This is a genomic window from Microbacterium sp. ZKA21 (genome assembly GCF_050434165.1).
In the GTDB taxonomy this organism is placed as follows: domain Bacteria; phylum Actinomycetota; class Actinomycetes; order Actinomycetales; family Microbacteriaceae; genus Microbacterium.
The window spans coordinates 173,015-230,685 of sequence record NZ_JBNPVV010000006.1 but is presented as its reverse complement, the minus strand read 5'-3'; the positions used below and the strand labels follow the sequence as shown (position 1 = coordinate 230,685).

Here is a 57,671-nt window from a genome sequence, read left to right as displayed (position 1 = left end):
CCGGCCTCGGTGATCGTGACGGTGAGCACGGCGACGGTCGTCATCGCCGCGCGCCAGGCCGCGGCATCCGCTCCGTCGTGCGCGGCGACGATCGACGAGATCCGCTCGACCGCATCGGACTCTGGGCCGCGCACGACGAGGTCGTAACGGCAGTCCTGCGCGGCCAGCGCGACGGCAGCATCCGGACGTCGGCCGGTGAAGGCGGCGATCCCCCACTCCTCGCCCCCTGACCGGTTCACGACCTCCGTGAACCAGGCCTGGTGCGCACGGTGGAACGCCCCGAGACCCAGGTGGGCGATCCGGACGGGCGCGCGTTCGGTCGTGGTCATCCCGCGCGGACTTCGATGGTCGGCACTTCGAGGATCAGGTCGTCGTAGTCGCCGGCGATCACGTCGTCGATCAGCACCTTGCGTCCCCGCACGGCCGAGATGTACACGGCCCGGACGGCGGCGAGCGCAAGCAGCGCCTGATCCACTGTGAGCAGCGGTTCGCCGCCCCGGTCGATCGCGTCCAGCAGATCGTCGTACTGGCGGACATGTCCGTAGCTGAACTGCGTGGCATCGACGCCCGCCGGCGGCTCGACGGCGTACCGCTCCGCCTGGTTGTCGCCGCCGCCGTATGCTCCGGCCGCGCCCTCGGCATCCTTCCTGAGATGGATGTAGCGCAGCGCATCGCCCTCGATCACGGCCGAGCCGTCGGAGCCGAGCAGCTGCAGTCGGACGGCGAGCCCGGGATAGCCGGCGGTGGTGGCGTGCAGGACCGCGAGCGCCCCGTTCTCGAACGTCAGAGTCGCGACGGCCGTGTCCTCGACCTCGACGCCCTCGTGTGCGAGCAGCGCGATCTCGGCCGAGACCGAGACCGGGCGACCGAGGAACCAGACCAGCAGGTCGAGCGTGTGCACGCCCTGGTTCATGAGCGCGCCGCCGCCGTCGAGCGCCCACGTGCCGCGCCAGTCGCCCGAGTCGTAGTACTCCTGCGAGCGCCACCACGGCACCGTCGCCAGCCCCGAAGTGATCCGCCCGAATCCGCCGTCCACGATCGCGGCATGCACGATCTGACTGGACGGGTCGAAGCGATGCTGACTGATGACGCTGCACACCTGGCCGCGTGCGGCAGCGGCGTTCGCGGCATCCGCCAGGCGTCGGGCACGGACGAGATCGACGTCGAGCGGCTTCTCGATCAGAACGTGGGCGCCCGCTTCCAGGGCGACGACGGCCTGCTCGACGTGCAGCCCAGACGGCGTCGCGACGACGACCAGCCGCGGCGCGTCGGCGGCGACCAGTTCCTGCACGGTCGCGTAGACGGCCGGACGCGATCCGATGCTCTCCTCGACGACGTCGGCGAGCGCCTCGGCCCGCGCGGTGTCGACGTCGACGAGCGCGGTCAGGACGAGCCGGTCGGCCAGCTGCAGGACGGCTTCGACGTGGGTGCGTCCGATGACGCCGCAGCCGATGATGGCGGTGGACAGGATGCTCATGCGAGGGTCACTCCAGCGTTGTCGGTGAGGGTGCGGAAGGCGCGAGCGGCACGGCCGAACGGCTGTGCGCCGCTGAAGCCGCCGAGGGCGCTCTGGTCGGTGAGGTGAGGTTCGAGGGAGGCGAAGCCGGTGAAGCCGCGGTCGCGCAGCGCGGCGATGGTCTCGGCCAGCTCGCCGTCGCCCTCGCCCGCCGGGACGACCTCGCCCGTCGCGAGCCGCGCGTCCTTGACCTGCAGGTACTCGATGTACTCGGCGAGCTGCGCGAAGCCGTCGGTGACCGGACGGACGCCGCACTGCACGTAGTTCGCGTTGTCCCACGCGAGGCGCAGGGCGGGCGAGTCGACCGTGCGGACGATGTCGAGCACGCGCTCGGGGATGTCGCCGTAGATGTGCTTCTCGTTCTCGTGCACGAGCGTCACGCCGGCGGATCCGGCGCGTTCGGCGAGCAGACCGAGCCGGTCCATCACCTCGTCGCGCATGTCCTCGACGGGCTCGCCCTCGGTCTGCCAGAACGAGAAGATCCGGATGTAGCGCGACTCGAGCACGTCCGCGGCGCGCAGCGCGTTGTCGAGACGGGTGAGCTCGAATTCGACGGGTTCGTCGAGGGTGCTCTTGCCGATCGGTGAGCCGATGGCCGAGACGCCCATCCCCTCGGCGCGGATGGCTGCCCAGAGCTCCCCGAGCCGCTCCCTGTCGAGGTCGACGATGTTGATGCCCCACGCCGATCGCACCTCGACGTGGCGTGCTCCGAGCGCGAGCAGGACGGCGCACTGGATGCGCGGGTCCGGGTGGATCTCGTCTCCGAATCCGGAGAGCATCCAGGTCGGCTGGGCGGTCGTCGGTGACATCGCATTCCTTCGTCGGCGGGGGTCGGCATTCACAACGGTAGCGAAGCGGCACGGCGACGACAAGCGTTTGCCAGAACTTTGCCACTGCGGCCGGAACGCGGCTATGCTCGCCGCATGACCGACACTGACGAGGCCGCCGAAGACGGCGGGCGTCCGCCCGGTCGCGCCGCCACGATCACGGACGTCGCGCGGCTCGCCGGCGTCGCGGCCTCCACCGTGTCCCGTGCCCTCAGCACCCCGGGCCGCGTGAACGCCGTCACCCGGCAGCGCATCGAACAGGCCGCCGCCGAGCTCGCGTACGTCCCCAGTTCGCAGGCGCGGTCGCTGGCATCAGGGCGCACCGGAACGGTCGCACTGCTCGTTCCCGACATCGCCAACCCGTTCTACTTCGACCTGATCCGCGGCGCCCAGCGCCAGTTGCGCGCCGCGGGGTACACCCAGCTGCTCGTCGACACCGAGGAGTCCACCGAGATCGAAGCGGACACGCTCGAGATCATGCGCAAGTCCGCCGACGGCGTGATCCTCGCCGCATCCCGGCTCGATGAGGCCCAGCTCGTGGCCGCGGCGGCCCGGCAGCCGCTGGTCACCGTCAACCGGGATCTGCCCGCCGTCCCGAGCGTGCTCATAGACACGCCCGCCGGGGTCCGGCAGGCGCTCACCCACCTGCACTCGCTCGGCCATCGCCGTGTCGCCTATGTCGCAGGACCCGCCGGTTCGTGGTCGAGCGCTCGACGCTGGGAGGCGCTGCAGGATGCCGCGGCGAACCTGGACATCGAGCTCACCTTCCTCGGCCCGTGGGCGCCGAACGCCGCGGCCGGCGCGACGGCGGCGGACAGCGTCGCGTCCCGCGACGTGACGGCGTGCGTGGTGTTCAACGATCTGCTCGCGATCGGGATGCTGAAGCGTCTGGCGCAGCGCGGCATCCGCGTTCCGGAGGATCTGTCGATCGTCGGGACGGACGACATCTTCGGGTCGGACTTCTGCCATCCGCCGCTGACCACGGTCGCCGCTCCCATCGAGGAGGCCGGTCGAGTCGCCGTGACGATGCTGCTGAGCAGACTGTCGCACAGCGGCACGCCACGGCTGCGGACGATCCTGCCGACCTACCTGCGGGCCCGCGAGAGCAGCGGCCCGGCACCTGTCCGCGAAAGGGATGCCCTGTGAGACTCGAGCCCTCCCCCGATCGGCTGCTGCCGGCGGATCCCACGACGCGCGCGGTCGCGCGCGCCCTGTACGAGAGCGTGCGCGAGGCGCCGATCCTGTCTCCGCATGGGCACGTCGACGCAGCGCTGCTGCGCGACGACCTCGCGTTCACCGACCCGGCCGATCTGCTCATCGTCCCCGACCACTACGTGCTGCGGTTGCTGCATGCGCACGGCATCGCGCTGGACGACCTCGGTCGCGGGGCGACGCCGGTCGAAGCGCGCGAGATCTGGCGCCGATTCGCCGCGCACTGGCATGTGTTCGCCGGCACCCCCGTGCGGGCCTGGTTCGAGGACACGCTGCACTCGGTCATCGGCCTGGACGAGCACCCCTCGGCCGTGAACGCGGATCGGCAGTTCGACGAGATCGCGGCCTGGATCGCGGATGCCGCGTCCCGCCCCCGTGCGCTGTTCGACCGGTTCGGCATCGAGGTGCTCGCCACCACGGACGATCCGACGGCTTCTCTCGAGGCGCACCGGGAGCTGCGCGACGACCCGACGTTCACGGGTCGCGTACTGCCGACGTTCCGGCCCGATCGATTCTTCGATCCGTCCGCAGCGGGCTGGCCCGCAGCTCTCGACGAGCTCCATGCCGCCAGCGGCATGGACACCCGAACGGCCGCCGGTCTCATCTCCGCGCTCGAGAACCGGCGCGCGCACTTCCGCTCGCTCGGCGCGACGGCGACGGACACGGGCGTGGTGGATGCCTGGGCGACCCGTCTTCCCGCGGACGAGCTCGAACGCATCCACCGCGCCGGTCTCGCCGGTTCCGCGACGGCATCCGACGCCACGGCCTACCGTCGGCACATGCTGTGGGAGATGGCGCGGATGTCGAGCGAGGACGGCCTGGTCATGCAGCTGCACCCCGGGGTGCTGCGGAACCATCACCGGCCGACTCTCGAACGGTTCGGCCCCGACACCGGCCACGATCTGCCGCTGCTGACGAGCTACACCGAACCGCTGCGCGAACTGCTCGGCGATTTCGGCACGAACGACACGTTCCGCATGGTGCTGTTCACGGTCGACGAGACCGCGTTCACCCGGGAGATCGCACCGCTCGCCGGGTTCTACCCGTCGGTGTTCGCCGGGGCGCCGTGGTGGTTCCTGGACAGCCCCGACGGCATCCGTCGGTTCCGCGAGGGCGTCACGGACTCCGCCGGCTTCTACAAGACGAGCGGGTTCATCGACGACACGCGCGCCTATCTGTCGATCCCGGCACGGCACGATGTGTCCCGCCGGATGGATGCCGGGTGGCTGGCGACCCTGGTCGTCACCGGGCGTCTCGGCGAGGAGGAGGCGCACACGATCGCGCACGACCTCGTCGACAGCATCCCTCGGGGCGTGTTCCGGCTCTGACCGTCAGCGCGCGTGGCGCGCGATCTTGTGGAACATGTCCTCCAGGAGGAACCGCACGTCGATGCTCTCCACGACGAAGATCTCCCGTGCCGGGTCGCCCGCCTCGTAACGCCCGTCGGCGGTGAACCGCACCCGCGGTCGGCGGCGCATCGCGGCGCAGCCCGGCTCGAGCATGAGCGCGATCGCCGGGGAGTCGCCGAGTGAGCGCGACTCGATCGCGGTGCCGTGGTGCGCACTGTTGAAGTCGACCACCTGCTGTGCGAGGTAGCGTCCGAGCTCGCCGTGCGGTTCGACCCGCGCCTCCAGCTCCGCATACGACACGTTGACCTGGCGGTAGATGTTCGACGGCACCTGCCACACCCGGATGCCGGAGTCGAGCACGACGTTCGCCGAGGCGATGTCATTGCGGAGATTGAACTCCGGCCACGACCCGGTCGAGACGATATCGCCGTACGGCGGACCGCCGATCCAGATCACCGTGGTGTCCGTGCCGGCGATGTCGGGCGCCAGCAGCAGCGCGGAGGCCATGTCGGTCAGCGGCCCGAGGAACGCGATGTACAGTGGCCCCGCATCCGCTCGTCTGGCCTCCTCGATGATGAGCCGCGCACCCGGGCTGTCGACCGGGGTCCGCTCGTCCGGCAGCGCGCGCGGCGCCCCATCGGCGGCCGGCACCTCGCGCCCGAGGTCGAGCAGACGCAGCAGCAGCTCGAGCTCCTCGCGCGACTCAGCGAGCGATTCGGTCGTGCGGTGCGTGCCGAAATGCGCCGGGATGATGCCGCGGATGTCCAGCGTCGGCGACAGCAGCGCGTGCACGAGGGCGAACTGATCGTCCGCCTCGTTCTTCACATCGGAATCGATGATGACACGCCTCGTCCGGCGATCGTCGTTGATCACGGTCGACCTCTCGTCAGTTCGTTCGCTCGGTGAGCAGTCGTTCGGTCGCGGTGGCCATGTGCACGGCCATGGCGGATGCCGCGGCATCCCCGTCTCCGGCCTTCACGCCGGCCAGCACCGCCTCGTGCTCGGCCGTGGCGCGCTCGGCGTGCGCGCGGTCGTGCACGGCCCGGTCGGCGTACACCTGCAGCAGCGACCGGATCACGTGCAGGTGGTCGGTGAGCGTGGCGTTGCCCGCGGCCTCCGCGAGCGCGTGGTGGAAGTCGAGGTCGGCCTTCGCGAAGGCCGCGAGGTCGTCGATCGTGGCATGCATGCGCGCGACGTCCTTCTCGAGTCGCGCGAGGATCGCGGCATCCGCCCGCGCAGCGGCGAGCCGGGCGACGAAGATCTCGAGGCCCTCGCGCAGCTCGAGCAGCTGCGCCGTGTTGCGCTCGCCGATCAGCAGCCCCCAGCGCAGCGTCTGCGGCAGCAGCTCGCTGGCCGCGCCGCGCAGGTAGGTGCCGGATCCCGGACGCACGTCGACGATGCCGAGGATCTCCAACGCGGCGAGCGCCTCGCGCACCGCTGACCGCCCGACGCCGAGCGTCGTCGCGAGCTGCCGTTCCGGTGGCAGCCGCGTACCGGGCGCGATCGATCCGCCGGTGAACAGGTCGAGCAGGCGGCGCGCGACCTCCGACACCGGCGTCCCGGACGGGAGAGCACCGAGAGCGGCGGCGATGTCGTCGACGGGATCTCCGGGAAAGGCGGGCATGCCAGTAACCTACCGGGCAGGCGTGCGATTCCGCACCATTTTGGTCAACCGGTTATGCGCCAGCGCCGGAGGAGGAGAACCCGATGACGACCTCTCTCGTGGATGCAGGCATCCTCGCGCCCGATGCCGCGCTCGAACGCGTGCACACCGGGTCGATCTGGGCCGAGGGGCCGTTGTGGGTCCCCGACCGGGCTCGCCTCCGGTGGAGCGACATCCCGAACGACTGCATCCGCGAGTACGATCCGGCCACCGGCGAGTCGTCCCTGTATGCGGAGGGCGTCGAGTTCACGAACGGGCGGGCGCTGGATCGGGACGGCAGCGTCGTGCAGTGCTCGCACGGGCGCCGCCGGGTCGAGCGCGACAGGGGCGGCGTGGTCGAGAGCATCGTCGATGCGTGGAACGGCGTACGACTGAACTCCCCCAACGACGTCGTCGTCGACGCCTCCGGCGTCATCTGGTTCACCGACCCCGCCTACGGCATCACGCAGCCGCGCGAGGGCCACCCCGGGGTCCGCGAGTACGGCGACCACTTCGTCTTCCGTCACGACCCTGCCAGCGGGCGGACGAGCGCGGTCATCACCGACATCGAGCAGCCGAACGGACTCGCGTTCTCGCGCGACGGTTCGAAGCTGTTCGTCGCGGACTCCTCCGACCGACGCGACATCCGCGTGTACGACGTGCAGGACGGCGCGCGCTGCAAGAACGGGCGTCTGTTCGCGGTGCTGGATGCCGAAGACGGCCACCCCGACGGCATCCGTGTGGATGAGCACGACAGGCTGTGGTCGTCCAGCGGAACCGGCGTGATCGTGTTCGCCCTGGACGGCACCCAGCTCGGACGGATCACCGTTCCGGAGACCGTCGCGAACCTCTGCTTCGGCGGCGAGGACGGGACCGATCTCTACATCACCGCGACGACGAGCCTGTACCGGATCGCCACGCGCACCCGCGGCTGAGCGCCCTCCGGCCGATCGAATTCCGAAGACGGCTTGCAATTGGTCAACCGGTTTGCCAAAATGACTTGAGCAGCACCCGCGCATCACCGTCGATTCCAGGAGTCATCGTGGACAACACCCAGACCGAGAGCTCGGTCGCGAAATCCGCCATCCGGAAGGTCTCCATCCGGCTCGTGCCCTTCGTGGCGTTGATGTTCTTCATCAACTACCTCGACCGCACCGCCATCGGATTCGCCGCCCCCAACGGCATGAACGAGGACCTCGCGCTCAGCGCCGCTCAGTTCGGCTTCGCCTCCGGCGTCTTCTTCATCGGCTACATCATCCTCGAGGTGCCCTCGAACATCGCGCTGCACCGCTTCGGCGCCCGCCGCTGGCTCGCCCGCATCATGGTGAGCTGGGGCATCGTGGCGCTGCTGTTCACGTGGGTGCAGAACTTCGAGCAGCTCGTCGTGCTGCGCTTCCTGCTCGGCGTCGCCGAGGCCGGATTCTTCCCCGGCGCGATCCTGTTCCTCAGCCTCTGGGTTCCCGCGCAGTACCGCGGCCGCATCCTCATGCTCTTCTACCTGGCACAGCCGCTGACCACCGTGATCGGCGCCCCGCTGGCCGGGGCACTCATCCAGCAGCACGGCATCTTCTTCGGCCTCGAGGGCTGGCGCTTCATGTTCCTGGGCGTCGCGATCCCCGCGATCGTGGTCGGCATCATCGCCTGGTTCTACCTGAAGGACAAGCCCGCCGACGCGAAGTGGCTGACCTCCGCCGAGCAGGTCTGGCTCACGGACGCGCTCGAGTCCGAGCGCAAGAAGACCGAGGCCACCGAGAAGCACGTCTCGGTCCGCTTCGCCTTCGGCAGCGGCCGGGTCTGGATGCTGTCGTTCATCTACTTCGGCTTCATCTACGGCCTCTACGCCCTGGCGTTCTTCCTGCCGACCATCATCGACGGCTTCCAGGAGCAGTCCGGCGTGACGTACGACGTCTTCCAGAAGGGCCTCATCACCGCGGTCCCGTACCTGCCCGCTGCGATCGTCATGTACTTCTGGTCGCGCGACGCCGGCAAGCGAGGGCTGAAGACCTGGCACATCGCCGCTCCGGCGATCGCCGGGGCCGTCTCGATCCCGTTGGCGCTGTTCGCCGGCTCCCCCGTCGCGACCATGGCCGTCATCACGGTCACGGCGTGCGCGATCTTCGCCGCCCTGCCGAACTTCTGGACGCTGCCGACCCAGTTCCTCACGGGTGTGGCCGCGGCGGCCGGCGTCGCCCTGATCAACACGGTCGGCAACCTCGCCGGCTTCAGCGCCCCGTACATCACCGGTGCCGTGCACGACTGGACCGGCGGCTACGAGGTGCCGATGTTCATCGTCGGCGGATTCATGCTCGTCTCGGCGATCCTCATGATCGTGCTCGCCCGCAGCGGCCGCATCCGCACGGCGGACGCGCAGGATGCCGCGAGCACCGCCCCGGAGTCCACCCGATGACCCGTCTGTGGAACGACCCCGAGGACTTCGCCGACGAGATGATCGACGGCTTCGTCGCCGCGAACGCCCGCTCTGTGCGGCGCGTGACCGGCGGCGTGGTCCGCTCGACCGTCGTCCCGGACGGCCAGGTCGCCGTCGTGATCGGCGGTGGCTCCGGCCACTACCCCGCCTTCGGAGGCATGGTCGGCCAGGGCCTCGCGCACGGCGCGGCAATGGGCAACCTGTTCGCCTCGCCGTCGGCGCAGCAGATCCACGCCGTCGCCAAGACCGCCGACCGGGGTGCCGGAGTGTTCTTCTCCTACGGCAACTACGCCGGCGACGTGCTGAACTTCGACGCCGCCCAGGAGCGTCTGCGCGCCGAGGGCATCGAAGCGGCGACCGTGGCCGTCACCGATGACATCTCGAGCGCATCGATCGCCGAGAAGCACAAGCGCCGTGGCATCGCCGGCGATCTCACCGTCTTCCGCTCCGCCGCTGCGGCCGCGGAGCGCGGCGACGATCTCGCCGCGGTGACGAGGATCGCGGCGAAGGCCAACGAGCGCACCCGATCGTTCGGCGTCGCGTTCACCGGCTGCACGATGCCCGGCGCACCGGCGCCGCTGTTCACGGTGCCGGCCGGCCGCATGGCGGTCGGGCTCGGCATCCATGGCGAGCAGGGGATCGACGAGACCGACATCCCGACCGCTGACGAGCTCGCCGAGCTTCTCGTCGAGAAGCTCCTGGCCGAGGTGCCGGACGGCATCGAGGTCGCCGGCGCACGGGTCATCCCCATCCTCAACGGGCTCGGATCGCTCAAGTACGAGGAGATGTTCGTCGTCTACCGGCGCATCGCCCAGCTGCTCGCGGATGCCGGGATCGAGATCGTCGACCCGCACGTCGGCGAGTACTGCACGTCCTTCGACATGGCGGGCACCTCGCTGACGCTGTTCTGGCTGGACGACGAGCTCGAACAGCTCTGGGACACCCCGGTCGACGCTCCGGCGTACCGCCGCGGCTCGGTCGTGACGGCCGATCGCTCCGAGACCGTGGATGCGATCGCGATCGAGGACGTCATCGCGCCGGGCGACGCGGAGTCGCAGAAGGTCGCGCAGACCGTGCGCGCCGCGCTGCAGACGATCGTCGACACGATCGACGAGCACGCCGACGAGCTGGGCCGGATCGACGCGATCGCCGGTGACGGCGACCACGGCATCGGAATGCGCCGCGGATCGCACGCGGCCCTCGCCGCCGGCATCCACGCGGTCGAGGCAGGTGCGGGCGCCAGGACGACGCTCGCCCGCGCGGCCGACGCCTGGTCCGACAAGGCCGGCGGAACGTCTGGCGTGCTGTGGGGCGTGATCCTGAACGCCGTCGCCGGCCGCCTGGGAGACGCCGGCCGCCCCGATGCGCAGGCCGTGGCATCCGGTATCGCCGACGGCGCCCGCGGCGTGCAGAACTACGGCAAGGCGGTGGTCGGCGACAAGACCATGGTCGATGCCCTCGTGCCGTTCTCGAGCGAGCTGACCACGGCCGCGGATGGTGGCGCCTCTCTCGCGGACGCGTGGGCGACGGCAGCGGATGCCGCGACGCGCGCCGCCGCCGCCACCGCCGATCTGCTCCCCCGCATGGGCCGTGCCCGCAGCCACGGCGAGCACGCCATCGGCACCCCGGACCCCGGCGCGATCTCGCTCGCACTGATCGCCACCGCCATCGGCGAACTGCTCGCCGCTTCGAAGAACTGACTGGAGATCATCATGACCGAACCCCTCCGCATCGTCATCGGCTGCGATGACGCCGGCTTCGACTACAAGGAGATCCTGAAGAAGGACCTCGAGAGCAACCCCGGCGTCGCGTCGGTCGTCGACGTGGGTGTGGATGCGGATGGGCACACCGCCTACCCGCGCGTCGCGATCGAGGCCGCCGAGCGCGTCGCGCGCGGCGAGGCCGATCGGGCCCTGCTCATCTGCGGCACCGGCCTCGGCGTCGCGATCGCGGCGAACAAGGTCGCCGGCATCCGCGCCGTCACCGCGCACGACTCCTTCTCGGTCGAGCGCGGCGTGCTGTCGAACAACGCGCAGGTGCTCTGCATGGGACAGCGCGTGGTCGGCATCGAACTCGCCCGCCGCAACGTGCGCGAGTGGCTCACCTACCGGTTCGACGAGACCAGCGCGTCCGCCGAGAAGGTCGCCGTCATCGACGAGTACGAGACCACCGGAAGCTGCTGATGCTGAAGAAGGTCGTCGGGGTGAGCCTGAAGATGTACTTCGGGCACGAACGCGCGCGCACCTGGTTCGCCGAGGTGGCCGAGCGCGTCCGTGAGCACGAGGGCGTCGCCTCCGGCGCCGTCGAATTCTTCGTCACTCCGACGTTCCTGCAGGTCGGCCCCGCCGTGGAAGCCTTCGCCGGGACTCCGGTGCGCATCGGCGGGCAGGACGTGGCTGCTGCAGCATCCGGCGCCTTCACGGGCGAGGTCTCGGCATCCGAACTCGCCGAAGTCGGCGCCGCCATCGCCGAGATCGGCCATGCCGAACGCCGTCGCCTGTTCGGCGAGACGGACGAGATCGTCGCGGCCAAGACGCGGCAGGCTCTGGATGCCGGGCTGACTCCTCTGCTCTGCATCGGCGAGACCGAGCAGCAGGACCCGCAGGATGCCGCGGTGGTCGCGTCCCGGCAGCTCGCGGCCTCCCTCACGGGCGCCCCGGCAGGAGCGGTGATCGTCGCGTACGAACCGGTCTGGGCGATCGGCGCACCGGAGCCCGCCGGTCACGACCACATCCGTATCGTGGCCGCGGCTCTCCGTGCCGCGCTCGACGCCGACCCCGCACGCGCCGGATCCACCGTGATCTACGGCGGCGCGGCGGGCCCTGGCCTGCTGACCGCACTGGGCGATGCCGTCGACGGCGTGTTCCTCGGTCGCTTCGCCCACGATCCCGACGCGCTGATGAGCGTGCTCGATGAGGCGGTGAGCGCGCGATGATCGGCCTCGGCACCTACGCCTACTTCTGGCAGCACTCCGACCGCGTCGAGCAGCCGCTCAGCCTCATCGGCGCCCTCGAGGACACCCGCGCCCAGGACGTCGACCTGTTCCAGATCTGCGACTACGCACCGCTCGAGCGGATGTCCGACGCCGAGCTGCACGACGCCGCCCGCGCGGCGCGCGAACTCGGCATCCGGATCGAACTGGGCACCAAGGGGATCGTCCCCGAGCATCTGACGCGCTTCCTCCGACTCGCGAAGGTCTTCGACGCGCGCCTCGTGCGCAGCATGCTCACCGGCCCGGACTCCCGCCCCAGCGCGGCCGAGTCCCAGGTGTGGTTGCGCAGCAGCATCCGCGACTTCGAAGCCGCGGACGTGACGCTCGCACTGGAGACGTACGAGCAGGTGCCGACCGCCGATCTCCTCGGCGTCGTCGAAAGCGTCGGCAGTGCGCATCTGGGCATCTGCCTGGATCCGGCGAACGTCGTCGCGCAGCTGGAGAACCCGAAGGCGTGCGTCGAGCAGACCGCAGCGCTCGTGAAGAACGTGCACGTCAAGGACTTCGCCTTCGCCCGTCAGCCGGGCTGGGTCGGGTTCACCTACTCCGGTGCCGCGATGGGCGCAGGACTGCACGACTACGCGCATCTGCTCGAGACCGTGCGACCGCGCGAGCGCGGCATCAACGAGATCGTCGAGCACTGGCTGCCCTGGCAGGACGACGCACAGACCACCATCCGAACCGAGCGGGAATGGACCCGCATCACCCTGGAACACCTGAGGAGCACATCATGACCGACACCTACAAGATCGCCGTCATCGGAGCGGGCGGGAAGATGGGCATGCGCGTGTCCGACAACCTCGTGAAGACCGACCACACCGTCTGGTACGTCGAGAACTCGCCGGCCGGCCAGCAGCGCACGATCGAGGCCGGGCGCGAGCTGACCGAGGCGTCCGTCGCGGTCGCCGACGCCGACATCGTCGTGCTCGCCGTCCCCGACCTGGCGCTCGGCCCTGTGACCGCCGACCTGGTCCCCCAGCTCCGTGCCGGCGCGATCGTACTGACGCTCGACCCCGCCGCGGCCTACGCGGGGCTGCTGACCACGCGCGAGGACGTCATCCAGGCCGTCGCGCACCCGTGCCACCCGTCGATCTTCCTGCAGCGCGAGACGCCGGAGCAGTGGGCGGACACGTTCGGCGGCATCGCCGCGCCGCAGGACGCCATCGCGGCCGTCGAGAGCGACGACCCGGCCAAGAAGGCGATCGTCGAGGAGACCGTCCGCGCCATCTACGCGCCGGTCATCGACGTGCACTGGGTCACGATCAAGCAGCTCGCCCAGCTCGAGCCGACCCTCGTCGAGACGGTCGCCTGCATGATCGGCGCCCTGCTCAACGAGGCTCTTCAGGAGACCGTGAACACGATGGGCGTCCCGGAGGCTGCTGCCCGCAGCATCCTGTACGGACACACGCAGGTCGCTCTCGCGAACGGTCTGCGCGGCGACAACCCGTTCTCCGACGCGTGCCTGATCGCCATGGACTACGGCCGCGAGAGCATCATCAAGGACGACTGGAAGAAGATCTTCCGCGATGACGAGCTCGACCGCAACCTCGCCCGCATGCTGCACCTCGACCACATCGAGCGCTGAGATGGGACAGCTCGAGGGCAGGACGGCGCTGGTCACGGGCGCCGCACTGGGCATCGGCCTCGCCGTCGCGACGCGCTTCGTCCGCGAGGGCGCCCGCGTGATCCTCGCGGATCGCAACGGCGAAGGGGCGGCCGCGGCAGCTGCGGCGCTGGGCGCGAACGCCCGCGCCGTGACGATGGACATCTCGGATGAGGATGCCGTCGCGGCCGGCTTCGCGGCGGTCGAGGCCGACGGCTGGGCTCCGGACGTCGTCGTCGCCAACGCGGGTGTGCAGCTGTTCGGACAGGATGCTCAGGCCGCCGACCTCGACCTCGACGTGTGGCGCAGGACGGTCGACATCAACCTCACCGGGACGTTCCTGACGGTCAAGCACGCGGTCCGCTCGATGCTGCCGCGCGGCGGCGGGTCGATCATCCTGACGGGGAGTCCCACCGGCGTGAACGGCGAGGGCAAGGACTTCACCGCGTACAGCGCGACGAAGGCCGGCATCCACGGTCTCGGGCGCACGGTCGCCGCGGCGTACGCCGACCGCGGCATCCGCGTCAACACCGTCCAGCCCGCCTACACCGAGACGCCTCTCGTCGCGGCGATCAGCGAGGACCCGGAGTCGCGAGCGGCGATCGTCAGCCGCATCCCGATCGGGCGGGCCGGGACGCCGGACGACGTCGCCGGCATCATGGTGTACCTCGCCAGCGACGACGGCGCCTTCGCGACCGGTGCGATCTTCCAGGTCGACGGCGGGATGACCTCGTTGTGATCTGAGGCACCTGCACTCCCGTACGATGGCGTGAAAACGCATACCGCGGGAGTGCAGGTGCAGGATCCGAAGGCGATGAAGCGAGCGAATCCGAACATCAACACGGTCGCCCGTGAGGCCGGCGTGTCCGTTGGCACGGTCTCGAACGCGCTGAACAATCCCGAGCGACTGGCCGGCGACACCCTGCAGCGCGTGCAGGATGCGATCGAGCGGCTCGGCTACATCCGAAGTTCGGCTGGGCGGACACTGATCCGCAACCGCTCGGACAGCCTGGGGCTGATCACGCCCGACCTGGTCAACGAGCTGTTCGTCCGGATCGCGCGCGGCGCGCAGGCGACGGCCTCCGCGCAGGGCCAGCGCCTCGTCATGGCGAACAGCCTCTTCAACGCCCACGATCTCGCCGCGGGTTACGCGCAGCACGACCTGCAGGACTCCTATCTGGAGTACTTCGCGGAGGCGAGGACGGACGGCGTGCTGGTCGCCTCGATGCGCGACCCCACGGCGGGGATCGCGCGCATCCGCAGCCATGTCCGACCGATCGTCGTGATCAACTACGACGTTCCGGATGCCGACTGGTGCACGGTCCTCATGGACAACGAGCAGGTCGGCCGGTCGGCGATCGAGCACGTCGCGGATCTGGGTATCCGTCGGGCGTACTTCGTCTCGATCCCGGATCTCGTCCAGCCCGTCGTCGAGCGTCGGCGCGGCGTTCATGCCGGGGCCGCGGCGCGCGGCATCGAGCTGATCGATGTCACCTCCCTGGGCCTGGACTCCGCTGCAGGACAGGCCGCGGCGGCGGCGATCCCGCTTCGCGCGGGGAGCGAGCGCGTCGCGATCCTCGCCCTGTCAGACGACCTCGCCGCCGGCGCCCTCGCGCACCTGCGTGGACGCGACGATCTGCGGGTTCCGCAGGATGTCGCGGTGCTGGGCATGGATGGCGACCATCACGACAGTGGGCTCGACTGGATCGCTCTGACCTCGATCGAGCTCCCTGGGCAGGCGATGGGGGCCGAGGCGATCCGCCTCCTGAACGCCGAAGCCGAACCGGGACACGTGCACGAGCGCGTCGTGATCCCGGTGCCCCTGATCCCCCGCGCGAGCACTCTCGGCGCCTGAGTCGGGCGGGTCAGCGCGCTTCCCGCAGCCCCACGCGCACGAGGTGCTCATTGACGAAGCGGCCTGTGGGGTCGAGCCGCTCGAACACGGCGCGGGCGTCGGCGAGGCGCGGAGACACGCGCTCGATCTGCGCACGCTCCATCAGGTGCCGTTTGCCCCAGTGCGGTCGGGCGTGGAACGGTGCGAGGACGGGTTCGATGAGCGTCAGCGCCTCAGTGACCTCGTCCGGATGGTTCTCCCACGTGAAGTGGATGATGAAGGCGTCGCGCTGGTACGCGCCGCTGAGCCACAGGTCGTCGGACGCCGCGGTGCGCAGCTCGGTCCAGATGAGGTGCTCGGTGTACGGTCCGACGACCTCGCGCACCGCACGCAGCGCGGCTGCCGCGTCGGCACGGTCGATGAAGTACTCGGACTGGATCTCGTCCCCGCGCGAGGGCTCGGCATCGGCACGGAAATGCGGCAGGCGCTCGTACCAGGGACCGGCCGCGCCGATCACGGTGACGTTGTCGCCGAGGCCGAGGGGCTCGAGCGTCGCGGACAACCGTCCGCCGAGCAGCTCCTCGGGTGCGGTCGCCTCGGCATCCATCGCCCGTCGCTTGACCCACACCCAGCCGAGGTCCTCGCCCCAGCGGGTGAACACCGAGACGCTGTCTCCGGCCGAGGTGACGGCGTCGATATCGCCGAGGAGCGTGTCCCAGGTGACGCCGGCGTAGAGGTCCTGCCGAACGAGGTAGGTGGGCTGGATGTCGAGGGTCAGTTCGGTGAGGATGCCGAAGGCGCCGACGCCGACGACGAGTGCCTCGAAGTCGGCATCGCCGCGGCGGACCTCGTGCGCCTCGCCCGCGGCATCCAGGAATCGGATGCCGGCGACAGCGCTGGAGAGCACGCCGTTGCCGTCGCCGGAGCCGTGCGTTCCGGTCGAGGTGGCGCCCCCGACGCTGATGTGCGGCAGCGAGCCGGTGTTGTGCAGCGCCCACCCGGCCGTGTGGAGCTGGGCCGCGAGCACGCCGTAGCGGGTTCCGGCTGTCACGCGCACCGTGCGGGATGCCTCGTCGATCGTGATCGGCCGGTCGAAGGCCGCCATCTCGATGAGGGTGCCGGTCGTGTCGGGAAGGTCGGTGAAGGAGTGGCGGGTGCCGAGTGCATGGACGGGCCCGGTGCCGGCGAGCGCTGCGCGCAGTTCGTCCTCGTCGGAGACGACGATGTGCCGCGGTGCTCGATACTCGTACGTCCCAGCCCAATTGCCTGCCATCACGGCCCTTTCCTTCGGGGTTGCCTCAGTGCTCCCTCGCCGAGACTATCGGGCAATTGGTCAACCGGTTATGGTTGTGACGTGGTGTCGACGACGAGTACCTGGTGGCGGACGGATGCCGTGGCGTGGCGCGCGCACGGCTGGAGCATCGAGGTGCGCGGCGATGAGCTCGCCGAGATCCGGTACGGCGGTCGGATGCTGCTGCGCGCGGTGCGTGCGGCCGTGCGCGATCGCGGATGGCAGACCGTCCCGGTGCAGGTGCTGTCGCTGGAATCGGATGCGTCCGCGCTGACGCTGCGGCTGCGGCACGAGGGCCTCGGAGCGCGCGTCGACTCGACGCTGACGGCGACGGCCGACGACGACGGGCTGCGCATCGCCTGGGACGCCGTCAACGCGGAGCCGTTCGATACCTGCCGCACGGGACTGGTCGTGCTGCACCCGGCGACGGATGCGGGTCGGGCGGCGGTGGTCGAGCATCCTGATGGGTCGTCGGAGCCGGTCGCGTTCCCGCAGGAGATCAGCCCGCATCAGCCGATCCTCGGCATCCGTTCTCTACGAGTCGAGGATGAGCTCGAGCTGGAGTTCACCGGCGATGTCTTCGAGATGGAGGACCAGCGGAACTGGAGCGACGCGTCCTTCAAGACGTACAGCCGTCCGCTGGAGCTGCCGTATCCGTACGCTCTGGATGCCGGTGAGCGCGTCGAGCAGTCGATCACGATCCGGGTTCTCGGGGCGGGGTCGGTACCACCGCCGGTCGACGGCGCGGTCGAGCTCGCGCTCGTCGAGGCCGGCCCGTTTCCGGAGGTGGGCGTCGAAGCGTCGACGGCTCCCGATCCTGTGCCTGCGTCGGATGTCGGGAGCTTCCGCGTCGTCGAGCTCGATCTCGCGACGCCCAACTGGCGTGCGGCACTCGCACGTGCCGCAGCCGACGGCGTAGCGCTGGACGTGCGCCTGGTGACAGGCGGGTCCGGGCGCCGCACCGACGGCGCCGATGGCGAAGGCGCAGGTGGTGAGGGAATGAGCGGCCACGGCGCAGGCGGCGAGGAAGCCTCTGGCGAGGGGCGCAGTCGGCCAGGGGCCGGCGATGAAGCGTCCATGGACGAACGATTCCTGTCGGAGGCCGTCGGAGCGCTGGCCCCGTACGTTCGGACCCCCGGCGTACTGCGCCTGACGGCCTTCGATGCCCTCGAGCACATCAGCGATACTCGCGTCGTGTCGGCACTGCGGGCGGCGATGACGGCATCCGGCCTGTCCCTGCCTGTGCTGACCGGCGCCCGTTCGCACTTCACCGAGCTGAATCGCGAGCAGACGCGGATCGCGCGCGACGTCGACGGGCTGGTCGTGAACACGACTCCGCTGTTCCACGCGCTCGACACCGAGCAGTTGGTGGAGGCGCTCGCGATGCAGAGGCTGATCGCCGAGCAGGCCGTGTGGATTGCGGATGGTCTCCCGGTGCATATCGGACCGCTGTCGCTGCGGCCGCGGTTCAACAACGTGGCGACGACGCCGGAGCCGGCGCCGACGCGGACCGATCTGGCGGAGGGATACGGGGCGGAGTTCACCGGCGCGGTCGATGCGCGGCAGGGCGCCGCCGAACTCGGCGCCTGGGTGATCGCGAGCGCGGCGGCCCTCGCGGTTCCCGGTGTCGCATCCGTGTCCTGGTTCGAGAGCTGGGGTCCGCGCGGGCTCATCTCGGCTGCGGGCCGTACGGCTGCGGCGGATGCCGTCGATGCGCTCGCAGCACTCGCCGGTGGGAGTCTGCTCACGAGTGCGAGCCCGGATGGGCTGGTCTGGGCGCTCGGTTCGCGGACGGATGCCGGTGACACCGTGCTCGTCGCCAACCTGGACCGCGTGGAGCGTCGCGTGCCGATTGCCGGGGTGGGCGACGTTGCCGGCGTGAGCGAGGTCGAGGTCGGGGCCGGCGCGTGGATGCGGGTGACCCCGTAGGCTCGGCGAGTGCGGCTGGTCTCTCTTGATCTCGTCCATTGCTCCCCTGCCGAGCTGGCGATGGCGGACGTGCCGACCACCGAGGATCTCGAGTTCGCGGCATCTCACACGGATGTGATCCTCACCGACGGACCGGGCGCGCACGCCGGGGCGCTGGCCGAGTATCGGATCACGGCAGACGTCCTGGCGAAGGCACCGGCGGGCGTGCGGCTCGCCCCATGCCCGCCATTCATCCGCGGCCGGGAGGTCACGGCCGATGCGATCGCCGGGCCCGCGTTCGTGGGGTACGAGTTCAAGCGTGCGCTGGCCCCCGTGCAGCAGGCGATCCTCGCGCACTGCATCGTCTGACGCACCCCGCCCTTCAGAAGGGTGGAGGTTGTTCTCGGGTCGTGAATCCGGTGGGCGTGGTGAGTTGGATGGTGCCGTCAGGGCGGGATCGGTAGCGGGTTCGGGTGCGGTGGCGGTGGGTGTGGTGGTGGGGGCAGAGGGGTGCCATCGAGTCGGCGTCGGTTCTGCCGCCGGCGGCCCAGGGGCGGCGGTGGTCGATGTCGGCGTCGGCGGCGAGGCGTTCGCAGCCGTCGCAGGAACAGGTGCCGTGTTTCAGGATGAGCCAGTCGCGTTGGGCCGTGGTGGGTCGGTAGGTACGGCGGTCCATGTCGAGGACGACGCCCTTGACGGGGTCGGTGATGACGCGGTGGAACGCGGTGGCGTCGGTGAAGATCTGCGCAGCGGTTGCCGGGTCGATGGTGTCGCCGCCGACGATCTCGGCCTGTTCGTCGGCGAGGATCCGAGCGGTTTCGGGGTCGATCGGGGTGTTGTCGCGGGCGGCGGCGATCAGTTGCACCGGGATCGTGACGAAGACTTTCGTCTTCACCGCGGTGTCGGTACCGACACCGCGCAACCACGCGCTGGAGAGGTCCGCGCGGATCTGATCACGCGTGCGACCCTCGCGGGCGTCCTTGGACAGGTGCTTCGCGGTGGACGTCCCGCGGCGGAACGCGGCCCGTGCCTCGTGGGTGGGCATCAGCGCGTGGTACCAGGACAAGCCCCCGTCGACGTCCTCGACATACACCCGCCGGTCCCGCATCGCCCTGGCGTGATCAGCTTCCGGGCCGATCGGCCGCAGTCGGCCGGTGAGACGCTTCAGGCGCCGGTTGAACGAGCCCGGCGAACATGTCTCGGACCATTGCGCGCACGCCGAATCGATCTCGGCGAACGCGGCCCGTTCGGCGGCCCGTTCGTCGGTGGTCGCATCCGCGGGGGCGGCGACCACACCGAGCGCATGCACGGCCCGACCCACCAGGTACAGCGACGCGAACCCGGTCACCGCCCGCTCCCATAGGGCTGGTAGATGAGCCTGGGCACGCTCGGCGAGGAACACCTGCCCGCGCACATGCTCCTCCGACATGGCCATCCGCAACGCGAGGTCCATGATCGCGGCGCGCTCGGCGTAATCGATCGAGCGGGAATCCTCGATCCCATCCAGATACAGCTCCGGATGCCGGCGCGCGTACTGGACGACCCGCAGCATCCGCGCCGCCTGCAGCGCGGCCTGACGATTCGCATCGACCTGGGAGCACTCCGCATCCGCGAGCAGCACCCCGATCTCCTCCGCCGGCTTCAACGCCTGGGGAGAAGAGGGCAACTGCTCTGCCGCATCCATATCCCCAGTTTAGTATCTATGTTCTAATACGGCAAGCCCTCCGATGACACAGGCGCGGGAGCGCGGAGGCCTCAACTGCCGTTCCGGGTGTCGCTCAGCAGCGAGCGCTCGAGGCGGATGTCGCTGAAGACGACATCGCACCGTTCCCCGCAGGGTGCCTGACTGAGAAAGCCCACCGAGGTCGACCGACCAGCCGGAACGGCGAGATGGAACAGGCGCACGAAGTCCCAGCGTTCGCCGTCCGTCGATGAGTGGAAGGCCCAGGCGTTGCCGCCGAGGAAGGCGAGACGGAGGTGGATGCTGGCGTCCACGACCAGGCGCGAGTTGACGTCGTCGGAGTACATGTTCGTCACGACGCTGACGACCATCGGCTCGCCGTCCGGGGAGTACTCGAAGCAGAGCTTCGCCCAATGATCTTCGTCCGACCAGATGGACAGCGCACCGGCATCGAAGGTCGTGCGGTCACCGACGACGGACACGTTGGCGGAGAGCATGAACGGCGTGTCAGGTGCTGCGAACGCCAGGCTCGCTGCACGATGCTGCTGATCGCCACCGGTCGCATCATTGGTCCAGTCGACGCCGCCGGCACTCCGCAGCGTGAGCGTCTGAGCCACCGGGTCGATCGATGCTTCCCCCTCGACAGGAACCCAGGACAACGGCGGCAGCTCGTCGAGCGCGAAGAGAGGATCAGTCATGCTCCCATTGTGGCGTCATCGGCAGGGTGACGTGCCAGCGCGGGAGATGTTCTCGTGAACCCGCGCCGCCGGTACGCTGAGAACGCGACTGGCGTGGCCGGATCACCGGCAGGGAGCGCAACATCGGCATCGTCCGCCTGGGTGCCCATCTACGAAGAGATGGGCAGCGTATGCGTTATGGAATGAATCCGCACCAGCAAGCCGAAGTGATCAGCGGGGGTCCGCGGATCCTGAACGGCGAGCCGTCGATGATCAACTACCTCGACGCTCTCAACGCCGCGGCGCTCGCCCAGGAGGCCGACGCGTACACGGGGCACCCGGCCGCGGCATCCTTCAAGCACGTCTCCCCCGCCGGTGCCGCCGTCGCCGGCGAGATCGACGACACGGCCGCGCGCACCTGGAACGTCCCGGCCTCGGCATCCGGCTCCCTCCTCTCCGCCTATGTCCGCGCGCGCGACGCCGACCCGAAGTCGTCGTTCGGCGATGTCGTCGCGCTGTCGCGTCCGGTCGACCTCGAAACGGCCGAGTTCCTGAGCACGGTGATCTGCGACGCGCTCATCGCTCCCGGATTCGAACCAGGAGCTGCAGACGTGCTCGGCAGGAAGCGCGGCGGCCGGTTCCTGCTCTTCGAGACGGACCCGACCGCGACGCCCCCGGCGCGTGAGCGGCGGGACGTGCTCGGCGTCGCGCTCGAGCAGGACCGCGACACGGCCGACCTCGCCGCCGCCCTGCCCGACGGGCTCGACCCCGCGGTCCGCACCGACGCTCTGGTCGGCATGGCCACGGCGCGCTACACCCAGTCGAACTCCGTCGTGCTCGTCGAGGACGGATCCGCGATCGGCATCGGAGCCGGCCAGCAGAACCGCGTCGACTGCGTCCGTCTCGCCGGAGCCAAGGCCCGGATCTGGTGGCTGCGGCGCCACCGGAGCGTCGACGCCCTGCCGCGGATCGAGGGGATGAAGCGGCAGGACCGCCTGAACTGGCAGATCCGCTTCGCCGGACACGAGATGACCCGGGGCCAGCTGGCGGACTTCACGACCCTGTTCGGCGCGGAGGCCGCGGCCCGGTACGACGATCAGACCTGGCGGGATGCCTGGATGCAGGAACTGCGCGGCATCACGCTCGTGTCGGACGGCTTCCTGCCGTTCCGCGACAACGTCGAGCACGCGGCCGAGTTCGGCGTCTCCACGATCGTGGAGCCCGGTGGATCGACGCGGACCGCAGAGGTCGCGGCCGCGGCGCACGAGTACGGCATCGCGCACGTGCAGACCGGGCTGCGACTGTTCCACCACTGACGGCGCCTGAACCACGAAGGGCCGCCCCGCAGGACGGCCCTTCGTTCCTTCCGGTCCCCCGACCGATCACTCCAACGCGAAGAGCGTGTAGCTCTCGGCGTTCTCGGCGTTGATGACGATGCAGTCGATCGACTGCTTCTCGTCCTCGCCGGTCTCCCCGGTCTTCACGAAGCTGTCGGCCTGCTGCACCGCGAGCTGGGAGATCAGCACCGCCGGCTGCAGACCCGTCGCCAGCAGCGTGCCGGCCTTGATGGCCTCGACGGCGTCGGGGCTGCCGTCGAATCCGGCGATGACGACCTTGCCGGTGAGACCGGCGGCCTCGACCGCGGCCACCGCGCCAAGCGCCATCGTGTCGTTGCCCGCGATGATCCCCTGGATGTCCGGGTCGCGCTGCAGCAGCGTCTCGATCTTCGTGAACGCCTCGTCCTGGCTCCAGTTCGCGGTCTCCTTGGCGACCGGCACCAGGTTCGGGTACTGCGAGATGACGCTCGCGAATGCCTCGGAGCGCACCCCGGCGTTCGTGTCGGATTCCTTGCCGGTCAGCTCGATGTACTTGCCGCCATCAGGAAGAGCTGCGACCCACTCCTCGGCGACCGCCGCAGCGCCCTGCGCGTTGTTCGCGACGATCTGCGCTGCCGCGACCCCGGTCTCGTTGATCTCGCGATCGATGAGGAACACCGGGATGCCGGCATCCTTGGCCTTCTGCACCGGACCGATCGAGGCATCGGCGCCGGCGTTGTCGAGGACGATCGCGACAGCATCCTTGCTGATGGCCGCGTCGATCAGCTCGCTCTGCTTGTTCGGGTCGTCGTCGTGCGAGGCGACGGACGTCTCGTAGCCGAGCTTCTCGGCCTCGGCCGCCGCGGCATCCGCTTCGGCTTTGAAGAACGGGTTGTCGTGCGAGGGCGTGATGATCGCGATGACGCCGCCGGCGTCACCGGAGCCGCCGTCGCCGCCGTCTCCCGAACCGGAGCCGGCGTCGTCGCTGCCCGGGCTGCACGCCGCGAGCCCGAAGACGAGGGTGAGTGCCGCTGCCGCGGCGAGGATACTGCGTCGCATGATTCTCCTTCGATCGTGCTGTGATGCTACTGACGTCGCAGCGGGGTTCACGCCGTGGCCGGCGTCGACTGAGGGGGTGCGGACTGCTTGTTCGCCGCGGCGAGCGCGGCGTTCTTCGACCGGGTGATGCGCTGCTGCGCCTGATCGAGCATGACCGCGAGGATGATGACCGCGCCCTTGATCGCGATCTGCCAGAACGTCGAGACGCCGACCAGCACGAGCCCGTCGCTGAGGAAGCCGATGACGAACGCTCCGATGAGCACACCGCGGACGTTGCCCCGACCACCGGTCAGCGCCGCCCCGCCGATCACGACCGCGGCGATCGCGTTGAGCTCGAAGGTCTCGCCCAGCTGCGGCGCAGCGCTGGTGAGCTCGGACGAGATGATCAGGCCCGTGGTCGCCGCGCAGAAGCCGCTGATCATGTAGACGCGCAGCTTGACCTTCTTCACCGGGACGCCGGACAGCTCCGCCGCCCTCTCGTTGCCGCCCGTCGCGTAGACCCAGCGCCCGAACGGGGTCTTGCGCAGGACCAGCGAGGCGATCAGTGCGAACACGACCATGATCCAGATCGCCGTCGGGATGCCGAGGATCCGGCCTCCCCCGATCAGGAGGAACCCCTGATTGCCGAGCTCCTCGGTGCCGGCGAGCTTGGGATACGTCGTGCCGTTCGAGATGAGCAGCGCCGCGCCTCGCGCGACGTAGAGCATGCCGAGCGTCGCGATGAAGGGCGCGACGTTGAACTTCGTCACGAGGATGCCGTTGATGAACCCGACGAACGTGCCGACGGCGAGCGCGACGACGACGACGAACCAGACCTGCGGGTACGCGACGATGTCGAGCACCGTCAGGTGCCAGCCCTGCAGCAGGGTGCCAGCGACCACGCCGGACAGGCCCACCGTCGACCCGACGGAGAGGTCGATGCCGCCCTTGAGGATGACGAACAGCATGCCGAGCGCCAGGATGCCGTTGTACGCGACGTGCTTGGTCATGGTGATGAGGTTGCTGAAGGTGAGGAACGAGTCCGACAGCAGCGCGAAGATGATGATGAGGACGATCAGCGCGATGAACGCGCGCCCCTCGAGCAGCAGCGACCCGATGTCGACGTTCTGCAGGCGATTCCGTCGAACCGCGGTATTCTCGGTGGTCATTGCGCGCTCCCTGCGGGTTCGTCGGTGTGCGATTCCCCGGAGGCGACCATGAGGTCCTCCCGGGTGGAGTTCCTGGGGTCGAATTCGCCGACGATCCGGCCCTTCGACATCACGATGACGCGGTTCGAGACACCGAGCGCCTCGCCCACCTCGCTGGTCGCGAAGAGCACGGCGAGTCCGCGGCGGGCCTCGCGCGCCATGAGCGCGAAGATCTCGGCCTTGGCCCCGACATCGATGCCGCGGGACGGTTCGTCCAGCAGGATCACGCGCGGCTCGGTCATGAGCGTCTTGCCGATCACGACCTTCTGCTGGTTGCCTCCGGACAGCGACGTGATCGACGCATTCGGGCCCGCGGCCTTCACTCGCACGTCGGCCATGCTCCGCGCGACCGCTTCGCGCTGGCGGCGAGAGCGGATCCAACCCATCGGCGCGAACGAGAGCAGGCTCGACAGAGCGGTGTTCTCACCGACGGACATCGTCTGCACCAGTCCGTCGCGCTGACGATCCTCCGGGACGAGCGCGAGACCCGAGGCGATCCGGTCTCCGATCGTCTGCGACGCGAGCGGCTCGCCGTGGATCAGCACCTCGCCGCGCTGGATCGGCGAGCGCCCCGCCAGTGCTTCGAGCAGCTCGGTGCGCCCGGCGCCCATGAGCCCGTACAGGCAGACGATCTCGCCCGCGCGCACCTCGAGGTCGAGCCCGTCGACCGCAAGTCGGCTCGGGTTGGCCGGGTCCGCGACGGTGACGCCCTTCAGCGACAGCGCCACCTCGCCGAACTCGTCGAGCAGGTCGGGGGCGAGATCGTCCGCGGCGCGGCCGACCATGTTCGAGATGACCCAGTTCAGATCGATATCGGCGCGGTCCCCGGTGGCGACGAGGGCCCCGTCGCGGAAGACGACGGCATGATCGGCGATCTCCAGGGCCTCTTCCAGGTGGTGCGAGATGTAGACGATCGCGACGCCCTCGTCCGTCAGCTCGCGGATCAGCGAGAACAGCACCTCCACCTCACTGCCGCTGAGCGCCGACGTCGGCTCGTCCATGATGAGCACGCGCGCCTCGCCTGCCAGAGCGCGGGCGATCTCGACGACCTGCTGCTGCCCGAGACGGAGGTCGCCGACGAGCGTCTTCGGGTCGAGGTCCTCGGCGAGACGCCGCATGAGCTCGCGCGTCTTCGCCGCCTCGGCCCTGTCATCGACGAGGATGCCGCCGCGCGTGTACTCGCGGCCCATGAAGATGTTGTCCTTGATGCTCAGGTTGGGCGCGAGGCTCAGCTCCTGATGGATGATCGCGATACCGCGGCGCGCGGCATCCACCGTGTTCTCCAGCGAGATCTCCTCGCCGCGCAGCTCGAGGATGCCGGCGGTCGGCGTCTCCACACCGGACAGGATCTTCATGAGCGTTGACTTGCCCGCGCCGTTCTCGCCGAACAGGACAGTGACGGCGCCGGAGCGGATGTCGAAGTCCACGCCCTTGAGCGCGTGCGTCGCGCCGTAGACCTTGGAGATGCCGCGAGCGCTCATGACGACCGTGTCGTCGGCGACGGCATCGACCAGTGCGGCCATCACTCGACCTCGATCGCGACGGGGACGACCGAGACGAGCGCCGGGTTCACGCGCGTGAAGGCTCCGGTCACCGTGATCGTCTGCCCCTCCGAGATCGGACCGACTTCAGCGAGCATCCCATCGCGGACGCGGTTGTTGAACTCGGTCGCGACCTCCTGGAACTCGAGCTGGTTCGTGAAATCGTTGAACGAGACGGTTCCGGTCACGTCGCGCAGCGCCGTGCCGTTCAGCGCGGGCCCTACCTGGATCTGCACGGCCGTTTCGGCAGGAACGCCCTCGACCGTGACCGGCAGGATCGAGCCGTTCTGCAGCCCGGCCGTCGCGGTGAACGTCACGGGGAAGCTGTACGAGCTGCCGGCGCCGGGCGCGTGCCCGAATTCCCCCTCGTCCGCTCCTGCTTCGAGGTCGGCGAGCAGCGTCGCCAGGTCGACGGCGTCATCCTCGATCTGCGGGACGATCTCGCTGTCGAATCGCTCGTCCGCGTAGGAGATGGGATCGAAGCTGCCGGCGGTCGCGCTCGCCTCGGCATCCTCGATCGAGACGTACGTCGTCGTGGCCAGGCCGATGCCGGCCACCGCAAGAAGGGCAACGGTGATCGGGATCCAGGCCTTGATCCTGGGTCGACGCGCCGTCGCGTTCATAGGCTGCTCCTTCGCAGGTCTGCGGTCGGATGCCGCGACTCGGGCGTCGCAATACATCAACCGGTTGACCAAAAGGTAGCAGGGAACGGCGAGAGGCGGAACCCCTTGATCGGATCGTTACTGCGACCCCGACGGCACCTCGCGCCAGACCCGCACGTCCCATCCGCGCAGCACGACATCGCCTGCGATCTCGTGCACGTCGTCGTCGAGGACGGACGACAGCACACGATCGACGTGCACCGTGCACTCCTGCGGAGACCAGTTGTGGACGACCCACACGCGGCCCCGCTCCCCCACCAGCGAATGCGCCGTCACGACGTCCGGCTGATCGACGAGCGGCGAGACGACCCGCGATGCCGACGCCGCGACATCCGCGACGATGCCCCTCAGCGTCTGCCGGTCCAGCAGCGCGCCCACGACGGCGATCGCACCGTCCCCGACCTTTCGGCGCACCGCCGCCGCCCACCGACCGAAGTGCGGATGCCGGTAGCGCAGCAGCACCTCGGCATCCTGATCCATGACGTCGAGCGCATCCATCCAGCCGTGCGCCTGCCCTGAGATCTCGCCGAGACGCGCCGAGCCCGCTTCCACGGCCACGGGCGCGGACAGCGCGGCGAACTCCTGGTAGCGCACGCCGGCGAGCGGACCGAGCACCGCCGGAGCGGATCCGGACCGCATCCGCCCCTGGTCGTCCGCGTACCCCGTTCGGGGGCCGACGATGAGCCGGCCGCCCAGCCGTGCGTACTCCCCCAGCGTCTCCAGCGTCCGATCGGATGCCGCGATGAGCCCGGCCGCGATCAGCACCGGGAACCGCGCGAGCAGGTCGGATGCCGACGGCAGCTGCCGCTCGTTCACGTACCCGACCTGGAGGCCGGCGTCGATCGCGGCCCGCCCGAAGTCTCCGACGATCCGGGCGTACGCCTTGCGATCCGGGGCTTCCGTTCCTGGCACCGCGAGCGGCGGTTCGAAAGCCATCATCCACTCGCTGTCGTGGGCGTAGACGATCCCGACGTCGGCATCCGGCTCCGCATCGGCCACCCATTCGGCGGCCTGAGCGAACTGCCGTCCGAGGCCGGCGATCTCGTCGTAGATGCGCCCCGGCTCGAGGTCGTGGCCGAGCACCCCGCCCCAGTGCACTTCGTGACCGGAGTGCAAGGTGTGCCAGTGCCAATAGGAGACGAGCCGCGCGCCCCGTGCTGCGAGAAGCCACGCGGCCTGCGCGAGCTGACCGTCATACGGCGGGCGCGTGAGCCAGGCGTTGCCGATCGACGCGGCGCCGGTCTCGGTCACCAGGAATCCGCCGTGCATCTCCGGTCGGTCGAACCCGGTGGCGCGCATCCGATCGGCCATGAGGATGAGCTGCGGCACATCGTCGGCATACCACTGACCGCCCGCGCCATCCACGGAAAGGTCGAGGGCGTCCTGTGCCAAGTAGTACGCATTGCCGCTGGCGATGTCCAGCCGCGAGCCGACCGCGACGTCGTCCATGGCGGGGCGCTGATACGCGATGCAGGTGGTGAGGAACGTGTCTTCCGCGACCAGCTCGCGGGCGATGCCGGCCTGCCACCCGAGGAAGTCCGCGGTGAGCTCGGCCTGGAACCGGCGCCACGCGAGATCGTACGAGGGCGTCGTGTTTCCGCCAGGTGCCCACAGGTCGTCCCACTCGGCGATACGGTGCGACCAGTACGCCAGCCCCCACTCGCGGTTGAGTGTCTCGACGTCGCCGTACTGCTCCGCCACCCGCTCCCGGAATCGCGCGACGACGTGGTCGTTGTGGATCAGGTGGAGCCCTGCTTCGTTGTCGAGCTGGATGCCGACGACCGCCGGATGCCGGCCGTGCGCGCCGAGCACCGTCCTGATCACCCGTTCGGCGTATCCGCGGAACAGCTCCGACGTGTAGTCGACCTCCTGTCGACCGCCCCAGGGCACCGAGGCGCCGTCCTTGCGCACGACGGCGAGCTCCGGATGCTTGCGCGCCAGCCACGGCGGGATCGCATAGGTGGGCGTTCCGAGGATGACGTCGATGCCGTGCGCGGCGGCGCCGTCCAGGATCGGCGTCATCCAATCCAGATCGAAGACGCCGTCCTGCGGCTCCCACGTGGACCACACGGACTCGCCGACGCGGATGCTGGTGATGCCGGCATCCGCCATCAGCCGGAGGTCCGTCTCCAGACGCGACGGGTCGGGAAGGTATTCGTTGTAGTACGCGACCCCCAGTCGAGGTCCGCTGCGCCAGGGATGCAGCCGATCGGTCTCCGCGGCCATGTCAGGCCTCGACCCGTCGGATGCGCAGGGCGATCGCCTCGCCGACCGGCAGCGCGATCGGCGCGGCTGCGCGATCGAAGGCGTCGTTGCGCTGCACCTCGTCGAGCGTGAAGCGCCGATCGACGGTGGTGACGGTCATGTTCCACGTGTCGATGACGTCGACCTCGAAGACGTCGCCGATCTCCGGACGCTCGCCGGGGAAGCCGATCGGCAGGCGGAACGTCCAGGTCGACGGGGCCGACCGCCCGAGGTACTGGACGTACTCCTGACGCGGAACACCGGCGACGTATGCCTGGTCATCCCACTTGTCGATCGGATCCAGCCCTGGTCCGTCGATCTCCTCGAGGATGCCGCCCAGGAACGCCAGCCGCACCGGCGACTCCCCCGTGAGCGGTCCGCCCTCGACCATGTGCAGGCTGCCGGTCTCGGTGAGGAAGCTCTCTCCGTGCGAGGCGTAGCATCCGGCGACCGTGGTGATCCAGAACTGATCGACGAGCTCGCGCGCATTCAGATTCCCCCATCGCTCGGGGATGTCGCCCTCGTACTTGATCTCGTCGAGGACGACCGGCTTGCCCCACACGTCGCGGTAGAGGTTCGCGCGGCCGAAGTCCGTGGTGGCCGAGCCGTTCTGCACGGATGCATGCGTGACCCACGGCTGACTGTTGTCGTACAGCTCGATCCAGTTGTGGATGGAGCGCAGATGATCGCTGGGGTCGATCTTGGCGAGCAGTTCGCCCGCGCGGTCCCACCGTTCGTCGGGGCGCTCGAGCTGGTCGAACTCGTTGCACAGCGACCACCACACGTGCGGGTACGCGGCGAGCCGCGCGACGAGGTAGCGCAGGTAGACGGCGTCCTCCTCCTCGGTGAGCTCGTTCAGCCCGAAGTGCCCTCGGTCGTACGCGTTGTAGATCAGGACGTCGGCCTGGATGCCGCGCGCACCGAGCGTTTCGACCGCACGGTCGAGGTGCTGGAAGAACTCCGGAACGGGCCGGCTGACGTCCCAACTCCCGTCCGTCTTCTCGAACGGCATCAGCGTCGGCTCGTGCTCGACGTACCCGCCGCCCTGCGGGAACACCATGAAGCGGAACTTGTTGAATCCGGCCTCCGCGATCGCGTCCACGGTCTGGGAGAACAGCGGCTCGTCCTGGTGGAGCCAGTTGTACGCCGTCGCACCGACCGGACGGAACGGCGTGCCGTCGGCGTGCGCGAAGTGGAAGCGGTGCGCGACGCGAACGGGGCCGTGGGAGGTTCCGCGGGCGACGGTGAACGATCCGGATCCGACATCCACCGGAGTCCGCGCGTCCACGACCTCCCAGGTCCACTCGCCTTCGGCCGGAGGGGCGAATCGCGCACGGTAAGTGGTGCCGCCGTCCCAGAATCCGGGCACTGCGACGTCCTCGGAGCCGGCCAGCCGGAAGCGGACGCTCAGCGGCGCCCCTGCCGCGACGGGCAGTCTTTCGCTCCCCTCGAAGACCAGCTCGACCGGGAGATGCAGCTCATGGGACATCGTCGTCATCCTTCGACACTAGGGGAAACCGGGCAACCAGTTGAAACGTTATCAAACTTGTGCATAATCTTGTTGTAGTGAATTCATATGCATGTCAGAAAGAGGGAAAGACGATGAAGACACCTCGCATGGTTTTGGTCGGGGCAGCAGCGCTCGCAGCGACCAGCGTCCTCGCCGGCTGCAGCGGTTCCGGCGCCACCGACGCCGACGGAGACGTCAGCCTGACGCTCTGGGCGCGCGGGAACTCCGTCCCCGACGACGTCGAAGCGGTCCTCGCCGAGCAGTTCCCCGACTACGACATCACCTTCGAGAACATCCCCGACATCGAGGACAAGCTCCGTGCGGCGCTGAGATCCGGCAGCGGTCTTCCCGACGTGGTGATGATGGGCGGCAGCCTTCCCTCGTTCTTCAGCGTGGCGGACGAGTTCGTCGACCTCTCCGAGCAGGCAGCAGCCGGCGACGCCGTCGAGTGGGGACTCGCCCTCGGCCAGTCCCCCGATGGCCGCCAGGTCGCGCTTCCGACCGACATCGGCCCGTGGGGATTCTTCTACCGTGCGGACATCCTCGAGTCGCTCGGCTACCCGAGCGAGCCCGAGGAGGTCGCCGCGGCCATCGACTCCTGGGACGCGTACCGCGAGCTCGCGACCACGATGGCCGAGACCGGCGTCTACGCCTGCGACCACGCGGGCCAGGTGTACCAGGCCAGGCTCGCTCAGAACGGCTACGCGTACTTCGAGAACGAGGACGGCGAAGACGTCAACGTCGTCGACTCCCCGATCTCCCACGACGCCTTCGTCGAGTCAGCCGCGCTCGCCCAGGACGACCTCTGCGCGAACACGGAGCCCTACACGCCGGAGTTCAATGCCGCTCTCACCCAGGAGGACATCGCCGCGTTCGTGGGGCCCGCCTGGGAGGACGGTCTCCTGAAGTCCGCCGGCGAGCAGCAGGCCGGGAACTGGCGCGTGACGACGCTTCCCGGCGGACCCGCCGCCACCGGCGGAACATTCGTCTCGGCGCTCACCGCCAGTGAGCATCCGGATGCCGCGGCCGAGGTCGCCGGATTCATCGGCGGCACGGAGTTCCAGACGATCGGCTATCTGGAGAAGGGCCTCTTCCCGGCGTCGACCGGCGTCGCCGAGGATCCGAAGGCGGCGACGCCGCAGGACTACTACGGCGGTCAGGACACGCTGGGCGCTCTCGCGCAGACGGCCGCGGACGCGCCGATGGTCTATCAGGCACCCGACAGCGGAACGGTCGCGGCGCAGTTCTTCGTGGCGTTGAACGACCTCACCGCGAGCGGCGACGACCCCGAGGACGTCTACGCCTCCCTCGTCGAGAAGAACGTCGCCGAGTGACGACCACTGCCACTCGCACGACCGGAGCGGCGGGCGCACCACCGCTCCGGCGGCGCCGGACGCTGCTGCGCTACTGGCGCGAGTACCTCGCGATCTCGCCGTTCTACATCCTGTTCGCGGTGTTCGGACTGTTCCCGCTCGTCTTCGCGGTGTACCTGTCGATGGTGTCCTGGGACGGACTCGGCGCACCGGAATGGGTCGGCCTCGAACAGTTCGAGCGACTGTTCAGCTCGGGAGAGTTCGCCAGTGCGCTCGGCAACACGGTCATCATCTTCCTCATCGCGCAGATCCCGGTGATCCTGGCGTCCCTGGCCGCGGCGGCGCTGCTGAGCTCGCCTCGTCTGAAGGCGAAGGGCCTGTACCAGACGCTCTTCTTCCTCCCTCAGGTCACCTCGATCGTCGCCGTGGCGATCGTCTTCCAATCGCTGTTCTCCAACGAGTACGGCATCATCAACGCGATGCTCGAAGCCGTCGGACTGACCTCGGTCCCGTGGATGACGACGGAGTGGGGCGTCCGCCTGGTCGTCGCGCTCATGATCTTCTGGCGCAGCTTCGGCTACTTCGTCGTGATCTTCCTGGCCGGCATCTCCTCGATCCCGCCGTCCATCTACGAGGCGGCCCGCCTGGACGGCGCCGGTCCGTGGCGCGTGCTGCGGTCGATCACGATCCCGATGATCTGGCCGACCATCCTGTTCGTGGCCGTCACCGGCACGATCAGCGGATTCCAGATCTTCACCGAGCCCCAGGTGCTCACCAACGGCCTCGGCGGTCCGGACGGATCCGTCGTGACCCTGATGTTCCTGCAGGTCGGGTACATGGGCGCCACGCTTCCCACCGTGAGCGCGGACCTCGGGTTCGCGACCACCATCGGATGGGGCATCTTCATCGTGCTGATCCTCCTGGCCGCCCTCAACTCGCGCGTGATCGCGCGCCGCCGCAAGGAGAACTCGTGAAGTCGCGTCGCGCCTGGCTGCAGCACGTCGTCCTGATCCCGGCCGCTGCGCTGTTCGCCTTCCCGTTCTACTGGCTCGTCGTCATGTCGACGAGCACGACCTCGGACATCTTCTCCAGCCCACCGAGGCTGTTTCCCGGTCCGGAGCTGTTCGCCAACATCGAGCGGCTGTTCGGGAGCATCGATTTCCTCCAGGCCTTCCTGAACTCGGTACTCGTCTCGGTGACGGCGACCGTGATCACGGTCGCGATCGCCGCGCTTTCCGGGTTCGTCTTCGCGATGTACCGCTTCCCTGGGCGGAACTGGCTCTTCGGCATCCTGCTGGCGACGATGACCCTGCCGACGGGGGTCATGCTCGTGCCGATGTTCCAGATCTACGTCGACCTGGGCTGGCTCAACACGTACCTCCCGCTGATCGTGCCGGGCGCTGCGAGCGCCTTCGGCATCTTCTGGATGCGCCAGGCCGCGAGCGAAGCCGTCCAGTACGAGGTCATCGAGGCCGCACGCGTGGACGGCGCGGGATTCCTGCGCGTCTTCTGGCACGTCGGTGCGCCGGCGCTGCGTCCCGCGATCGCCGGGTTCACCGTCTTCCAGTTCATGTGGAACTGGAACGAGTACATGTGGCCGCTGCTCGTGCTCAACGATTCCGACCTGTACACCCTGCCGGTCGCTCTGCAGCAGCTCAACGGCAACTACGGCACGAGCGACTATCCGGTCGTCATGGTCGGAACGCTCCTGGCGACGCTGCCGCTCATCGTCGTGTTCCTGTTCTTCCGCAGGCAGGTCATGAGCAGTGCGACGGCCGGAGCAGTGAAGGGATGATCATGGGAACTTCGAACAGCGGCGCCATCGACCGCCGAGCGGTCATCGCACGCCACCGCATCCGGCGCACCGAGATCGACGCCGAAGCGCCGTTGAGCGTCGGCAACGGCGAGTTCGCGTTCACCGCGGATGCGACCGGCCTGCAGACCTTCGCCGACTGGCACAGCCGGGCGGCCGCACGCGCCGCCGACCGCAGCGCGACGCCCCTCGGAACGCAGAGCCAGTGGGCGTTCCACTGGGCGCCGAACCCCGATGGCGTGACCCTCGAGGACACGATGGAGCCGTTCGCGCGGCCGGACGGCGCGATCGTGACGCACCCGACCGCCTACGACTGGCGCCTGACGGAGGCGCAGGCGCGGGAGCAGCAGCCCGCCGGCTACTACTACTGGGTGAACCCGCAGCGTCTGCACCTCGGGCGTCTCGCGTTCCGGATCACGGACCCGACGACCGGGCATGTCGTCGACGACCCAGGACAGCTGACCGACACCGAGCAGGTGCTCGATCTCTGGACCGGCACGCTCGACAGCGCATTCTCGGTCGGGGGGAAGCGGACCACCACGACGACCGCCGTGCATCCCGTGCGCGACCTGCTCGCCGTCGCCTCGCACTCCGAGCTCTTCGCCGCCGGCGCCGCCACCGTGCGTCTCTCCTTCGCGAGCGTCCAGGACACGTGGGAGGCGGACGAGGACTGGTCGCGACCGGACGGGCATGAAAGCGTCATCACGGTCCTCCCCGACGACACCGTCGAGATCTCACGGCAGGTCGACGCCGCATCCTATTCGGTGCGGCTGCGCGCCAGGGGATGCCGGGTCGAGGTGCCGGAGCCGCACATCGTCGAGCTCGTGCCGGAGACCGACCGGATCGAACTCGTCGTCGAGTTCACGCCGACGGAATCCACCGCACCGCTGCCGTCCGCACAGGACGTGTTCGATGCCGCCGCCGCGCACTGGGAGGCGCACTGGACGACGGGCGCCTTCATCGATCTCGATGGATCGACCGATCAACGCGCCGCGGAACTCGAACGGCGCATCGTCCTGTCCCAGTACCTCACGGCCATCCAGTGCGCCGGCTCCCTGCCTCCGCAGGAGAGCGGGCTGGTGTGCAACTCCTGGGGTGGCACGTTCCACCTGGAGATGCACTGGTGGCATGCCGCGCATTTCGCGCTCTGGGGCCGGCCCGGCCTTCTCGAGCGCAGCCTGGCCTGGTACCGCGAGGTCCTCCCCACGGCCCGCGCCAACGCCGCGCGGCTGGGGTACCCAGGAGCGCGCTGGCCCAAGCACGTCGGTCCGGAGGGGATCGAGAGCCCGAACGAGATCGGCGCGCTCCTGGTCTGGCAGCAGCCCCATCCGATCTCCTATGCCGAGCTCGTGTACCGCGCGAACGACGACGACCCCAGCGTGCTCGAGCAGTACGCTGACCTGGTGGACGAGACCGCGGAGTTCCTCGCCGCCCTGCTCTGGTGGGAGGAGGGCACGGCCCACCTGGCCCCTCCGATCATGCCGGCGCAGGAGCGCTACGACGCCGCCACGACGTGGGATCCGACGTTCGAGCTCGCCTACGTGTGGTGGGGGCTCACCACGGCATCCGAGTGGCGACGCCGGCGAGGCGCCGACGTTCCGACGCACTGGCAGCACGCCATCGACGCGATCGCGCCGCTGCCGGTCTCCGCGGAGGGCCGATATGAGGCCGTCCGCGGCGACACCTCGCTGATCGATCACCCGTCCCTCCTCGGAGCATTCGGCTTCGTGCCGCCCACGCCGCTCGTCGACGCCCCGACCATGTCGCGCACGCTCGACATGGTGCTCGACGAGTGGGACTGGAACGCCACCTGGGGCTGGGACTACCCGCTGATCGCGATGTGCGCCACGCGGCTCGGACGCCTCGACGTCGCGTTCGATTCCCTGCTGCGCCCCCTGCCTCGCAATCGCCACCTCTCCAATGGGCACAACTTCCAGGTGCCCAACCGTCTCCCGCTGTATCTCCCCGGCAACGGCGGCCTGCTCGCTGCGGTCGCGATGCTCGCCACCGACGACGACGGACGACCGCGCACCGACCTCCCCGACGGGTGGCGCCTGCGCGCTGAAGGCTTCCCTGCTCGCCCAGGACGCGTCGACGCGACGCAGACACGATCATGACCGCACTCGCCGACCCGTTGTCCCGGCTCCGCCCCACGGTCAAGGAGCCCGAGCTCGTCTTCGCCCCCTCGCTGCTCCCCGGCGACTGGCGCAGTCACGGCGTCGACTGCCCGTTCCCGTTCCGGGCGAACGGCCGTCTCGGTATGACGATGGTCGGCTGGGACGGTCGCGGGTACCAGACCGGACTGGCCTGGCACGACGGCGAACGATGGTCCGAGCCGGAGCTGGTGTTCCGCCGCGACCCCGACTCGCCGCACCGCAGGCACAATGCCGCCCTGACGTCGCTGCTGCGCGATCCCGACCTCTTCGGCACCGGCGAGCTGCAACGGATCGACGGCTGGTACTACGGCACCTTCCACGCGTATCCGGAGGCGGGCTATGAAGAGGGATCGGCCGTCATCGGGTTCGCCCGCAGCCGCGACCTCGTGCACTGGGAGGAGACCGGCGGACTCCTGCGCCCCGAGGAGGGCGGCACGTGGGAGCGCGGGGGCCTGTACAAGTCGTGGCTGATGCGTCACGACGATCGGTTCTGGCTGTTCTACAACGCCAAGGACCGCGCGACGGGCGCCTGGGTCGAGCAGACGGGCGCCGCCGTCTCGGACGATCTCATCAGCTGGACCAGACTCTCCGACGAGCCGCTGCTGCCGATCGGCCGCCCTGGCGCACCGGACGATCGGTTCGCCTCCGATCCCTGCGTGCTACGGATGGACGACGGGCGCTGGGCGATGTTCTACTTCGGACTCCGCTCCGGCGGGCAGGCGGTCGACCTCCTCGCCACCTCACCGGATCTGCGGCACTGGACCAAGGATCCCGTTCCGCTGATCGAACCGGGAGCACCGGGCTCGATCGACGACTGGCATGCGCACAAACCGGGCGTCATCCGCACCGGCGACCGCCTGGAGCACTACTACTGCGCCGTTCAGCGACGAAACGAACCCGTGCGGATCGGCGAGGACCTCCGGCCCGAGATGCGCGGGATCGCCCTCGCATGGACGCCGCTGGACAGCTGAGGATCAGCCGCGCGAGAAGCCCAGCGTGCTCCGCCGCGCCACCAGGATCGGCTCGAGTTCGCAGTGCAGCTCGGCCGGCGAGCGCTGCTCCATCGTCTCGAAGAGTGCGTCGACGACGAACTCACCGACGTCGCGGTGCCGTCGACTGATGCTGGACAGCGGGATGAGGGATGCCTCGGCGAACTCGTTGTCGTCGTACCCGATCAGCGCGAGATCCTCGGGGACCCGCACACCGCGTCCGACCAGCTCCTGGAGGATGCCGAGAGCCAGCAGGTCGTTGACCGCGAAGACGCCGTCCGGGCGCGCGCCGGCGGTCATCTCCGCGATCGCCGCTCCGGCCGCGCGACCGGCGGCGACCGACCGCTCGGCCACGACGATCTCGGACAGTCGGAGGCCGTGCGCCTCCGCCGCGGCATCCGCTCCGGCTCGACGAGCCGCGACCTGCACGATCCCGGCCGGACCGCCGACGAACGCGATCCTGCGGCACCCGGCATCCCGGAGATGCTCGACGGCCTGGCGTCCGCCGGAGAATTCGTCCACCGAGACCGACGGCTGCTCGGTCGAGCTCGCCCGCTGCCCGACGAGCACGGAGGGTGTGCCTCGTCTGCGCAGCAGTGCCAGGCGATCCTCGACCGGGTGATGAGACGCGACCAGCAGCCCGCGGACGTGATGCTGCGCGAAGGCGTCGAGGTACGCGTCCTCCTGCCGCGGATCCTCCTGCGCGTCGGCGATGAAGACGGACAGCCCGAGCTCGGACGCCCTCGCCTGCACGCTGGTGGCGATCTCACCGAAGTGCGGGTTGCCGATGTCGGATGCCAGGTAGCCGATAACCGAGCTGACGCCCATCCGCAGCTGGCGGGCGGCGTTGCTGGGCACGAATCCCACCGCGTCGATCGCCTCGGTGACGCGCTTCGCCATGGCCTCGGACAGCCGATCGGGATGGTTGAGGAAGTTCGACACCGTGCCGACGGAGACGCCGGCGCGCGCCGCGACCTCTCTGATCCCCGCTGGTGTCATGAGCGCCAATCATAGGCGGCGCGGAACCCGAGCCGCTCCCTGATCCGCCGCGTGGACATGAGGGACTCGAACTCGCCGAGGTCGTCGGCGACGGGCGTGCCGGGGAACCAGCGGGCTGCCAGCTCGCGCGACGGCGCAGCGCACCCGGAGTCGGGAGCGGCGACGTTGTAGACCTCGTAACCGGGTCGCGCTGCTTCCAGCGCCAGGGCGACGGCGAGTGCACCATCACGCGCATCGACCCACGACCCCAGAAGATCACGGCGGTAGTCCGGTTCCCCGGCGCGCTCGAACGTGGCGTACTCGTCCTCGGCGACGACGTTGGTGAACCGCAGCGCGGTGATCGAGGCATCCGGATGCCAGCCGACCAGCTGCGCGGCGATCGCCTCCTCTGCCACCTTGCCCAGGCCGTAGGTGTTGTTGGCGCTCGTGTACGTCTCGTCCACCGGGAGCGAAGGCGGAGCCTCGTGGAACGGGAAGCCCATCGCGGTGATGCTCGAGGCCAGCACGATCCGGCGGATGCCGACACGATGGGCGGCGAAGAGCGCGTTGAACGACACCGTCATGTTGTTCTGGAACGTCGCCGCATCCGGCACCAGGCCGTTGACCGGGATCGCTGCCAGGTGCACGAGCGCGTCCAACCCGTCGTGCCGGGCGGTGACGGACCCGAAGGCGTCCAGCACCTGCCCGAAGTCGGTCAGATCGACACGAGTGAACCCCGGCCCTGCCGTGCCGGCGAGATCGAATCCGACCACATCGTGCCCGTCGGAGCGCAGCCGTTCGACGGTCGCCCTGCCGAGCTTGCCGCCGCTTCCCGTGACACCGATTCGCATGCCGTTCCCTCCTGCCGTGGCTCCGATCCGCAGACTTGAAACGTTTCGAAATGGATGCCACACTCACTGTACACGCACCCTCTGGAGGACCGGAATGGCCGTCATCGTCGACGCACCCCGTATCGAGCACCACCGCGAACCGCTCGGCATCGGCGAACGGATGCCGAGACTGTCGTGGCGCATCTCCGCCGCACCGGATGGATGGCATCAGACCGCCTACCGGGTGGATATCGACCGCGACGGCATCCGTCGCTCGTACGAGATCGAAAGCCCGGAGCAGGTGCTGACCGCGTGGCCTGCCGACCCGCTCACATCCCGTGAGATCGCCTCGGTCTCGGTCGCCGTCCGAGGCGAGGACGGCACGTGGTCCGAAGCATCCGGGACCACGATCCTCGAGACGGGTCTTCTCGCCCCGGACGACTGGATCGCACGTCCCATCGGCGCGACCCGCAATGAGAACCCGCACTCCGACGAACGGCGCCCCTCGCTCGTACGCACGACGTTCGACGTCGGCGACGGACTGGTCCGCGCCCGCCTGTACGCCACCGCGCACGGGGTCTACGAGGCCGAGGTGAACGGCACGCGCGTGGGCGACGACACGCTCTCCCCCGGGTGGACCGTCTACGGCGCGCGGCTGCGGTACTACACCTACGACGTCACGTCGGTCTTGCCCCCTGGCGCCAACGCGATCGGCGCCTGGCTCGGCGACGGCTGGTACCGCGGCCGCCTCGGGTGGCGCGGCGGATTCCGGAACATCTACGGTACAGATCAATCCTTCCTCGGCCAGCTCGAGCTCACTTACGCCGACGGCTCGCGCCAGGTCATCGCGACCGACGGCACGTGGCGTTCGACCGCGAGCCCGATCATCGCGAGCGGCCTGTACGACGGCGAGGACTACGACGCCCGCGAAGAGCAGCCCGGCTGGTCCTCCCCCGGCTTCGACGACTCCGGCTGGGACGGGGTGCAGGAGCGCCACCGCGACCCTGCCACGCTCGTCGCCCCCACCGCACCGCCGGTACGGGCGACGCAGCAGCTGCGGCCCATCGAGGTGCTCACGGGACCGAGCGGATCCCGCATCCTCGACTTCGGGCAGAACCTCGTCGGACGCGTGCGCCTCCGGGTCTCCGGCGACGCGGGCACCACCGTCACTCTGCGCACGGCCGAGGTCCTGCAGAACGGCGAGATCTACACCCGTCCGCTGCGCGCGGCGCGCTCGACCGACACCTACACGCTCGCCGGCCGCGACGTCGAGGAGTGGGAGCCGCGGTTCACGTTCCACGGGTTCCGCTATGTCGAGGTGAGCGGCTGGCCGGGCGACCTGGATGCCGATGCCGCCGACGGCGCGCTCATCGCCCGCGTCCTCCACACCGACCTCGAGCGCACCGGCTGGTTCGAGTCCTCCGATCCGGCGCTGAACCGCCTGCACGCGAACGTCGTGTGGGGCATGCGCGGCAACTTCGTCGACATCCCGACGGACTGCCCGCAGCGCGACGAGCGGATCGGCTGGACGGGCGACATCCAGGTGTTCGGCCCGACCGCCGCCACGCTCTTCGACGTCTCGGGCATGCTCTCCGGATGGCTCCAGGACGTCGCGATCGAGCAGCTGCCCGATGGCACCGTGCCCTGGTACGTCCCGGTGATCCCTGCGGTCGACAAGTGGACGCCGATCCGGCCGGGCGCCGCCTGGGGCGATGTCGCGACGCTGCTGCCCTGGACGCTCTACGAGCGCTTCGGCGACGTCGGCGTGCTGCGCGCGCAGTTCGACAGCGCCCACCGCTGGGTCGATCTGCTCGAGCGTCTGGCCGGCCCGTCGCGCCTATGGGATACCGGCTTCCAGCTCGGCGACTGGCTCGACCCGGCCGCGCCGCCCGAGGACCCGGCCGACGCCCTCACCGACCGCTACCTCGTGGCGACGGCGTACTTCGCGAAGTCGGCGCGCACCGTGGCGCGGATGGCCGAGGTGCTCGGACTCGAAGCCGAGCGCGTCCACTACGACACGCTCGCCGATGAGGTGGCGGCGGCCTTCCTCGCCGCCTACGTCAACGCCGACGGCACGATGACCAGTGATGCGCAGACCGCGTACGCGCTCGGCCTGCGCTTCGATCTCCTCACGGATCCGGCGCTTCGGGATGCCGCGGCGACCCGTCTGGCGCAGCTCGTCCACGAGGCGGGCAACCGCATCGCGACCGGCTTCGTCGGCACCCCGCTCGTCTCGGACGCGCTGAGCGGAGATGGGCAGTTGGACGCCGCCTACGACCTGCTGCTCGAGCGCGAATGCCCGTCCTGGCTCTACCAGGTCGCGCAGGGTGCGACGACGGTGTGGGAGCGCTGGGACTCGCTGCTGCCGGACGGCACGGTGAACCCCGGGCAGATGACCTCGTTCAATCACTACGCGCTGGGCGCGGTGGCCGACTGGATGCACCGCGCCATCGCGGGCCTCGCGCCGGAGACCCCTGGCTACCGGCGCATCCGCTTCGCTCCCCGGCCGGGCGGCGGCCTGACCTCGGCATCCGCACGCCAGCTCACGGCGTACGGCGAGGCGTCGATCTCCTGGCGCGTCGAGGATGGCTTTATGCATGTCGACCTGCGGGTTCCGATCGGTGCGGATGCCGTGATCGAACTGCCGGGGGCCGACGAGGAGATCGTCGGAGCAGGTTCTCACACCCGCACGATCAGAGTCCCCTGACCTTCCGGTCAGTGCCGACATGGATGTCGGCACTGGCGCCGCGGCCGGAGACTGAATATCCTTTCGTAAGCGAATCCTCAATCGGATCGCCACGATCGGAGTCCTCGTGTCCCTTCCCCGCTACACCCGCCCCGCCGACGGCCAGGTCCGCCTGCTCACGAAGGTCGCACGGATGTATCACGAGCGCGGCATTCGTCAGGCCGACATCGCCACCGCCCTCAATATCTCACAGGCGAAGGTCTCACGGCTGCTGAAACGAGCCGAGGCGGTCGGCATCGTGCGGACGATCGTGACCGTCGCCCCTGGCGTCCACGCCGAGCTCGAGGAGAGTCTCGAAGAGCGGTACGGCCTGTCCGAAGCAGTCGTCGTGGACGTCGCGCCCGACGCGGACGAACGGGAGCTGCTCGCCTCGCTGGGCGCCGGAGCCGCCGCCTACCTCGAGGCGACCCTGTCCGGAGCCGACCGCATCGGCGTCTCGTCGTGGAGCCAGACGATCCTCGCGATGGTGGACCGGATGCGCCCCTTCACCGTCCGCGGCGCGACCGAGGTCGTCCAGCTGCTCGGCGGCGTGGGCGCTCCTGAGGCGCAGAGCCACTCGAACCGCATCCTCGGCGAGCTGGCCCGCACGCTCGGTGCAGAACCCGTGTACGTGCAGGCGCCCGGCGTCGTCGCCGACGCGGGCATCCGCGACAGCCTGCTGTCCGACCCCTCGATGCAGGAGGTCAGCCGGCACTGGAACGAGCTCACCATGGCGATCATGGGCATCGGGAGCATCGAGCCCTCGGACGTGCTCGCCACCAGCGGCAACGCCTTCGCCGCCGAGGAGCGCGAGGGGCTGCTGGAGCAGGGGGCGGTGGGAGACATCTGCCACCGCATCTTCCGTGCGGACGGATCACGGGTCCTCGGCGCGCTGGACGACCGCATCATCGCGATCACGGTCGAGAACCTGCTCCGGATTCCCCGCCGCGTCGGCATCGCCGGCGGCGAGCGCAAGCTCGAGGCGATCCACGGAGCGCTCGCCGGCGACTGGGTGACCACGCTCGTCACCGACCTCCGCACAGCCGAGGCGCTCGCGGAGCGCTGAGGAGGAGACGATCGGACAGGCGACCACCGGGTCACCATCGTGAAGGCCTCCCGTCGAGAAGCTGTCTCGCTTCTCGACGGGAGGCCTTCGCCGTTGTGCTGCTGCTACTTCGAGGCGTCCCAGGCGCTCTGGTAGATCTCGACGTAGCGCTCGCTGCCGTTCGAGGCGAGGGCGTCCTGGAACGCCTGCCAGTCGGCGTCGCTCTCGATGTCGCGCACGCCCGTCACGAACTCGGCACTGGCCTGCTGCACGAGGGTCTCGATGTTGGTCTGCACGGTCGACAGCTCGGAGGAGTCGTCCGCGGGGATCCAGAGGTTCCAGTACGGGAAGGCCTCCTCGGGGCTGTTCGCCGCGTAGGGCTCCGTGGCCTCGAACAGACGCCGGTCGTAGCCGGCGAGGTCGTAGATGTCCTCCGACACCACCTGCGCGCCACGGAACTCCGTGCTCCCGTAGTACTGCGCGAGCGGACCCCACGCCACGTTCGCGTTCTGCGTGGCTTCGGCACCGCTCAGGCGGTGACGCAGGTACAGGGGCTCGAGCGACTCGTCGAGCGCGACATCGCCGGCGGCGGGCCGATCCCAGGCGACGCCCTCCTCACCCCACTCGGCACGGAGGTGGTTGTCGTAATCGATCATCCAGTCCACGATCTTCACGAGTTTCGCGGCATCCGCGTCACTGGCGTTGTTGGTGATGACGAGCGACGCGCCGGGCACCGAGGACAGCAGCTCCGAAGCCGGCGAGCCGTTCGGTCCGGTGAGCGGCGGGACCGGATCGTACTGCTTGTCACGGCCATCCTCCTGGCCGATCGTGACGAAGACACCGGGGTGTCCGACCGTCGCTGCACCCAGGATCGGGTCCCCAGCGACGTCGCCGAGGGCGAGAAGCGCGTCCTGGTTCTGCGTGAATGCGGACTCGTCGACGAGCCCGTCGTCGTAGAGCGAGCTCACGAAGCGCAGACCATCGCGCCAGCCATCGGACGTCGGCTGGAGCGTCACCGTGTCGTCGACCAGTGCCAGGGACGCCGGGATCGATGCGTCCGTCGTGGCCGCAGGCACGTAGACGAACGGGTTCATCAGGTAGGGCAGCACCGAGTTCGCCCCCGGTGTGCCGGAAAGCGGCACCTCATCGGCCTGACCGTTGCCGTTGGGATCCTGATCGCGGAACGCGGTCAGCACCGCTCGGAGCTCGTCGGGCGTCGTCGGCTGCTCCATGCCCACGGCATCCAGCCACGCCGAGTTCATCCAGAGCTTCGACGGGTAGCTGCAATGGAAGCAGTCGTTCCACTGCGGCAGCCCCCAGACCTTGCCGTCCGGCGCGGTCGCCAGCTGCTCCCACTCGGGCGTCTCCTCCCACGCCTTGACGAGGTTGGGTGCGTTGTCCTCGAGAAGGTCGTTCAGCGGCCGGATGACGCCCTGGTTCCCGAATTTGACCAGCTCGGCCTGGGTGAACTGGTCGACCCACGGGATCATGAGGAACGCATCAGGGTAGTTGCCGCTGGCGAGCGCGATCTGGCGGGCCTCGGATGCTGAGCCCGCGTCCCACGTCGTCGTCTCGAACTGGAGATCGACGTCGAACTCCTCCTCCAGGAAGAGCGTGAACTCGTTCGTGTTGAGATCCGAATCCGCACCCTGCGGACTGAAGATCTTGATGACGCCGTCGTCCGGCTCGTCTGCCGGCGGTGAACATGCCGCCATCGTCAGGGCGAGCCCGCCGGCGGCGACCGCCGCCACGGTTCGGGTGAAGCGTTTCATGTGTTGCCTCTCTTCATCGTGAGGTGGAAAGCCGCCAGGACCGGGCGTCCTGGCGACCTGGTAGAGATCAGCCCTTCACGGCGCCCAGGAGCAGACCCTTGGTGAAATAGCGCGCCACGAACGGATAGATGAGCATCATCGGGACCGTGGAGACCACGATGAGCGAGTACTTGAGGAGGTTCGACAGCTGCTGTCTCTCCAGCGCCGAGGTCGCATCGCCGCCCGCGTCGTTGTTGAGGATCAGGATGTTCCTCAACACCAGCTGAAGCGGGTAGAGGCTGTCGTCGCGGAGGTAGATCAGTGCGTCGAAGTAGGAGTTCCACTGCACGATCGCGTACATCAGTGCGATGACCGCGATCATCGGCCCCGACAGCGGCAGGACCACCTTCCACAGGATGCGGAGGTCGCTCGCACCGTCGATCTCGGCGGCTTCGCGCAGCTCGTCCGGGATCGCCGTGCGGAAGTACGTGATCGCGAGGATCGTCGGCCACACCGCGACCGCATTGGGGATCAGCATCGCCCACCGGGTATCGAGCATCCCCATCGACTGCACGACGAGGTAGGTCGGGATCAGACCACCGGCGAAGAGCATCGTGAAGACCACGGCGCCGGTGAGCACCTTGCGGCCCACGAAGTCGACCCGCGAGAGCGGATAGGCGATCATCACAGTGAGGGCGACGCTGATGGCCGTGCCGACGACCGTGTAGTAGATCGAGTTCCCGAATCCCTTGAGGATCTGCGGGCTGCTCAGCGCGACCTCGTACCCGCGCAGCGTGAAGTCGACCGGCCAGAGGAAGACCTCGCCGGCGGATACCGCGGCCGGGCTGCTGAACGAGCTCACCACGATGAACCACAGCGGCACAAGCACGACGAGCAGGAACGTCGTGAGGAGGATGTAGACGCCGACGAGGAAGAACCGGTCCACCGTGGACTCACGGACCTTCGTCGATCGGCCGAGGCTGCGTCGAGCCGTTTTCATGTCGTTCACCACAGTCCGTTCCCCGTCACGCGCTTGGACACGGCGTTCACGCCGAGCAGGAGGACAAGATTGATCACCGAGTTGAACAGCCCGACGGCCGTGCCGAGACTGAAGTCGGCGTTCTGGATGCCGATCTTGTAGGTGTAGGTGGCGATGATCTCGGACTGCGAGAGATTGAGGGGGTTCTGCAGCAGGAACGCCTTCTCGAAGCCCACGACCATGATGCTGCCGACGGAGAGGATCAGCACGACGACGATGGTCGGCAGGATGCTCGGCAGGTCGACGTGCCAGATCTTCTGCAGCCGGTTCGCTCCGTCCATCTTGGCCGCCTCGTACAGAGCGGGGTCGACCCCGGCGAGCGCCGCCATGTAGATGACCGCGGAGTAGCCGGCGGTCTGCCAGACCTCGCTCCACACGTACACGTGCCGGAAGAAGTCGGGTTGAGCGAGGTAGTCGACCGCGGGAAGGCCGAAGAAGCCGGTGACCGTGCTCAGCATCCCGATCCGCGGCGACAGGATGAGGATCGCCATCGAGACGATGATCACGGTGGAGATGAAGTACGGCGCGTACGTCACCATCTGGACCGTGCGCTTGAAGAAGCGTCCGCGGATCTCGTTGAGCGCGAGCGCGAGGATGATCGGGATGGGAAGACTCGCGATCAGGGCGTACAGGCTGAGCAGGAACGTGTTGCTGACGATCGTGCCGAACGCCGGGTTCGAGAACAGCCGCTCGAAGTGCTCGAATCCCGCCCAGGCGCTGCCCCAGATGCCCTCGATGACGTTGTAGTCCTTGAACGCGATGACCGCGTTCGCCATCGGCACGTACTTGAACAGGGCGAAGTACAGCAGCGGCGGGATCACGAGCAGGTACAGCTGCCAGTGCCTCCCGATGGACCTGCGCAACCGGCCGGGCCGACGCCGCGACGCCGTCCCTCCGGAGCGTCCGGCGGACGAGGACGCCGTCGCCGGCGCCTCCGCCTTCCGCACGCGCGCCGTGGGCGCTTCGACGTCGATCTGCACCACCGCTGAACACTCCTTGTCGATGAGCTCGGCCCCTGGCGCTTGTCGATGCCGCCGCTGGTGCGGGCATGCGCTGTGACCTCGTCGTCCGAAAAATCGATTGTCTGGATCCTAGCCACCGAATCGAGACGGATGCAACCCCGTGTAATTATTCACTGTGCGCCCTAATCAATACTACTGCCGCATTTTTTCCCCAAGCGGATGTTGCAGAACCTCCCGGTGGAGCGTCTAAGGTGTCCTTGATCAGTAAAACGATTACCTGAGGTGAGGATGTTGTCAGAGTTGTCATCCCCGATGCATGAGTTCGAGTTCGCCGGTCCGGCCGCGGAATGGGTCGAAGCGCTGCCCCTCGGCAACGGCCGCCTGGGCGCCATGGTCTACGGCCGCGAGGAGCACGAGATGATCTGGCTGAGCGAGGGCTCCGTGTGGTCGGGACCCGGGAACCGGCCCGATCCGCACCCCGTCAGCCCCGAGGCAGCCCGAGCGGCGATCGCCGCGTCGCGCGCCGCCCTCACCGCAGGTGACCACGTCGCGGCAGAGGACGCTCTGCGCCTGCTGCAGCACTCGTACCCGCAGTCCTTCCAGCCGCTGGCACGTCTGCGCCGCACGATTGGAACGCCGGCGCCCGAGCCGGCGCCGCAGGCCGACGTCGTCCCCGAACACGATCTCGAACTCGACGGCGGCACCGGGTGCTCCGCCGCGTATGCGCGCGGCCTGGATCTGCGCGGCGCCGTCGCCTGGACGCACGGCTCCGGCATGGACCAGCGGGCGTTCGTCAGCGCTGCGCACCAGATCCTCGTCGTCGAGGTCTCCGCGGCGCGGCGTCCGGTGTCCTTCGTGCTCGACTCCCCGCTGCGACTCGAGCAGGCCGAAGCCGCGGACGCGGAAGCGTGGGCGGTGCTCCGCGCGCCCGACGACGTCGTGCCCGCCTACCAGCGCGTGACCGATCCGGTGCGCTGGTCCGCTGAGCCGCGCGGGGTGCAGGCCGCCGTCGTGCTCCGCGCTGTCGGGGGCTCGGTGCGCACCCGCTCCACGTCTGCAGGACTCGTCGTCGACGTCGATGGCGACGCGACCCTGATCGTCGCCGTGCAGACCACCTTCACCCGCCTGGGACACGACCCGGAACCGGATGCCGCGGACGCCGTCGCACGCGCCAGAGCGCTGTGCCGGGAAGCCGCGCTCATCGGCACCGAGCGCCTGTACGACGCGCATGCCGCCGCGCACGCCGAACTCTACGACCGGGCCGAGCTGCGACTCGGTTCGCCCGCCTCGCCGCGGGAGCACGACACGATCACGATCGACACGGACGCCCTCGTCGACGCCGCTGCCGCCGGCTTCGCCGCTGCGCCGGAGCTGGTCGCCCTCCTGTTCAACTACGGTCGCTATCTGCTGATCTCGAGCTCGCGGCCCGGCGGGACCCCCGCGAACCTGCAGGGGCTGTGGAACCAGCAGATGCAGCCGCCGTGGAGCTCGGACTTCACGATGAACATCAACCTCGAGATGAACTACTGGCTGGCCGAGACCACCGGCCTCGCGGAGTGCGCAGAGCCCCTCTTCGATCTCGTCGCGGCCCTGTCCGAACGGGGACGCGAGCCGGCCGCGCGCATCTACGGATCGTCGGGCTGGGTGGCGCACCATGCGAGCGACATCTGGGCATTCGCGGATCCGATGGGTGACGGGACCCACGACCCCGCCTGGGCCTTCTGGCCCTTCGCCGGAGTCTGGCTGAGCTCGCACCTGATCGACCGGATCGCGTTCACCGGCGACGAGGCCACTGCGCGCCGTTTCTGGCCGGTGCTGACCGGCGCGGCGAGGTTCGTCCTCGACTGGCTCGAGCCGCGCGACGACGGCTCACTCGGCACTTCGCCGTCCACGTCGCCGGAGAACAGGTTCGTGGCACCGGACGGATCGATCTCGTCCGTGGCCGCCGACTCCACGATGGACCTCGAGCTGTCCCGCCATCTGCTGCGTTCGCTGCTGCGGATCGCGGCCGACTTCGGACTGCGTGCGGAGTCCCCCGACCTGTGCGCGGAAGCAGAAGCCGCGTTGCCCCGGATCGCGGAGATCGGTGTCGACGACGACGGCCTGCTACGCGAATGGGCTGACGTCGACCGGATGCACGATCCGCGTCATCGCCACATCGCGCACCTGGTCGGGGTGCATCCGACCGACGCGCCGCTGTCCGACCGCATCGCGCACGCGGCGAGCCGCAGCCTGGATGCTCGCGGCGACGAGGGCACCGGCTGGTCGCTCGCCTGGAAGATGGCGATGCGGGCACGGCTGCATGAACCGGAGGCCGTGGGCCGTCTGCTCGATCTGTTCGTCCGCCGCAACATCGAGATCGAACCCGGTCCCGGCGGCGGACGCTGGCGAGGGGGCCTCTACCGCAATCTGTTCTCGGCACACCCGCCGTTCCAGATCGACGGCAACCTCGGCATCGTGGCCTCGCTCGTCGAATGCCTCGTCCAGTCCCACGCCGGTGGTGTCGAGCTGCTTCCCGCGCTGCCTCCAGGGCTTGCGGACGGCGAAGTCCGAGGCCTCCGCGCACGCGGCGGCCTCGTCGTGGACCTTCGCTGGAGCTCGGGCGAGCTGACGGAGGCCACGATCACACCTCTGACCGGGAGCGTCGACAGCGTTCGCGTGGTGCTCGGCTCGCGGGAACGGGCCCTCGCCCTCGAGCCAGGACTCCCCGTGCGCCTCACCATCGCCGATTTCTCTCAGGAGCACGCATCATGACCGCCTCGCAGCAAGGAACTCTCCGCCCGCTGGACGGCTTCCTGGTCCTCGACTTCAGCCAGTTCCTCGCCGGTCCCGTCGCGGCCCTGCGCCTCGCGGACCTCGGGGCCCGCGTGATCAAGATCGAACGGCCCGTGACCGGGGACATCGGTCGAGGACTGGCGTTCGCCGGTGCCAGAGCGGGTGCCGACACGGTCTCCTTCCACGCCATGAACCGCGGCAAGCAGAGCGTCGCCGCCGACCTCAAGAATCCGGACGACCTCGCTTTCGTGCGCCGGCTGGTCGAGCAGGCGGACGTGGTCGTGGAGAACTTCCGCCCCGGGGTGATGAAGCGGCTCGGGCTGGATTACGACACCATCCGCGCGGAGAACCCGGGTGTGGTCTACGGTTCGATCACCGGCTACGGAGACGACGGACCCTGGCGCGACCGTCCGGGCCAGGATCTGCTCGCCCAGTCGATCGCCGGCCTGCCGTGGCTGCAGGCGGACCCGGAGCCCCGCCCCGTCGGCATCGCCATCGCCGACCACCTCGCCTCCTGCCATCTCGCCCACGGCATCACGGCTCTGCTGCTGCGGCGGCTGCGCACCGGCATCGGCGGCCAGGTGCAGACGTCGCTCCTGGAGGCGATGCTCGATCTGCAGTTCGAGATGCTCTCGGTGCGGCTCACGGAACCGGACGCCGTCGGCACGCAGCGTCCCCGAGGCCCGCACAGTGCGCATGCCCATCTCCCTGCGCCGTACGGCGTTTACCCGACGGCGGACGGATATCTGTCGATCGCCATGAATCCGGTGCCGCAGCTGGGTGCGCTGCTGCAGATCCCCGAACTCGCGGAACTGACGGATCCCGCATCCTGGTGGGATCAGCGCAGCCGCATCGAGACGCTGATCGCCGACCGCCTCCGGACCGACAGCACGGCGAGCTGGCTCACCGTGCTCGATGCCGCTGACATCTGGTGCGCGCCTCTGCACACCGTCGACGAGCTGGTCGAGCACGACGGCTTCCGGGCGATCGGCATGGTGCAGACGCTCGACCGCGAGGAGAGCGACGGCGCACGCACCACCGTGACGACGACCCGGCTCCCGTTCCGCCTGGACGGCGAGCGGCTCTGGGGCTCGGGAGCCGCTCCTGTGCTCGGCGTCGACACCGATCGGGTCCGCGACGAGCTTGCCCCGGCCAGGGAACCGGTCGGCAGGAGCATCTCGTGACCGTCCGTCTGCACGGCATCACCTGGGACCACGAGCGCGGCCGGGACAGCATCGTGGCGGCGTCCCGCGCCTACGCCGACGCCGGTCACGACGTCGATGTGGAGTGGGAGGCGCGTTCCCTGCAGGCGTTCGCCGATCAGGATCTGGACGCGTTGACGCGGTCGTACGATCTGCTCGTCATCGACCACCCCCACATCCCGCAGGCCGCGCACGCGGGACTGCTCGCTCGCCTCCCCGACGGGGAGGGACCCGGAGCCTTCATCGGCCGCTCGGAGGAGAGCTACCGCTGGCAGGGTGCGCGGTACGCCCTCGCCATCGACGCCGCAGCGCAGGTCGCGGCGTATCGCCCTGATCTGCTACCCGAACCGCCGCGCACGTGGCCGGACGTGCTGGAGCTGGCACGCGAGGGCCGCGTGCTCTGGCCGTCCAAGCCCATCGATGCGTTCGCATCGGTCTTCACGCTGTCGTCCGCCTTCCAGGGCGCGGACGCCGGCAGGGGCGGGTTCGCCGAGCCGGACGCCTTCGCGCTGGCGTGGGATCTCCTCGGCCGGCTGCGCGACCTCGTCCCCGCCGACTGTCTTCACGAGAACCCGATCCAGACCGCGGACCGCCTTGCCGCCTCGGACCGCTGGTCATACGCGCCGCTGCTGTACGGATACAGCAATTACGCGCGAGCAGGCTTCCGCGACAACGTCCTGCGCTGGACGGACATCCCCGAGATCGACGGCCGGCCGCAGGGCTCGATGCTCGGCGGTGCCGGCCTGGCCGTGTCCGCCCGCAGCGCGCACCGCGATGAGGCGATCGCCTTCACGACCTGGGTCGCCGGTGGCGAGGTGCAGCGCGGCGTGTACGCGCAGGCCGGCGGGCAGCCGGGCCATGCGTCCGCCTGGACGGATGCCGGGCTCGATGAGCTGACCGGAAGGTTCTTCGCCGACACGCGTCGCACTCTGGAGCTGGCGAGCCTGCGCCCGCAGCATCCCGACTATATGGCCGTGCAGGATGCCGCGTGCGAGCGGGTGCATCGAGGACTGCTGAACCGCGAGCACGCATCCGAGGTGCTCGCCGATCTGGATCCGCTGTTCGCGTCGTTGGGAGCCGTGCATGCTCGTCGTTGATCGATATCTGGAGGACTACGCCTCGGGCGAGGTGCGACGCACTCTCGGGCGCACCATCACCGAGACCGATGTCGTGCTGCACGCCGGGCAGACCGGCGACTTCTTCCCGCATCACATGGACGAGAACTGGTGCGTCAACGAGGCGGGGCTGGGCGGACGCATCGCGCACGGCACGCTGATCATCGCGATCGCGGTCGGCATGACTGCTGGCGACGTCAATCCGCAGGCGATGAGCTACGGCTATGACCGGATCCGGTTCGTCAAACCGGTCTTCCTGGGCGACACCATTACCGTGGAGGCGGAGATCATCGCGGTCGCCGAACACCCTCGCCGCCCCGAACTCGGCCGGGTGGACGAGCAGGTGAGGGTCACCAACCAGCACGGCGACGTCGTCCTGTCACTCGTGCATCTGTACGTCGTCAACAAGCGAGGTGAGCCGGTGTGATCGACACGCATCTGCATGTGTGGGCGCGTGCGCGCTCACCGTACCGCTGGCTCGACGACGCGCCGGAGCCGTTGCGCGGCGATCATCTCCTGGAGCAGGGTCTTGCGGCGGTGGCCGCGCACGGGTTCGATCGCGCCGTGCTCGTGCAAGCGGATGAGACGCTCGACGAGACGACGTACCTGCTCGAGCTGGCGGCTGCCGATCCTCGGGTGGTCGGAGCCGTGTGCTATCTGCCGCTCGAGGCACCGACGATCGTCGAGCACGAGCTGCGTCGACTGACCGCCGACCCCTGGTTCGTCGGTGTGCGCAACCTCACCCACGATCGCCCGGACCCGGATTGGATCCTCGGCGAGGATCAGCGCCGCAGCCTCACGCACCTCGAGGCCGCCGGTGTCCCGCTCGACTACATCGCCGTGTCGCCGGAGCACCTCCGGAATCTGTGCTCGCTCGCGCGTCGGCATCCCGGTCTGACGATCGTGCTCGATCACCTCGGCACGCCGCCGGTCGGTCGGCCGGCCGACCACGGGCGCTGGGCCGATCAGCTCGCGGAGGCCGCCTCGTTGCCGAACGTCATCGCAAAGATCTCGGGGATCTATCCGGCTGATCGGGATGCCTCCGTCACCCCCGAGCAGTTCGACACGATCCTGACGACCGCTCTCGCCGTGTTCGGATCGGATCGTCTGATGCTCGGCAGCGACTGGCCCATGGGCACCGTCGCCGGCGGAACGGATGCCGCGCTGAACGTTCTCGTGTCCGCCGTCGACGCCCTCGGCCCCGAGCAGGCGGATGCGCTGCGGCAGCAGACCGCGACCCGCGTGTACGGTCTGACCCCATGACGCGTCCCGAGCACTTCCCCGATGCCGCCTACGCGGCCGGGCCGCCGCGCGATCCGCTGCCGATCGTCCTGATCGGCGCCGGCGGGATCGCCCGCGACGCGCACCTCCCGGCCTACCGGAAGTCGGGGCTGCCGGTAGCGGCGATCGTGGATCTCGATCCCGCGCGTGCGCGCGATCTCGCGACCGCTTTCGATGTGCCGACCGCGCATTCGGATCTCGGGACGGCCGTGGCGGTTCACGGCAAGACGGTCGTCTACGACGTGGCCGTCATGCCGGATGCGTTCGCCGGCATCCTGGACACGCTGCCCGATGGCGCCGCAGTCCAGCTGCAGAAACCCCTGGGATACACGCTCGCGCAGGCGCGCGACCTGGTCGATATCGTCCGGCGCAAGCGGCTCACGGCCGCCGTGAACACGCAACTGCGATTCGCTCCGCACGTCGCAGCGGCGCGGGCGCTGATCGCCGAGGGAGCGATCGGCGAACTCGTCGACATCGAGGTCCTCGTCCGAGTCGAGACGCGGTGGGAGCTGTTCCCCGGCGTGTTCGGGCTCGATCGCATGGAGATGCCGATGCACTCCGTGCACTACGTGGATCTCGTGCGCTCGTTCGTCGGGGATCCGAGCGGAGTCAGCGCCATCACGGTGGCGCACCCCGGCAAGCAGCTCGCCAGCACGCGGACCGCGTACCTGCTCCACTACGCGGAGCGGCCGTTGCGCGTCACGATCAGCACCAATCACGATCACGCCTTCGGTCCGGAGCATCAGGAATCCTCCGTCCTCTGGCACGGCACCCACGGAGCGATCCGTGCCCAGCTGGGCCTGCTGCTCGATTACCCGCACGGCGGAGCGGATCGGCTCGAGCTCGGCACGGGCAGCGGATGGCGGGATGTCCCGGTCGACGGCACATGGTTTCCCGATGCCTTCATCGGCACCATGAGCGCCCTGCAGCGGCACGTCACCGGCGAATCGCCGTCGCTGCCGACGTCGGTGGACGACGTGCTGCGCACGATGGCCGTGCTGGAGGCGGCGCACGAGGCGGGCCGGGCGGGTGGTCACCCGATCCCATCCTCCTGACGCGCGCCCGAACGCGTCAGGCGCGCGTCGGCGGGGCGGTCGACGCGCGCAGCACCAGCTCAGGAGCGGGGTCATCGACGATCCCGCTGGTGGGTCGCCCTGGCCCTCCGGCGGCCCCCGCCGATGAGAGCCCGGCGAGCAGGAGGTCCACTGCGGCCGCTCCGAGATTCGCCATCGGCAGCCGCACGGTGGTCAGTGCCGGGGAGCACGTGATCGCCGGCCAGATGTCGTGGATCGCCACGACCGACAGATCCTCCGGGACGCGGATGCCCATCTGGGCGGCCTCCGTCAGCACGCCGATCCCGGCGTTCACGTTGGCGACGACGACGGCGGTCGGCGCGGGCTGGCGTCCGAGGAGCAGGCGAGCGGCATCCCGAGCCGAGCGATACGTGTACCCCAGTGAGGTGGTCTGCTCCGGAGGCAGCGCCAGGCCGGCCGCGGCCAGCGCCTGCTCGATCCCGGCCCGCCGTCGGTCGCTCGTGTCGGATGTCGGCACTCCGCCGACGTAGCCAATCCGGGTGTGTCCGAGTTCGATCAGGTGCTGCGCGGCGAGCTCGCCCGCGGCGACATCATCGATCGCGAGGGTGGTGACGCCGTCGACAGGGCCGGAGTTGATCAGCACGGTGCGCTCGGGATGCGAGAGAGCACGCGCCACGAGGTCGAGCGGCGCTTCATCGCCCTTCTGCAGCAGCACTCCGTCGACCAGGCGCTCGTTCAGCAGCCGGGCGAAGCCGTCGCTGCCCGGCTGCATGCGCGGGCTCGAGGCCAGTACGACCGAGTAGTCATGATCCAGCGCGCGCGATTCCACTCCGTTCACGAGATCCGTGAACGTGGCGTTCGTGACGTCCGGAACGACGAACGCGAGCATGTGCGTGCGCGAGCGCCGCAGGGAACGGCCTGCCGAGTTCGGCGAGTATCTGAGCAGCTGCGCCGAATCGAGGATCCGCTGCCGGGTCTCCGGCCGAATCCGGACGGACGGATCGGAGTTGAGCACGCGCGAAACCACCGAGACCGAGACCCCGGCATGGCCGGCGACATCCCGCAGTGTGACCATGCAGGAATTCTATCGGTCGGAGATCGATCGGCACAAACGATTCACCGCCATGAGATCCCTCAATGCCATTGGTTTGGAAGAGATCGGCGACGCATCCCGTATAACGATTGCTCACCCACCCGCATGTCCGCTACGCTCGGTGATCGTGGCGCATGATCTCCGACCAGACATCCGGCCCGACGCCTGGCGCGGGGCGGTGGGGTGGGAAGAGCACGACGGCGCGGTGCGATCCTGGCGACTGCTTCCCGAGCTCGTGGATCGGGCTTTCGCTCCGGACCTGATCACGAACGCACGCCAGTCCGTCGGGGTCCGACTGGACGTCGACACCGACGCCGAGAGCATCGCTCTCGACGGGGATCTCCTGCTCGACATCCCCCGCGACGCGCGCATCGATGTCCTCGTCGACGGGGAACTGCATCGCCGCATCGACCTCGCCGCCGGGCCTTTCACCCTGGAGGTCCCCCTTCCGACGGGGGCGCATCGGGTGCAGGCATGGCTGCCGCAGGTCGGCGAGACGTGGATCCGTTCGGTGCAGCTGAGCGGGCCGGCCGCCCCTGCCTCGCCCGCATCCACCCGGTGGACCACCTATGGATCATCCATCTCGCAGTGCAACGCCGCCAGCGGTCCGAGCGAGACATGGCCGGCGATCGTCGCGCGTGCTCTCGACTGGGACCTGACCTGCCTCGGTTTCGGCGGCCAGTGTCATCTCGATCCGGTATCGACCCGCACGATCGCCGCGGTGCCGGCCGACATCGTCAGCCTGTGCCTCGGGATCAACGTGATGGGCAATGCGTCGATGTCGCCGCGCGCCTTCGCCCCGCACGTCGCCGGTCTGATCGATCAGGTGCGTGCGGCGCATCCGTCGGCGACGATCGCGGTGATCACCCCGATCGTCGCACCAGGGCTGGAGAGCTCCCCGAACGCGGTCGGCGCGACACTGGAGGGGATGCGCGACGCCCTCGCCGAGGTCGTCGCCGGTACGGAGGACGGCCGGCTGCACCTCATCGACGGCCCGAGCGTCCTCGGCTTCGACGATGCCCATCTGCTGTCGGACGGAGTGCACCCCGATGCGGCGGGCTACCGGCTCATGGGCGAACGCCTGACCACCGGACTCCGGCAGCTGCGGATCTAGCGCCCGGACTTCAGCGACGCGGCCAGCCGCTCGACGCCCAGCCGCGGGCTCGTCAGCACCGGCACTCCGACGGAAACGCCCTCGGCCGCCGTCGCCATGGATGCCTGTGCCAGCACGATCACATCGGCCTCTGCCGCCCCGCGCTCGATGGCTGCTCCGACGAGGCGGTCATGCGTCTCGCGGTCGCCGGAGACGATCGCGGCGAATGCGCCCTCGATCACTTCGCTGCTCAGCTCGGGAGCAGCCCCGGCGCGAGCCGCGCGCTCTTCGATCAGCCCGAGCGTCGGGCGGCAGGTCGTCGGCAGCGTCGCGAGGACGCGGATGCGGCGGCCTGCGGCGACCGCGGCATCCGCCATGGCCTCATCGACTCGCAGCACACTGATCCCGGCGGCCGCGGCAGCGGGAGCCGCCAGTTCGGAGATCGACGAACAGGTGAACATCACGGCATCCGCTCCGCCGGCGGCCGCCGCGCGGACGAGATCCTCGATGCGCTCCGGCACCGAGGCGGCCCGGCCCTCATCGCCGAGGTCGGCGACGATGCGGTCGTCGAGATAGTTCACGACCGTGGCACCAGGCAGGAACTCGGCCGCCAGCGCGCCGAACGGCGCGATGTTCACGGCTCCGGTGTGCAGGAATGCGATGCGGGGTTCGGTCATGTCTTCCAGTCTCCCAATTCTCAGCCCTTGATGGCGCCGCCGGCCATGCCGGCCATGATCTTCTTGTTGAGCGCGAGGAACACGATCAGCAGGACCACGATGTTGATGCTCACCGCCGCGAACAGGGGTCCGTACTGCGTCGATCCGTATTCATCGCTGAGACTCAGCAGACCCACCTGGATCGTCGCCAGATCGGGCCGCGTCGTGAAGGTCAGCGCGATGAGCAGGTCGTTCCAGACACTGAAGAACTGCACCAGTCCGACCGTGAGGATCGCATTCTTCATCATCGGGACGCCGATCACGAAGAACGATCGCAGCGGGCCGGAGCCGTCCACCGTCGCCGCCTCGAAGATCTCGCGCGGGACCGAGCGGAAGTACGTCGCCATCAGGAACGTCGTCAGCGGAAGGCCCATCACCGTGTACGTGATGATCAGCGGCAGCAGCGTGTCGGTGATGCCCATGCGGAAGTACACGATGAACAGCGGCACGAGGATCATCTGGCCGGGGACCATGATGCCGGCGAGAACGTAGAGCAGAACGCCGCCGCGCCCCTTCCAGACCATGACCTCCAGCGCATAGCCGGCGGCGACGCCGATGAACACGATGAGCAGCACCGACGGAATCGTCACGATGATGCTGTTGAGATAGTTCTGCCCGACGTTGCCGTTGGTGAGCGCCTGGATGTAATTGTCGAACTGCCAGGTCTCGGGCAGTGACAGCGCAGGGTTCGAGAGGAACTCCGACTGCGTCTTGAAGGAGCCGAGAACCATCCACAGCTGCGGGTAGAGCACGACGACCATGAGCAGCGCCACGATGACCCACACCGGAACGCGGCGGATGAGACGCAACGCCGTGCGACGGGTCTGGCTGGGGCGGCGGCGGGTGGGAACGGCGACCGTGGTCGCGGTGTCAGTGCGGATCGTCGTCATGTCAGGCCTCCGCCTTGCGTCGAGAGGATCGGAAGATCGCCAGCGTGAACACCAGGCAGAGCAGGGTCAGCACCATCGCGATCGTCGAGCCGTAGCCGTACTCCGCGTACTCGAACGCCGTGCGGTACATGTACAGCGTGAGGGGTGCGGTCGATGTCCCCGGTCCGCCGCCGTTCAGCGCGAGCAGGCTGTCGAAGACCTTCAGCGTGGAGTTCAGACTGAAGATGATCGAGGACACCAGGATGGGCAGCGACAGCGGCACGATGATGTGTCGCACGAGCTTCAGGCCGTTGGCACCGTCCAGTCGCGCTGACTCGATGACCTCCTCCGGGATGTCGAGGAGGCCCGCGTACAGCAGCACGGCGTAGAAGCCCATCGACCCCCACAGCGTC

At 69.2% G+C, this 57,671-nt stretch carries 51 protein-coding genes and 1 riboswitch (2 of these 52 running past the window's edge); of the genes, 28 read left to right on the top strand and 23 right to left on the bottom strand.

Going from position 1 to position 57,671, the window contains the following annotated elements; all coding sequences use genetic code 11:
- The 3 genes in view from M2317_RS13855 to M2317_RS13845 are tightly spaced (each overlapping or abutting the next) and all read right to left on the bottom strand, a layout consistent with a single transcriptional unit that may run on beyond the window.
- Positions 1–329, bottom strand: partial view of a mannitol dehydrogenase family protein gene (locus M2317_RS13855; protein ID WP_429461076.1) — the start only. Its footprint begins 844 nt before the window's first position; the window shows 329 of its 1,173 coding nt (coding positions 1–329); the start codon lies at positions 327–329; its stop codon lies off the left edge, out of view.
- On the bottom strand, positions 326–1,477 hold the full coding sequence (locus M2317_RS13850; RefSeq protein ID WP_429461074.1) for a Gfo/Idh/MocA family protein: 1,152 nt from the start codon (positions 1,475–1,477) through the stop codon (positions 326–328). Before M2317_RS13850 ends, M2317_RS13855 begins: the two co-directional genes overlap by 4 nt.
- Positions 1,474–2,325, bottom strand: coding sequence for a sugar phosphate isomerase/epimerase family protein (locus M2317_RS13845; protein WP_429461072.1), 852 nt, complete (start codon positions 2,323–2,325; stop codon positions 1,474–1,476). The genes M2317_RS13850 and M2317_RS13845 overlap by 4 nt, the downstream gene beginning before the upstream one ends.
- A gap of 114 nt (positions 2,326–2,439) precedes the next feature.
- On the opposite strand from M2317_RS13845, the gene M2317_RS13840 reads away from it, so the two are divergent.
- Positions 2,440–3,489 (top strand): LacI family DNA-binding transcriptional regulator, encoded by a 1,050-nt coding sequence (locus tag M2317_RS13840; protein WP_429461070.1) that lies wholly within the window; start codon positions 2,440–2,442, stop codon positions 3,487–3,489.
- Positions 3,486–4,883 carry a glucuronate isomerase gene (gene uxaC, locus M2317_RS13835; RefSeq protein ID WP_429461069.1) on the top strand — a complete coding sequence of 466 codons (1,398 nt, stop codon included), beginning with the start codon at positions 3,486–3,488 and terminating at the stop codon, positions 4,881–4,883. The genes M2317_RS13840 and uxaC overlap by 4 nt, the downstream gene beginning before the upstream one ends.
- Before the next feature lie 3 nt (positions 4,884–4,886).
- On the opposite strand, the gene M2317_RS13830 is transcribed toward uxaC, so the two are convergent.
- Positions 4,887–5,777 carry a nucleoside hydrolase gene (locus tag M2317_RS13830; protein ID WP_429461067.1) on the bottom strand — a complete coding sequence of 297 codons (891 nt, stop codon included), beginning with the start codon at positions 5,775–5,777 and terminating at the stop codon, positions 4,887–4,889.
- 13 nt (positions 5,778–5,790) lie between these two features.
- The gene (locus M2317_RS13825; protein ID WP_429461065.1) at positions 5,791–6,528 is read right to left on the bottom strand and encodes a FadR/GntR family transcriptional regulator; all 738 of its coding nucleotides are present in this window, start codon (positions 6,526–6,528) and stop codon (positions 5,791–5,793) included.
- Between the two features lie 83 nt (positions 6,529–6,611).
- Between M2317_RS13825 and M2317_RS13820 the strand changes: the two genes are divergently transcribed.
- The 9 genes from M2317_RS13820 (at position 6,612) to M2317_RS13780 (ending at position 15,424) form a co-directional block, all read left to right on the top strand.
- On the top strand, positions 6,612–7,481 hold the full coding sequence (locus M2317_RS13820; RefSeq protein ID WP_429461064.1) for an SMP-30/gluconolactonase/LRE family protein: 870 nt from the start codon (positions 6,612–6,614) through the stop codon (positions 7,479–7,481).
- Between the two features lie 107 nt (positions 7,482–7,588).
- Positions 7,589–8,953, top strand: a complete 1,365-nt coding sequence (locus M2317_RS13815; protein ID WP_429461062.1) for an MFS transporter — start codon at positions 7,589–7,591, stop codon at positions 8,951–8,953.
- Positions 8,950–10,674, top strand: coding sequence for a dihydroxyacetone kinase family protein (locus M2317_RS13810; protein ID WP_429461060.1), 1,725 nt, complete (start codon positions 8,950–8,952; stop codon positions 10,672–10,674). The genes M2317_RS13815 and M2317_RS13810 overlap by 4 nt, the downstream gene beginning before the upstream one ends.
- Positions 10,675–10,686: 12 nt before the next feature.
- Positions 10,687–11,157, top strand: coding sequence for a ribose-5-phosphate isomerase (locus tag M2317_RS13805; protein ID WP_406246784.1), 471 nt, complete (start codon positions 10,687–10,689; stop codon positions 11,155–11,157).
- Positions 11,157–11,909: a triose-phosphate isomerase family protein gene (locus M2317_RS13800; protein ID WP_429461059.1), complete on the top strand. Its 753-nt coding sequence runs from the start codon at positions 11,157–11,159 to the stop codon at positions 11,907–11,909. The genes M2317_RS13805 and M2317_RS13800 overlap by 1 nt, the downstream gene beginning before the upstream one ends.
- Positions 11,906–12,700 carry a sugar phosphate isomerase/epimerase family protein gene (locus M2317_RS13795; protein ID WP_429461057.1) on the top strand — a complete coding sequence of 265 codons (795 nt, stop codon included), beginning with the start codon at positions 11,906–11,908 and terminating at the stop codon, positions 12,698–12,700. The genes M2317_RS13800 and M2317_RS13795 overlap by 4 nt, the downstream gene beginning before the upstream one ends.
- On the top strand, positions 12,697–13,551 hold the full coding sequence (locus M2317_RS13790) for a phosphogluconate dehydrogenase C-terminal domain-containing protein (RefSeq protein ID WP_429461056.1): 855 nt from the start codon (positions 12,697–12,699) through the stop codon (positions 13,549–13,551). The genes M2317_RS13795 and M2317_RS13790 overlap by 4 nt, the downstream gene beginning before the upstream one ends.
- 1 nt (position 13,552) lies before the next feature.
- Positions 13,553–14,308 (top strand): SDR family NAD(P)-dependent oxidoreductase, encoded by a 756-nt coding sequence (locus M2317_RS13785; protein WP_429461054.1) that lies wholly within the window; start codon positions 13,553–13,555, stop codon positions 14,306–14,308.
- 30 nt (positions 14,309–14,338) lie between these two features.
- A complete protein-coding gene (locus tag M2317_RS13780) occupies positions 14,339–15,424 on the top strand; it encodes a LacI family DNA-binding transcriptional regulator (protein WP_429461052.1) in 1,086 nt (361 codons plus the stop codon).
- Between the two features lie 10 nt (positions 15,425–15,434).
- Here the strand turns inward: M2317_RS13780 and M2317_RS13775 are convergent, their stop codons facing one another.
- Positions 15,435–16,676 carry a D-arabinono-1,4-lactone oxidase gene (locus M2317_RS13775; RefSeq protein WP_429461169.1) on the bottom strand — a complete coding sequence of 414 codons (1,242 nt, stop codon included), beginning with the start codon at positions 16,674–16,676 and terminating at the stop codon, positions 15,435–15,437.
- 81 nt (positions 16,677–16,757) lie between these two features.
- Between M2317_RS13775 and M2317_RS13770 the strand changes: the two genes are divergently transcribed.
- On the top strand, positions 16,758–18,623 hold the full coding sequence (locus M2317_RS13770; RefSeq protein ID WP_429461050.1) for a hypothetical protein: 1,866 nt from the start codon (positions 16,758–16,760) through the stop codon (positions 18,621–18,623).
- A gap of 9 nt (positions 18,624–18,632) precedes the next feature.
- Positions 18,633–18,971: a hypothetical protein gene (locus M2317_RS13765; protein ID WP_429461048.1), complete on the top strand. Its 339-nt coding sequence runs from the start codon at positions 18,633–18,635 to the stop codon at positions 18,969–18,971.
- 13 nt (positions 18,972–18,984) lie between these two features.
- On the opposite strand, the gene M2317_RS13760 is transcribed toward M2317_RS13765, so the two are convergent.
- Complete coding sequence (locus tag M2317_RS13760) at positions 18,985–20,286, bottom strand: HNH endonuclease signature motif containing protein (protein ID WP_429461047.1); 1,302 nt, start codon at positions 20,284–20,286, stop codon at positions 18,985–18,987.
- A 71-nt stretch (positions 20,287–20,357) separates the two neighbouring features.
- Positions 20,358–20,981 carry a DUF1349 domain-containing protein gene (locus M2317_RS13755; protein ID WP_429461045.1) on the bottom strand — a complete coding sequence of 208 codons (624 nt, stop codon included), beginning with the start codon at positions 20,979–20,981 and terminating at the stop codon, positions 20,358–20,360.
- A 74-nt stretch (positions 20,982–21,055) separates the two neighbouring features.
- Positions 21,056–21,131, top strand: a riboswitch (ZMP/ZTP riboswitch).
- A gap of 20 nt (positions 21,132–21,151) precedes the next feature.
- On the opposite strand from M2317_RS13755, the gene M2317_RS13750 reads away from it, so the two are divergent.
- Complete coding sequence (locus tag M2317_RS13750) at positions 21,152–22,276, top strand: hypothetical protein (protein ID WP_429461044.1); 1,125 nt, start codon at positions 21,152–21,154, stop codon at positions 22,274–22,276.
- Between the two features lie 66 nt (positions 22,277–22,342).
- Here M2317_RS13750 and M2317_RS13745 read toward each other — a convergent pair whose 3' ends face one another.
- The 6 genes from M2317_RS13745 to M2317_RS13720 all read right to left on the bottom strand — a co-directional run bounded on the left by M2317_RS13745 (position 22,343) and on the right by M2317_RS13720 (position 30,467).
- Positions 22,343–23,335, bottom strand: coding sequence for a D-ribose ABC transporter substrate-binding protein (locus tag M2317_RS13745; RefSeq protein WP_429461042.1), 993 nt, complete (start codon positions 23,333–23,335; stop codon positions 22,343–22,345).
- A 47-nt stretch (positions 23,336–23,382) separates the two neighbouring features.
- A complete protein-coding gene (locus tag M2317_RS13740) occupies positions 23,383–24,483 on the bottom strand; it encodes an ABC transporter permease (protein WP_429461040.1) in 1,101 nt (366 codons plus the stop codon).
- Positions 24,480–26,045 carry a sugar ABC transporter ATP-binding protein gene (locus M2317_RS13735; protein ID WP_429461038.1) on the bottom strand — a complete coding sequence of 522 codons (1,566 nt, stop codon included), beginning with the start codon at positions 26,043–26,045 and terminating at the stop codon, positions 24,480–24,482. The genes M2317_RS13740 and M2317_RS13735 overlap by 4 nt, the downstream gene beginning before the upstream one ends.
- A complete protein-coding gene (locus M2317_RS13730; RefSeq protein WP_429461037.1) occupies positions 26,045–26,686 on the bottom strand; it encodes a DUF2291 family protein in 642 nt (213 codons plus the stop codon). The genes M2317_RS13735 and M2317_RS13730 overlap by 1 nt, the downstream gene beginning before the upstream one ends.
- 117 nt (positions 26,687–26,803) lie before the next feature.
- Positions 26,804–28,951, bottom strand: coding sequence for a beta-galactosidase (locus M2317_RS13725; protein WP_429461035.1), 2,148 nt, complete (start codon positions 28,949–28,951; stop codon positions 26,804–26,806).
- Position 28,952: 1 nt separating this feature from the next.
- Positions 28,953–30,467, bottom strand: coding sequence for a DUF4038 domain-containing protein (locus tag M2317_RS13720; RefSeq protein WP_429461033.1), 1,515 nt, complete (start codon positions 30,465–30,467; stop codon positions 28,953–28,955).
- 104 nt (positions 30,468–30,571) lie between these two features.
- Here M2317_RS13720 and M2317_RS13715 point away from each other — a divergent pair, with 104 nt between their 5' ends.
- From M2317_RS13715 to M2317_RS13695, 5 genes are read left to right on the top strand one after another with little or no spacing between them, the layout of a single operon-like run.
- Entirely contained in the window at positions 30,572–31,813 is a 1,242-nt protein-coding gene (locus tag M2317_RS13715) for an ABC transporter substrate-binding protein (protein WP_429461032.1), read from the top strand.
- Positions 31,810–32,766 carry a carbohydrate ABC transporter permease gene (locus M2317_RS13710; protein WP_429461030.1) on the top strand — a complete coding sequence of 319 codons (957 nt, stop codon included), beginning with the start codon at positions 31,810–31,812 and terminating at the stop codon, positions 32,764–32,766. Before M2317_RS13715 ends, M2317_RS13710 begins: the two co-directional genes overlap by 4 nt.
- Positions 32,763–33,587 carry a carbohydrate ABC transporter permease gene (locus M2317_RS13705; protein ID WP_429461028.1) on the top strand — a complete coding sequence of 275 codons (825 nt, stop codon included), beginning with the start codon at positions 32,763–32,765 and terminating at the stop codon, positions 33,585–33,587. Before M2317_RS13710 ends, M2317_RS13705 begins: the two co-directional genes overlap by 4 nt.
- 2 nt (positions 33,588–33,589) lie before the next feature.
- On the top strand, positions 33,590–35,722 hold the full coding sequence (locus tag M2317_RS13700) for a hypothetical protein (protein ID WP_429461026.1): 2,133 nt from the start codon (positions 33,590–33,592) through the stop codon (positions 35,720–35,722).
- Entirely contained in the window at positions 35,719–36,732 is a 1,014-nt protein-coding gene (locus M2317_RS13695) for a hypothetical protein (RefSeq protein WP_429461024.1), read from the top strand. Before M2317_RS13700 ends, M2317_RS13695 begins: the two co-directional genes overlap by 4 nt.
- Positions 36,733–36,735: 3 nt before the next feature.
- Here the strand turns inward: M2317_RS13695 and M2317_RS13690 are convergent, their stop codons facing one another.
- Together M2317_RS13690 and M2317_RS13685 are read right to left on the bottom strand one after the other, a co-directional pair.
- Positions 36,736–37,749, bottom strand: coding sequence for a LacI family DNA-binding transcriptional regulator (locus M2317_RS13690; protein WP_429461022.1), 1,014 nt, complete (start codon positions 37,747–37,749; stop codon positions 36,736–36,738).
- On the bottom strand, positions 37,746–38,579 hold the full coding sequence (locus M2317_RS13685; protein WP_429461020.1) for an NAD-dependent epimerase/dehydratase family protein: 834 nt from the start codon (positions 38,577–38,579) through the stop codon (positions 37,746–37,748). Before M2317_RS13685 ends, M2317_RS13690 begins: the two co-directional genes overlap by 4 nt.
- 94 nt (positions 38,580–38,673) lie before the next feature.
- On the opposite strand from M2317_RS13685, the gene M2317_RS13680 reads away from it, so the two are divergent.
- A complete protein-coding gene (locus M2317_RS13680) occupies positions 38,674–41,265 on the top strand; it encodes a family 78 glycoside hydrolase catalytic domain (RefSeq protein ID WP_429461019.1) in 2,592 nt (863 codons plus the stop codon).
- Between the two features lie 106 nt (positions 41,266–41,371).
- Positions 41,372–42,349 (top strand): sugar-binding transcriptional regulator, encoded by a 978-nt coding sequence (locus M2317_RS13675; protein ID WP_429461017.1) that lies wholly within the window; start codon positions 41,372–41,374, stop codon positions 42,347–42,349.
- 104 nt (positions 42,350–42,453) lie between these two features.
- Here the strand turns inward: M2317_RS13675 and M2317_RS13670 are convergent, their stop codons facing one another.
- The 3 genes from M2317_RS13670 to M2317_RS13660 form a co-directional block, all read right to left on the bottom strand.
- Positions 42,454–44,100 carry an ABC transporter substrate-binding protein gene (locus M2317_RS13670; RefSeq protein ID WP_429461016.1) on the bottom strand — a complete coding sequence of 549 codons (1,647 nt, stop codon included), beginning with the start codon at positions 44,098–44,100 and terminating at the stop codon, positions 42,454–42,456.
- A gap of 67 nt (positions 44,101–44,167) precedes the next feature.
- On the bottom strand, positions 44,168–45,079 hold the full coding sequence (locus M2317_RS13665; protein ID WP_429461014.1) for a carbohydrate ABC transporter permease: 912 nt from the start codon (positions 45,077–45,079) through the stop codon (positions 44,168–44,170).
- Positions 45,080–45,084: 5 nt separating this feature from the next.
- Positions 45,085–46,101 (bottom strand): ABC transporter permease, encoded by a 1,017-nt coding sequence (locus tag M2317_RS13660; protein WP_429461012.1) that lies wholly within the window; start codon positions 46,099–46,101, stop codon positions 45,085–45,087.
- A gap of 291 nt (positions 46,102–46,392) precedes the next feature.
- Between M2317_RS13660 and M2317_RS13655 the strand changes: the two genes are divergently transcribed.
- From M2317_RS13655 to M2317_RS13630, 6 genes are read left to right on the top strand one after another with little or no spacing between them, the layout of a single operon-like run.
- Positions 46,393–48,834, top strand: coding sequence for a glycosyl hydrolase family 95 catalytic domain-containing protein (locus tag M2317_RS13655; RefSeq protein ID WP_429461009.1), 2,442 nt, complete (start codon positions 46,393–46,395; stop codon positions 48,832–48,834).
- Complete coding sequence (locus M2317_RS13650) at positions 48,831–50,039, top strand: CaiB/BaiF CoA transferase family protein (RefSeq protein ID WP_429461007.1); 1,209 nt, start codon at positions 48,831–48,833, stop codon at positions 50,037–50,039. The genes M2317_RS13655 and M2317_RS13650 overlap by 4 nt, the downstream gene beginning before the upstream one ends.
- The gene (locus M2317_RS13645; RefSeq protein ID WP_429461005.1) at positions 50,036–51,154 is read left to right on the top strand and encodes an extracellular solute-binding protein; all 1,119 of its coding nucleotides are present in this window, start codon (positions 50,036–50,038) and stop codon (positions 51,152–51,154) included. Before M2317_RS13650 ends, M2317_RS13645 begins: the two co-directional genes overlap by 4 nt.
- The gene (locus tag M2317_RS13640) at positions 51,141–51,599 is read left to right on the top strand and encodes a MaoC family dehydratase (protein WP_429461003.1); all 459 of its coding nucleotides are present in this window, start codon (positions 51,141–51,143) and stop codon (positions 51,597–51,599) included. The genes M2317_RS13645 and M2317_RS13640 overlap by 14 nt, the downstream gene beginning before the upstream one ends.
- Positions 51,596–52,435 (top strand): amidohydrolase family protein, encoded by an 840-nt coding sequence (locus M2317_RS13635; RefSeq protein WP_429461001.1) that lies wholly within the window; start codon positions 51,596–51,598, stop codon positions 52,433–52,435. The genes M2317_RS13640 and M2317_RS13635 overlap by 4 nt, the downstream gene beginning before the upstream one ends.
- Positions 52,432–53,508 (top strand): Gfo/Idh/MocA family protein, encoded by a 1,077-nt coding sequence (locus M2317_RS13630; protein ID WP_429461000.1) that lies wholly within the window; start codon positions 52,432–52,434, stop codon positions 53,506–53,508. The genes M2317_RS13635 and M2317_RS13630 overlap by 4 nt, the downstream gene beginning before the upstream one ends.
- A gap of 16 nt (positions 53,509–53,524) precedes the next feature.
- On the opposite strand, the gene M2317_RS13625 is transcribed toward M2317_RS13630, so the two are convergent.
- The gene (locus M2317_RS13625) at positions 53,525–54,562 is read right to left on the bottom strand and encodes a LacI family DNA-binding transcriptional regulator (RefSeq protein ID WP_429460998.1); all 1,038 of its coding nucleotides are present in this window, start codon (positions 54,560–54,562) and stop codon (positions 53,525–53,527) included.
- 145 nt (positions 54,563–54,707) lie between these two features.
- Between M2317_RS13625 and M2317_RS13620 the strand changes: the two genes are divergently transcribed.
- Positions 54,708–55,694, top strand: a complete 987-nt coding sequence (locus M2317_RS13620; protein WP_429460996.1) for a GDSL-type esterase/lipase family protein — start codon at positions 54,708–54,710, stop codon at positions 55,692–55,694.
- Here M2317_RS13620 and M2317_RS13615 read toward each other — a convergent pair.
- The 3 genes in view from M2317_RS13615 to M2317_RS13605 are tightly spaced (at most 20 nt apart) and all read right to left on the bottom strand, a layout consistent with a single transcriptional unit that may run on beyond the window.
- Entirely contained in the window at positions 55,691–56,350 is a 660-nt protein-coding gene (locus tag M2317_RS13615) for an aspartate/glutamate racemase family protein (RefSeq protein ID WP_429460995.1), read from the bottom strand. The genes M2317_RS13620 and M2317_RS13615 overlap by 4 nt on opposite strands.
- A 20-nt stretch (positions 56,351–56,370) precedes the next feature.
- A complete protein-coding gene (locus M2317_RS13610) occupies positions 56,371–57,279 on the bottom strand; it encodes a carbohydrate ABC transporter permease (RefSeq protein WP_429460993.1) in 909 nt (302 codons plus the stop codon).
- A gap of 1 nt (position 57,280) precedes the next feature.
- Positions 57,281–57,671, bottom strand: the final stretch of a protein-coding gene (locus M2317_RS13605) for a carbohydrate ABC transporter permease (protein ID WP_429460991.1). The gene runs 491 nt beyond the window's last position; the window shows 391 of its 882 coding nt (coding positions 492–882); the start codon falls outside the window, past its right edge; it ends in the stop codon at positions 57,281–57,283.

Excerpts from the sequence above, each read along its gene's own strand:
- M2317_RS13850 (WP_429461074.1), bottom strand. The coding sequence starts at position 1,477 with ATGAGCATCCTGTCCACCGCCATCATCGGCTGCGGCGTCATCGGACGC.
- M2317_RS13845 (WP_429461072.1), bottom strand. The coding sequence starts at position 2,325 with ATGTCACCGACGACCGCCCAGCCGACCTGGATGCTCTCCGGATTCGGA.
- M2317_RS13840 (WP_429461070.1), top strand. The coding sequence starts at position 2,440 with ATGACCGACACTGACGAGGCCGCCGAAGACGGCGGGCGTCCGCCCGGT.
- M2317_RS13825 (WP_429461065.1), bottom strand. The coding sequence starts at position 6,528 with ATGCCCGCCTTTCCCGGAGATCCCGTCGACGACATCGCCGCCGCTCTC.
- M2317_RS13820 (WP_429461064.1), top strand. The coding sequence starts at position 6,612 with ATGACGACCTCTCTCGTGGATGCAGGCATCCTCGCGCCCGATGCCGCG.
- M2317_RS13810 (WP_429461060.1), top strand. The coding sequence starts at position 8,950 with ATGACCCGTCTGTGGAACGACCCCGAGGACTTCGCCGACGAGATGATC.
- M2317_RS13805 (WP_406246784.1), top strand. The coding sequence starts at position 10,687 with ATGACCGAACCCCTCCGCATCGTCATCGGCTGCGATGACGCCGGCTTC.
- M2317_RS13800 (WP_429461059.1), top strand. The coding sequence starts at position 11,157 with ATGCTGAAGAAGGTCGTCGGGGTGAGCCTGAAGATGTACTTCGGGCAC.
- M2317_RS13795 (WP_429461057.1), top strand. The coding sequence starts at position 11,906 with ATGATCGGCCTCGGCACCTACGCCTACTTCTGGCAGCACTCCGACCGC.
- M2317_RS13790 (WP_429461056.1), top strand. The coding sequence starts at position 12,697 with ATGACCGACACCTACAAGATCGCCGTCATCGGAGCGGGCGGGAAGATG.
- M2317_RS13785 (WP_429461054.1), top strand. The coding sequence starts at position 13,553 with ATGGGACAGCTCGAGGGCAGGACGGCGCTGGTCACGGGCGCCGCACTG.
- M2317_RS13775 (WP_429461169.1), bottom strand. The coding sequence starts at position 16,676 with ATGGCAGGCAATTGGGCTGGGACGTACGAGTATCGAGCACCGCGGCAC.
- M2317_RS13760 (WP_429461047.1), bottom strand. The coding sequence starts at position 20,286 with ATGGATGCGGCAGAGCAGTTGCCCTCTTCTCCCCAGGCGTTGAAGCCG.
- M2317_RS13755 (WP_429461045.1), bottom strand. The coding sequence starts at position 20,981 with ATGACTGATCCTCTCTTCGCGCTCGACGAGCTGCCGCCGTTGTCCTGG.
- M2317_RS13750 (WP_429461044.1), top strand. The coding sequence starts at position 21,152 with ATGCGTTATGGAATGAATCCGCACCAGCAAGCCGAAGTGATCAGCGGG.
- M2317_RS13745 (WP_429461042.1), bottom strand. The coding sequence starts at position 23,335 with ATGCGACGCAGTATCCTCGCCGCGGCAGCGGCACTCACCCTCGTCTTC.
- M2317_RS13740 (WP_429461040.1), bottom strand. The coding sequence starts at position 24,483 with ATGACCACCGAGAATACCGCGGTTCGACGGAATCGCCTGCAGAACGTC.
- M2317_RS13735 (WP_429461038.1), bottom strand. The coding sequence starts at position 26,045 with ATGGCCGCACTGGTCGATGCCGTCGCCGACGACACGGTCGTCATGAGC.
- M2317_RS13730 (WP_429461037.1), bottom strand. The coding sequence starts at position 26,686 with ATGAACGCGACGGCGCGTCGACCCAGGATCAAGGCCTGGATCCCGATC.
- M2317_RS13725 (WP_429461035.1), bottom strand. The coding sequence starts at position 28,951 with ATGGCCGCGGAGACCGATCGGCTGCATCCCTGGCGCAGCGGACCTCGA.
- M2317_RS13720 (WP_429461033.1), bottom strand. The coding sequence starts at position 30,467 with ATGACGACGATGTCCCATGAGCTGCATCTCCCGGTCGAGCTGGTCTTC.
- M2317_RS13715 (WP_429461032.1), top strand. The coding sequence starts at position 30,572 with ATGAAGACACCTCGCATGGTTTTGGTCGGGGCAGCAGCGCTCGCAGCG.
- M2317_RS13700 (WP_429461026.1), top strand. The coding sequence starts at position 33,590 with ATGGGAACTTCGAACAGCGGCGCCATCGACCGCCGAGCGGTCATCGCA.
- M2317_RS13695 (WP_429461024.1), top strand. The coding sequence starts at position 35,719 with ATGACCGCACTCGCCGACCCGTTGTCCCGGCTCCGCCCCACGGTCAAG.
- M2317_RS13690 (WP_429461022.1), bottom strand. The coding sequence starts at position 37,749 with ATGACACCAGCGGGGATCAGAGAGGTCGCGGCGCGCGCCGGCGTCTCC.
- M2317_RS13685 (WP_429461020.1), bottom strand. The coding sequence starts at position 38,579 with ATGCGAATCGGTGTCACGGGAAGCGGCGGCAAGCTCGGCAGGGCGACC.
- M2317_RS13680 (WP_429461019.1), top strand. The coding sequence starts at position 38,674 with ATGGCCGTCATCGTCGACGCACCCCGTATCGAGCACCACCGCGAACCG.
- M2317_RS13670 (WP_429461016.1), bottom strand. The coding sequence starts at position 44,100 with ATGAAACGCTTCACCCGAACCGTGGCGGCGGTCGCCGCCGGCGGGCTC.
- M2317_RS13665 (WP_429461014.1), bottom strand. The coding sequence starts at position 45,079 with ATGAAAACGGCTCGACGCAGCCTCGGCCGATCGACGAAGGTCCGTGAG.
- M2317_RS13655 (WP_429461009.1), top strand. The coding sequence starts at position 46,393 with ATGCATGAGTTCGAGTTCGCCGGTCCGGCCGCGGAATGGGTCGAAGCG.
- M2317_RS13650 (WP_429461007.1), top strand. The coding sequence starts at position 48,831 with ATGACCGCCTCGCAGCAAGGAACTCTCCGCCCGCTGGACGGCTTCCTG.
- M2317_RS13640 (WP_429461003.1), top strand. The coding sequence starts at position 51,141 with ATGCTCGTCGTTGATCGATATCTGGAGGACTACGCCTCGGGCGAGGTG.
- M2317_RS13630 (WP_429461000.1), top strand. The coding sequence starts at position 52,432 with ATGACGCGTCCCGAGCACTTCCCCGATGCCGCCTACGCGGCCGGGCCG.
- M2317_RS13625 (WP_429460998.1), bottom strand. The coding sequence starts at position 54,562 with ATGGTCACACTGCGGGATGTCGCCGGCCATGCCGGGGTCTCGGTCTCG.
- M2317_RS13615 (WP_429460995.1), bottom strand. The coding sequence starts at position 56,350 with ATGACCGAACCCCGCATCGCATTCCTGCACACCGGAGCCGTGAACATC.
- M2317_RS13610 (WP_429460993.1), bottom strand. The coding sequence starts at position 57,279 with ATGACGACGATCCGCACTGACACCGCGACCACGGTCGCCGTTCCCACC.